Annotated in this window: 62 protein-coding genes, 1 pseudogene and 1 other annotated feature (1 of these 64 running past the window's edge); of the genes and pseudogenes, 16 read left to right on the top strand and 47 right to left on the bottom strand. The window is 36.1% G+C overall.

Annotated elements, in window-relative coordinates:
- The coding region (locus ACIQLB_RS21675; protein WP_400730606.1) for a 4-hydroxyphenylacetate 3-hydroxylase C-terminal domain-containing protein at window positions 1-195 on the top strand (195 nt) is incomplete at its 5' end.
- A 520-nt stretch (window positions 196-715) separates the two neighbouring features.
- Here ACIQLB_RS21675 and ACIQLB_RS21680 read toward each other — a convergent pair.
- The 9 genes from ACIQLB_RS21680 to ACIQLB_RS21720 all read right to left on the bottom strand — a co-directional run bounded on the left by ACIQLB_RS21680 (window position 716) and on the right by ACIQLB_RS21720 (window position 7,023).
- Window positions 716-1,165 carry a hypothetical protein gene (locus ACIQLB_RS21680; RefSeq protein WP_400730608.1) on the bottom strand — a complete coding sequence of 150 codons (450 nt, stop codon included), beginning with the start codon at window positions 1,163-1,165 and terminating at the stop codon, window positions 716-718.
- A gap of 116 nt (window positions 1,166-1,281) precedes the next feature.
- Window positions 1,282-1,746 (bottom strand): NUDIX hydrolase, encoded by a 465-nt coding sequence (locus tag ACIQLB_RS21685; RefSeq protein ID WP_400730610.1) that lies wholly within the window; start codon window positions 1,744-1,746, stop codon window positions 1,282-1,284.
- Window positions 1,747-1,877: 131 nt separating this feature from the next.
- Complete coding sequence (locus tag ACIQLB_RS21690; protein WP_400730611.1) at window positions 1,878-2,351, bottom strand: 8-oxo-dGTP diphosphatase; 474 nt, start codon at window positions 2,349-2,351, stop codon at window positions 1,878-1,880.
- A 132-nt stretch (window positions 2,352-2,483) separates the two neighbouring features.
- Window positions 2,484-3,002: a GNAT family N-acetyltransferase gene (locus ACIQLB_RS21695; RefSeq protein ID WP_400730613.1), complete on the bottom strand. Its 519-nt coding sequence runs from the start codon at window positions 3,000-3,002 to the stop codon at window positions 2,484-2,486.
- 189 nt (window positions 3,003-3,191) lie between these two features.
- Window positions 3,192-3,818: a phosphotransferase gene (locus ACIQLB_RS21700; RefSeq protein WP_400730715.1), complete on the bottom strand. Its 627-nt coding sequence runs from the start codon at window positions 3,816-3,818 to the stop codon at window positions 3,192-3,194.
- Window positions 3,766-4,188 carry a hypothetical protein gene (locus ACIQLB_RS21705; RefSeq protein WP_400730615.1) on the bottom strand — a complete coding sequence of 141 codons (423 nt, stop codon included), beginning with the start codon at window positions 4,186-4,188 and terminating at the stop codon, window positions 3,766-3,768. The genes ACIQLB_RS21700 and ACIQLB_RS21705 overlap by 53 nt, the downstream gene beginning before the upstream one ends.
- A gap of 148 nt (window positions 4,189-4,336) precedes the next feature.
- Window positions 4,337-4,939, bottom strand: a complete 603-nt coding sequence (locus ACIQLB_RS21710) for a nucleotidyltransferase domain-containing protein (RefSeq protein WP_400730616.1) — start codon at window positions 4,937-4,939, stop codon at window positions 4,337-4,339.
- A gap of 164 nt (window positions 4,940-5,103) precedes the next feature.
- The gene (locus tag ACIQLB_RS21715) at window positions 5,104-5,694 is read right to left on the bottom strand and encodes a histidine phosphatase family protein (RefSeq protein ID WP_400730617.1); all 591 of its coding nucleotides are present in this window, start codon (window positions 5,692-5,694) and stop codon (window positions 5,104-5,106) included.
- A 600-nt stretch (window positions 5,695-6,294) separates the two neighbouring features.
- Window positions 6,295-7,023: a sulfite exporter TauE/SafE family protein gene (locus ACIQLB_RS21720; RefSeq protein ID WP_400730619.1), complete on the bottom strand. Its 729-nt coding sequence runs from the start codon at window positions 7,021-7,023 to the stop codon at window positions 6,295-6,297.
- 505 nt (window positions 7,024-7,528) lie between these two features.
- Here ACIQLB_RS21720 and ACIQLB_RS21725 point away from each other — a divergent pair.
- Window positions 7,529-7,963, top strand: a pseudogene (locus tag ACIQLB_RS21725) (tyrosine-type recombinase/integrase); the annotation flags it as partial.
- A 67-nt stretch (window positions 7,964-8,030) separates the two neighbouring features.
- On the opposite strand, the gene ACIQLB_RS21730 reads toward ACIQLB_RS21725, so the two are convergent.
- From ACIQLB_RS21730 to ACIQLB_RS21760, 7 genes are all read right to left on the bottom strand, one after another.
- Window positions 8,031-8,384, bottom strand: a complete 354-nt coding sequence (locus tag ACIQLB_RS21730) for a hypothetical protein (RefSeq protein WP_400730621.1) — start codon at window positions 8,382-8,384, stop codon at window positions 8,031-8,033.
- A 479-nt stretch (window positions 8,385-8,863) separates the two neighbouring features.
- Window positions 8,864-10,438 (bottom strand): hypothetical protein, encoded by a 1,575-nt coding sequence (locus ACIQLB_RS21735; protein ID WP_400730623.1) that lies wholly within the window; start codon window positions 10,436-10,438, stop codon window positions 8,864-8,866.
- A 588-nt stretch (window positions 10,439-11,026) separates the two neighbouring features.
- Complete coding sequence (locus tag ACIQLB_RS21740; RefSeq protein ID WP_400730624.1) at window positions 11,027-12,469, bottom strand: spore germination protein; 1,443 nt, start codon at window positions 12,467-12,469, stop codon at window positions 11,027-11,029.
- Between the two features lie 109 nt (window positions 12,470-12,578).
- Window positions 12,579-12,707 (bottom strand): hypothetical protein, encoded by a 129-nt coding sequence (locus ACIQLB_RS21745; protein WP_400730626.1) that lies wholly within the window; start codon window positions 12,705-12,707, stop codon window positions 12,579-12,581.
- A 3-nt stretch (window positions 12,708-12,710) separates the two neighbouring features.
- The gene (locus tag ACIQLB_RS21750; RefSeq protein ID WP_400730628.1) at window positions 12,711-12,848 is read right to left on the bottom strand and encodes a hypothetical protein; all 138 of its coding nucleotides are present in this window, start codon (window positions 12,846-12,848) and stop codon (window positions 12,711-12,713) included.
- 1,150 nt (window positions 12,849-13,998) lie between these two features.
- Window positions 13,999-14,814: a thermonuclease family protein gene (locus tag ACIQLB_RS21755; protein ID WP_400730630.1), complete on the bottom strand. Its 816-nt coding sequence runs from the start codon at window positions 14,812-14,814 to the stop codon at window positions 13,999-14,001.
- 784 nt (window positions 14,815-15,598) lie between these two features.
- The gene (locus ACIQLB_RS21760; RefSeq protein ID WP_400730632.1) at window positions 15,599-15,778 is read right to left on the bottom strand and encodes a hypothetical protein; all 180 of its coding nucleotides are present in this window, start codon (window positions 15,776-15,778) and stop codon (window positions 15,599-15,601) included.
- A 382-nt stretch (window positions 15,779-16,160) separates the two neighbouring features.
- Here ACIQLB_RS21760 and ACIQLB_RS21765 point away from each other — a divergent pair, with 382 nt between their 5' ends.
- A complete protein-coding gene (locus tag ACIQLB_RS21765) occupies window positions 16,161-16,358 on the top strand; it encodes a hypothetical protein (protein WP_400730634.1) in 198 nt (65 codons plus the stop codon).
- Between the two features lie 7 nt (window positions 16,359-16,365).
- Here the strand turns inward: ACIQLB_RS21765 and ACIQLB_RS21770 are convergent, their stop codons facing one another.
- Window positions 16,366-16,947, bottom strand: coding sequence for a phosphatidylglycerophosphatase A family protein (locus ACIQLB_RS21770; RefSeq protein ID WP_400730636.1), 582 nt, complete (start codon window positions 16,945-16,947; stop codon window positions 16,366-16,368).
- A 112-nt stretch (window positions 16,948-17,059) separates the two neighbouring features.
- On the opposite strand from ACIQLB_RS21770, the gene ACIQLB_RS21775 reads away from it, so the two are divergent.
- The 3 genes from ACIQLB_RS21775 (at window position 17,060) to ACIQLB_RS21785 (ending at window position 18,808) form a co-directional block, all read left to right on the top strand.
- Window positions 17,060-17,779 carry an alpha/beta hydrolase gene (locus ACIQLB_RS21775; protein ID WP_400730637.1) on the top strand — a complete coding sequence of 240 codons (720 nt, stop codon included), beginning with the start codon at window positions 17,060-17,062 and terminating at the stop codon, window positions 17,777-17,779.
- Between the two features lie 81 nt (window positions 17,780-17,860).
- Window positions 17,861-18,376 (top strand): YjcG family protein, encoded by a 516-nt coding sequence (locus ACIQLB_RS21780; protein ID WP_400730639.1) that lies wholly within the window; start codon window positions 17,861-17,863, stop codon window positions 18,374-18,376.
- A gap of 3 nt (window positions 18,377-18,379) precedes the next feature.
- A complete protein-coding gene (locus tag ACIQLB_RS21785) occupies window positions 18,380-18,808 on the top strand; it encodes a GNAT family N-acetyltransferase (RefSeq protein ID WP_400730640.1) in 429 nt (142 codons plus the stop codon).
- A gap of 168 nt (window positions 18,809-18,976) precedes the next feature.
- On the opposite strand, the gene ACIQLB_RS21790 is transcribed toward ACIQLB_RS21785, so the two are convergent.
- From ACIQLB_RS21790 to ACIQLB_RS21815, 6 genes are all read right to left on the bottom strand, one after another.
- A complete protein-coding gene (locus tag ACIQLB_RS21790) occupies window positions 18,977-19,225 on the bottom strand; it encodes a stage VI sporulation protein F (RefSeq protein ID WP_400730642.1) in 249 nt (82 codons plus the stop codon).
- A gap of 522 nt (window positions 19,226-19,747) precedes the next feature.
- On the bottom strand, window positions 19,748-19,951 hold the full coding sequence (locus tag ACIQLB_RS21795) for a YjcZ family sporulation protein (RefSeq protein WP_400730643.1): 204 nt from the start codon (window positions 19,949-19,951) through the stop codon (window positions 19,748-19,750).
- Between the two features lie 65 nt (window positions 19,952-20,016).
- On the bottom strand, window positions 20,017-20,376 hold the full coding sequence (spoVAE, locus tag ACIQLB_RS21800; protein ID WP_400730717.1) for a stage V sporulation protein AE: 360 nt from the start codon (window positions 20,374-20,376) through the stop codon (window positions 20,017-20,019).
- Window positions 20,377-20,392: 16 nt separating this feature from the next.
- Window positions 20,393-21,388: a stage V sporulation protein AD gene (locus ACIQLB_RS21805; RefSeq protein ID WP_400730645.1), complete on the bottom strand. Its 996-nt coding sequence runs from the start codon at window positions 21,386-21,388 to the stop codon at window positions 20,393-20,395.
- The gene (spoVAC, locus tag ACIQLB_RS21810) at window positions 21,382-21,837 is read right to left on the bottom strand and encodes a stage V sporulation protein AC (protein WP_400730646.1); all 456 of its coding nucleotides are present in this window, start codon (window positions 21,835-21,837) and stop codon (window positions 21,382-21,384) included. Before spoVAC ends, ACIQLB_RS21805 begins: the two co-directional genes overlap by 7 nt.
- Window positions 21,837-22,241 carry a YhcN/YlaJ family sporulation lipoprotein gene (locus ACIQLB_RS21815; protein ID WP_400730648.1) on the bottom strand — a complete coding sequence of 135 codons (405 nt, stop codon included), beginning with the start codon at window positions 22,239-22,241 and terminating at the stop codon, window positions 21,837-21,839. Before ACIQLB_RS21815 ends, spoVAC begins: the two co-directional genes overlap by 1 nt.
- A gap of 134 nt (window positions 22,242-22,375) precedes the next feature.
- On the opposite strand from ACIQLB_RS21815, the gene ACIQLB_RS21820 reads away from it, so the two are divergent.
- Window positions 22,376-22,900, top strand: coding sequence for a CotY/CotZ family spore coat protein (locus ACIQLB_RS21820; protein ID WP_079559573.1), 525 nt, complete (start codon window positions 22,376-22,378; stop codon window positions 22,898-22,900).
- A gap of 64 nt (window positions 22,901-22,964) precedes the next feature.
- Here the strand turns inward: ACIQLB_RS21820 and ACIQLB_RS21825 are convergent, their stop codons facing one another.
- From ACIQLB_RS21825 to ACIQLB_RS21850, 6 genes are all read right to left on the bottom strand, one after another.
- Window positions 22,965-23,375, bottom strand: coding sequence for a hypothetical protein (locus tag ACIQLB_RS21825; protein WP_400730650.1), 411 nt, complete (start codon window positions 23,373-23,375; stop codon window positions 22,965-22,967).
- A gap of 43 nt (window positions 23,376-23,418) precedes the next feature.
- Window positions 23,419-24,795, bottom strand: a complete 1,377-nt coding sequence (gene mgtE, locus ACIQLB_RS21830; RefSeq protein WP_400730652.1) for a magnesium transporter — start codon at window positions 24,793-24,795, stop codon at window positions 23,419-23,421.
- 714 nt (window positions 24,796-25,509) lie between these two features.
- Window positions 25,510-26,418 (bottom strand): RluA family pseudouridine synthase, encoded by a 909-nt coding sequence (locus tag ACIQLB_RS21835; RefSeq protein WP_400730719.1) that lies wholly within the window; start codon window positions 26,416-26,418, stop codon window positions 25,510-25,512.
- Window position 26,419: 1 nt separating this feature from the next.
- Window positions 26,420-27,214, bottom strand: coding sequence for an NAD kinase (locus ACIQLB_RS21840; protein ID WP_400730654.1), 795 nt, complete (start codon window positions 27,212-27,214; stop codon window positions 26,420-26,422).
- The gene (gene yjbM / locus ACIQLB_RS21845; protein WP_400730655.1) at window positions 27,211-27,882 is read right to left on the bottom strand and encodes a GTP diphosphokinase; all 672 of its coding nucleotides are present in this window, start codon (window positions 27,880-27,882) and stop codon (window positions 27,211-27,213) included. Before yjbM ends, ACIQLB_RS21840 begins: the two co-directional genes overlap by 4 nt.
- Before the next feature lie 62 nt (window positions 27,883-27,944).
- Window positions 27,945-28,520, bottom strand: coding sequence for a UPF0738 family protein (locus tag ACIQLB_RS21850; RefSeq protein ID WP_400730657.1), 576 nt, complete (start codon window positions 28,518-28,520; stop codon window positions 27,945-27,947).
- Between the two features lie 62 nt (window positions 28,521-28,582).
- Between ACIQLB_RS21850 and ACIQLB_RS21855 the strand changes: the two genes are divergently transcribed.
- From ACIQLB_RS21855 to ACIQLB_RS21870, 4 genes are all read left to right on the top strand, one after another.
- Window positions 28,583-29,167, top strand: coding sequence for a CYTH domain-containing protein (locus tag ACIQLB_RS21855; RefSeq protein WP_400730659.1), 585 nt, complete (start codon window positions 28,583-28,585; stop codon window positions 29,165-29,167).
- A 44-nt stretch (window positions 29,168-29,211) separates the two neighbouring features.
- Entirely contained in the window at window positions 29,212-30,000 is a 789-nt protein-coding gene (locus tag ACIQLB_RS21860; RefSeq protein ID WP_400730661.1) for a lytic transglycosylase domain-containing protein, read from the top strand.
- A gap of 218 nt (window positions 30,001-30,218) precedes the next feature.
- Window positions 30,219-30,626 carry a globin domain-containing protein gene (locus ACIQLB_RS21865; protein WP_049668151.1) on the top strand — a complete coding sequence of 136 codons (408 nt, stop codon included), beginning with the start codon at window positions 30,219-30,221 and terminating at the stop codon, window positions 30,624-30,626.
- On the top strand, window positions 30,619-31,428 hold the full coding sequence (locus ACIQLB_RS21870) for a DsbA family protein (protein ID WP_400730663.1): 810 nt from the start codon (window positions 30,619-30,621) through the stop codon (window positions 31,426-31,428). Before ACIQLB_RS21865 ends, ACIQLB_RS21870 begins: the two co-directional genes overlap by 8 nt.
- Before the next feature lie 111 nt (window positions 31,429-31,539).
- Here the strand turns inward: ACIQLB_RS21870 and ACIQLB_RS21875 are convergent, their stop codons facing one another.
- The 6 genes from ACIQLB_RS21875 to spxA form a co-directional block, all read right to left on the bottom strand.
- Window positions 31,540-32,139, bottom strand: a complete 600-nt coding sequence (locus ACIQLB_RS21875) for a TetR/AcrR family transcriptional regulator (RefSeq protein ID WP_400730665.1) — start codon at window positions 32,137-32,139, stop codon at window positions 31,540-31,542.
- 257 nt (window positions 32,140-32,396) lie between these two features.
- Window positions 32,397-34,085: an MDR family MFS transporter gene (locus tag ACIQLB_RS21880; protein WP_400730667.1), complete on the bottom strand. Its 1,689-nt coding sequence runs from the start codon at window positions 34,083-34,085 to the stop codon at window positions 32,397-32,399.
- A 569-nt stretch (window positions 34,086-34,654) separates the two neighbouring features.
- A complete protein-coding gene (gene pepF, locus ACIQLB_RS21885) occupies window positions 34,655-36,466 on the bottom strand; it encodes an oligoendopeptidase F (RefSeq protein ID WP_400730668.1) in 1,812 nt (603 codons plus the stop codon).
- Between the two features lie 46 nt (window positions 36,467-36,512).
- Window positions 36,513-37,631 (bottom strand): competence protein CoiA, encoded by a 1,119-nt coding sequence (locus ACIQLB_RS21890; RefSeq protein ID WP_400730670.1) that lies wholly within the window; start codon window positions 37,629-37,631, stop codon window positions 36,513-36,515.
- A 207-nt stretch (window positions 37,632-37,838) separates the two neighbouring features.
- Entirely contained in the window at window positions 37,839-38,507 is a 669-nt protein-coding gene (gene mecA, locus ACIQLB_RS21895; protein WP_400730672.1) for an adaptor protein MecA, read from the bottom strand.
- 434 nt (window positions 38,508-38,941) lie between these two features.
- Window positions 38,942-39,337 (bottom strand): transcriptional regulator SpxA, encoded by a 396-nt coding sequence (gene spxA, locus ACIQLB_RS21900; RefSeq protein ID WP_024362527.1) that lies wholly within the window; start codon window positions 39,335-39,337, stop codon window positions 38,942-38,944.
- 608 nt (window positions 39,338-39,945) lie between these two features.
- Window positions 39,946-40,179: a binding site (T-box leader), on the top strand.
- A gap of 93 nt (window positions 40,180-40,272) precedes the next feature.
- Between spxA and trpS the strand changes: the two genes are divergently transcribed.
- Window positions 40,273-41,262: a tryptophan--tRNA ligase gene (gene trpS, locus ACIQLB_RS21905; RefSeq protein ID WP_400730674.1), complete on the top strand. Its 990-nt coding sequence runs from the start codon at window positions 40,273-40,275 to the stop codon at window positions 41,260-41,262.
- A 62-nt stretch (window positions 41,263-41,324) separates the two neighbouring features.
- Here trpS and ACIQLB_RS21910 read toward each other — a convergent pair whose 3' ends face one another.
- The 4 genes from ACIQLB_RS21910 to ACIQLB_RS21925 form a co-directional block, all read right to left on the bottom strand.
- Window positions 41,325-41,489, bottom strand: coding sequence for a hypothetical protein (locus ACIQLB_RS21910; protein ID WP_400730676.1), 165 nt, complete (start codon window positions 41,487-41,489; stop codon window positions 41,325-41,327).
- 635 nt (window positions 41,490-42,124) lie between these two features.
- Window positions 42,125-43,366, bottom strand: coding sequence for a beta-ketoacyl-ACP synthase II (gene fabF, locus ACIQLB_RS21915; RefSeq protein WP_400730678.1), 1,242 nt, complete (start codon window positions 43,364-43,366; stop codon window positions 42,125-42,127).
- A gap of 31 nt (window positions 43,367-43,397) precedes the next feature.
- The gene (locus ACIQLB_RS21920) at window positions 43,398-44,336 is read right to left on the bottom strand and encodes a beta-ketoacyl-ACP synthase III (protein ID WP_400730680.1); all 939 of its coding nucleotides are present in this window, start codon (window positions 44,334-44,336) and stop codon (window positions 43,398-43,400) included.
- A 795-nt stretch (window positions 44,337-45,131) separates the two neighbouring features.
- Window positions 45,132-45,503 carry a hypothetical protein gene (locus ACIQLB_RS21925; protein ID WP_400730682.1) on the bottom strand — a complete coding sequence of 124 codons (372 nt, stop codon included), beginning with the start codon at window positions 45,501-45,503 and terminating at the stop codon, window positions 45,132-45,134.
- 517 nt (window positions 45,504-46,020) lie between these two features.
- Between ACIQLB_RS21925 and ACIQLB_RS21930 the strand changes: the two genes are divergently transcribed.
- Window positions 46,021-46,215, top strand: a complete 195-nt coding sequence (locus tag ACIQLB_RS21930) for a YjzD family protein (protein ID WP_249073406.1) — start codon at window positions 46,021-46,023, stop codon at window positions 46,213-46,215.
- A gap of 48 nt (window positions 46,216-46,263) precedes the next feature.
- Here ACIQLB_RS21930 and ACIQLB_RS21935 read toward each other — a convergent pair whose 3' ends face one another.
- Window positions 46,264-48,390 (bottom strand): ATP-dependent Clp protease ATP-binding subunit, encoded by a 2,127-nt coding sequence (locus tag ACIQLB_RS21935; protein ID WP_400730684.1) that lies wholly within the window; start codon window positions 48,388-48,390, stop codon window positions 46,264-46,266.
- A gap of 272 nt (window positions 48,391-48,662) precedes the next feature.
- Here ACIQLB_RS21935 and ACIQLB_RS21940 point away from each other — a divergent pair, with 272 nt between their 5' ends.
- Window positions 48,663-49,349 carry a Crp/Fnr family transcriptional regulator gene (locus ACIQLB_RS21940; protein WP_400730685.1) on the top strand — a complete coding sequence of 229 codons (687 nt, stop codon included), beginning with the start codon at window positions 48,663-48,665 and terminating at the stop codon, window positions 49,347-49,349.
- A 66-nt stretch (window positions 49,350-49,415) separates the two neighbouring features.
- Here the strand turns inward: ACIQLB_RS21940 and ACIQLB_RS21945 are convergent, their stop codons facing one another.
- Both ACIQLB_RS21945 and ACIQLB_RS21950 read right to left on the bottom strand, forming a co-directional pair.
- A complete protein-coding gene (locus ACIQLB_RS21945) occupies window positions 49,416-49,724 on the bottom strand; it encodes a metal-sulfur cluster assembly factor (RefSeq protein WP_053596309.1) in 309 nt (102 codons plus the stop codon).
- 53 nt (window positions 49,725-49,777) lie between these two features.
- The gene (locus ACIQLB_RS21950) at window positions 49,778-50,542 is read right to left on the bottom strand and encodes a prolyl oligopeptidase family serine peptidase (protein WP_400730688.1); all 765 of its coding nucleotides are present in this window, start codon (window positions 50,540-50,542) and stop codon (window positions 49,778-49,780) included.
- Between the two features lie 121 nt (window positions 50,543-50,663).
- Here ACIQLB_RS21950 and ACIQLB_RS21955 point away from each other — a divergent pair, with 121 nt between their 5' ends.
- Entirely contained in the window at window positions 50,664-51,473 is an 810-nt protein-coding gene (locus ACIQLB_RS21955; protein WP_400730690.1) for a Cof-type HAD-IIB family hydrolase, read from the top strand.
- Between the two features lie 273 nt (window positions 51,474-51,746).
- Window positions 51,747-52,604: a DegV family protein gene (locus tag ACIQLB_RS21960; protein ID WP_400730691.1), complete on the top strand. Its 858-nt coding sequence runs from the start codon at window positions 51,747-51,749 to the stop codon at window positions 52,602-52,604.
- Between the two features lie 93 nt (window positions 52,605-52,697).
- Here the strand turns inward: ACIQLB_RS21960 and ACIQLB_RS21965 are convergent, their stop codons facing one another.
- From ACIQLB_RS21965 to addA, 5 genes are all read right to left on the bottom strand, one after another.
- The gene (locus tag ACIQLB_RS21965; protein WP_400730693.1) at window positions 52,698-54,167 is read right to left on the bottom strand and encodes an alpha-amylase family glycosyl hydrolase; all 1,470 of its coding nucleotides are present in this window, start codon (window positions 54,165-54,167) and stop codon (window positions 52,698-52,700) included.
- Between the two features lie 423 nt (window positions 54,168-54,590).
- Window positions 54,591-54,959 (bottom strand): YisL family protein, encoded by a 369-nt coding sequence (locus ACIQLB_RS21970; protein WP_400730695.1) that lies wholly within the window; start codon window positions 54,957-54,959, stop codon window positions 54,591-54,593.
- Window positions 54,960-55,096: 137 nt separating this feature from the next.
- Window positions 55,097-55,999, bottom strand: a complete 903-nt coding sequence (locus ACIQLB_RS21975) for a fumarylacetoacetate hydrolase family protein (RefSeq protein WP_400730697.1) — start codon at window positions 55,997-55,999, stop codon at window positions 55,097-55,099.
- A 355-nt stretch (window positions 56,000-56,354) separates the two neighbouring features.
- Complete coding sequence (locus ACIQLB_RS21980) at window positions 56,355-57,521, bottom strand: DUF418 domain-containing protein (RefSeq protein ID WP_400730698.1); 1,167 nt, start codon at window positions 57,519-57,521, stop codon at window positions 56,355-56,357.
- Window positions 57,522-57,616: 95 nt separating this feature from the next.
- A protein-coding gene (gene addA / locus ACIQLB_RS21985; RefSeq protein WP_400730700.1) for a helicase-exonuclease AddAB subunit AddA crosses the window boundary here: on the bottom strand, window positions 57,617-57,671 show its end. It continues 3,662 nt past the right edge of the window; 55 of the gene's 3,717 nt are visible here — the last part of the coding sequence; its start codon lies beyond the right edge, outside the window; it ends in the stop codon at window positions 57,617-57,619.

Raw genomic sequence — 57,671 nt, forward strand, 5'->3', positions numbered from 1 at the left:
GCAGAGGAACGAGTAAAAATATTTCGTTTAGCTTGGGATCTAACGATGAGTTCATTTGGAACAAGACAAACCCAGTATGAGCGATACTTTTTTGGCGACCCGATTCGATTATCCAGCGATTTATATAAGAAATATCCAAAAAATGAATATGTAAAGGTAATTAGTAATTTCTTGAATCTAAAAAAAGAAGGGTAATAGAAATTCTATTATTGTCTTAAGTGAATACAGGTTAAATAATTCCTTTTTAGGATCAAAATACTACGCTCAATCTTTTTATACATTGAGCGTTCTCCTATTTTTGCAATGATTCCATGCTATTTTAACGATATTTTAGCTTTCTTTAAATCCTCTTAATCAACATTAAATGCAATATGTTTTTATGAAGCGTGGTAAGGGATTTCTGATCCTTTCCTACCTATAACCAATCCAACTCTCTTCTTCTTTAATTCAATAAAACTGCTCTATTATCTTTTATAAAGTATAAGACCTAATTTTTTATAAAACTCTTATTTAATTTTGTTCTTCTATTCTAATCCTTCTTCAACTAACCTGCTTTTGGATTCTGTTTTCTTATTCAACTAAACTGCCCCGTTAGTTCAATAAAAAAAGAGCTGCATATGCAACTCAATGATCTTCAAGTAAAGCACCCCGTTAGTTTAATAAGGACAGCGACGCTTCTTCAACAATCGCGCCCGATTTGCTGAATTAGTGAAAACTACTTTTCAATTGTAAATTCTTGACTATGAGTGCTACCATACCCCGATGACGAGTCAATAGCGATTTCATAGTTTCCTTTTGGAATTTTACTTATCAATAATCTATATTCAATTTTCTCATTAGGTTCTAATACCAATATTCTACCCTCATTGGCGTTTTCATTTAAATCTATGTTTTCCACTATTATTTCTTCAGAAGGTATCTCTTTGTTATCTAAATCACCGATTGACCAATTGTATTCTAACCAAGTGGGGAATTCCAACTCTGCCTTGTTTTCCCCAACATTAGTAAGACTGAAAAGGAATTCCCTTTTGCCATTAACATTTCCTTTGTCCTCTAATTGTGAAAGTATTTTTGGGTCTTCTTGCTTCTGATTACCATTGAAAAATACTATGAATCCAACGCCTATTATAAGTAGTCCTATTAATATTATAAAAGTCTTTTTCAAGTCCACACCCCCTACAACTAATATTAGCACGCTGCCTCCATTAAATGGCCAGAGTATTTAACAACAAGTTAAACAACACTCTTCAACTAAACTGCCCCGTTAGCTTAAATATTTTTTTATACAAACTTTTGCTTGGTGTTAATCCGATTTAATAACCTTTTGTTCAATTCCCATAACGCCGTTTTATTGCTATCCCATTTCAAAAGCGTTACTGCCTCTTCAAAACATAACCATTTGTAGTTGAGGTGCTCTTTTGATAAAGATATATCTTTTGTAGGAACTTTAACACCAAAAGAAAATTCTTTTAATACATAAACGTCTTCTCCCCAAAGGAATTTCCCAACTACATCTTCTACTGGTAGTGAAGACATAGAATCTAATTCAATATATGGATAATCTCTTGTAATACCAGCCTCTTCAAATGCTTCTCGTTTAGCTGATTCGATAGGAGTCTCACCCTCTTCTCCACCACCAGCTAATCCCTGCCAATATCCATAATCACTTCTCTTAAAAATTGCATATTCAATAGAATTGTCAGTGATTATATAAGGAAATACCAAAACTTGATAAGGTGCCCTCATTGCTTATCTCCTCCCAAAAATAACCTTAAAATAAATTTGACCTTTCTTCAACCAACCTGCTTATATATGTATCGAACTAACCTTGGCATTAGTGAAAAGCTACGGTTCAATTGAACAGTCACACCCGTTAGTTAAGTCTTCTTTATAGTAACTTTTCCCTCTTTATTTTCTGCATGATTCCATTCAACTTGTATTTCAAATGTCCCCTCTTTAAAGAATAAAGGGAATCTTCTTCGAATAGATTGCTGCATCGGAAGGTTATCTGCTTCCTTTATATTTACCCAAACTGCCTTTCCTTCTGGTGCATCTTCAAGTAATTCTCCTTTGAAATCTTTTGTGATGTAGTTAAAAATCATATATCTATCCATAGCAACTGGATTTACATATTCATAGAGACCTTTAAAAATAAGGTTACTTACTTCTAAACCAGTTTCTTCTTTTACTTCTCTAATTGCACTTTCTACGATACTCTCAGGAAATTCAACTTTGCCACCAGGTGGAATAAACCCTTTGAACTTATCGTGTTGTCTATCAAGTAGTAAAACCTTGTCTTCTTTTTGAATCATGCAAACAGTCCACATTTTATAATTTATAGAATTACCCATTACTTCCCCCGTATTTTTTATTTTAATTTTACTATATATTTCTTAGTACCTTTTCCACTAAATGCTCCGTTAGTTCAATAAGAAAAAAAGAGCTGCATATGCAACTCAATGATCTTCAATTAAAGCCCCACGTTAGTTCAACAACTTCTTTAAATCAATTCTTGTGTAGGTTTTATTATAGGTCGTACCATCATCATTATAAAATATAGCTTTTTTTAAATATGAGTTGGAGGTAGTTTCGTAACCGTGTTTGCTAATTAACTTTATCATTTTGGGATTTTCTATTAGGTCAACACTCACAAATATCTCAGAATAACCTAAACTCTTTGCAATATTTTCTCTATACCTAATTAAATCTGAACCTATACCATTACCCCGATAATCCTCTTTTACATATAAGTCACTTAATTTAGGAAGCAAAGTGCCCTTTAATTTAAGAACTCCAAAACCCAATATAAGTGAGTCTTGTTCAGCGATTGCCAAATATACTTCCCTTTTTTCAAATTGCTTTAAATAATTCATGAATAAATCTTTATTATTTCTAATATCACATAAACCCGATAAGTCGTTTTCATTCGCTAATCTTATTATGTAGTTCATTGTTATTTCCACTTCCTTATTCTTCAATAAATCACTATTATAAATATTCATTCCTTCTTCAACAATCCTGCCCCGTTAGTTCAACAAGAAATCCAATATTTTTATTCATTATGCCAAACATTTTCACCAATTTGCTTATAACGATTGTCCTTTCAGCTTCTGTTTCTGCATATTTTAGAATTCTTAACGTTCTTTCTGTATATCTCAAGTACTTTCCACCTTATTATTTTTTCAATAATCCTATTTATTCGGAATTAATTGCAATAATCTTTCACCACGCTGTTTATAAGCATCCAGATGATTTTTTAATAGTTCTTCATTATTAGTTTCTAAAACTCTAATTGTATTTCTTACGAAATTCCAATTTATGCAACCAGATAACCATATTAGTGAAGATAGACGGTAAAAATCATTTTCACAAAGAAAATCATTTATTTTGTAACCTTTTATCAAGGCATTAGCGACAATGGGAGACATTTCAGTTGAAGTTATTCCATTTGTTCTGGAATACCATTTGATAAGCCAAGCTAAACCCTCTATCCTATCACTGTAGCCAATTGATTCAAAGTCAACAATCCCTTTTATTTTTCTATTCTCATCCCAGATAATATTAAGTGGATTTAAATCTGATTGTATAATAAAATCAAATTGCTTCGTTTTGGCATTTTCTATATGATATTCGGTTGTTTCAAGATACTCATCTACCATTTTCAAATTTTCTAATGATATGTAAGATGTCTCAACCGTATTTCGGAGATTATCAACAAATTGGGAGTAGCCAACAAGTTGAGATTGTTTCGGAAAGGCAGAACTTTTATATAAACTTGAAATATCCCATTTTACCAAATTCCTCTGCAATGTACTCATCACAATGAGTAATATGTTCTCCTTCAATCCATTCAAATAGTATAAAACGATAACTTTCATTTTCTATTTCAATAGTTGTAAACGGTAAATCTTCTGAAACGGGGAATAAATGCATAAACGGAACTTGATTATTTATAAGAAATCGGCAAAATTTGGTTTGTTCAAATAAAATATTATTTGTGATTTCTCCAAATACAGTGTTGGGGGAACGCTCCGATTTAATGAACCTTGCAGAAATTTTTTTTCCATCAGCAACTATTTTATAATGTAGGTCATTATTCCAACTTCCTATGTGTAGCTCTTTTTCTATAATTAGTGATTTGTTCCCTAATGAGTATGGTTCAAGTGCTTCTTTTATTAGTTGGTACAATTTTATATCTCCTTAGAGTTAAGTAGTGGAATACCTTATTTACTAAATCTCTCAAGTTTACATTAAAGTATCTTTATATCTTGTTGTTTGTTACCACACAGTTCACTTAACATTTGGTACAATTTATGTTTTGAATCATATTTCACACTTAGATATAATCAAGCCACGAATGACCAGTTGGAAATTGTCTTTTCAAAGTCATTTTTAACCAATCCCTTTGTTCAGGCAGTAAATATGGAAGCATAATTTGTAAATCTTGAAAATCTTTTTCTCTAACCTTTGAGCTACCACCTTTATAAAGGAGTTGAATCTCGGGTCTCAGGTAAGGTATCTCATCATCTGTTCTTAAAAACATATCCTCTAACCTTCTTCGAATAGATTTTTCTCTCCTGTACATCCAGGATTGTTGCTCTGTCTCTACTAACATAATTTGAAAAGCCCAGGGAGAACTACTGCTTTTAGTAACCCAAATGTCATTTGTGGTTTTTAAAAACTCGCCTTCTTGCCAAGGAACAAGTTTCCCATTCTCTGCTTTGTATAACATCCAATCACCTGACAAATGATTATAGACAGTCAATTGTTCCTCTCGAAGCATTATTACATCTATATCATCATGTACCCTTGACTGTTTGCCTAAATGTAAATCTAAAGCCCATCCCCCTGCAATACCCCATTTAATTGGAATAATAGAAAAGAGCTTATAAATCTCTGTTACGGTGATTGATTCCCAATTATCTATATCTGTCCTCAAATAAACGTCCTCCCGTAGCGTTGAAATAAAATTTGATTAAAAGTATCCTGTAAACGTTGATTTTCGTTATAAAAACCCACCGTTTTAAAATTAACGGTGGGATTCTATTGATAAAATAGTGTGTTTTCTTAAAAAGTTGAACAAAATTTTTCAAGAAAGTTATCCTATATATTTCCTAAATGATTCGTATCATTTATAAAGTGAATTACCTTTTCCTTATCAGTAAGTTCAATTAAACTAATTCCTGTATCTCCAATTTTAAAATAATAATCCATGTTGATTGGCATTTGGTAAAATGCACGTAATATATTATTAATTACCCCACCATGAGCAACAATCGCTATTCGCTCATATGTATTTCCTGTCACAATCTTAGAAAATATCGTTTCAATTCTCATTCGAAATTCTATGAATGTCTCTCCATTTTCAAAACTTTCATGAAAAAATTTTGGCTCAGGATACTTTTTCGCTTCTTCAAAGGATAATCCAGCTTGTACACCATTATTAAACTCCATTAATTCTTCTTCCAATTGCACTGGGCATCCAATAGTTTCTCCTAATATTTCAGCAGTTTCACGTGCTCTTTTTAACGTACTTGCCCATATAAAATCTGGTGGGAAATCATTTTTTACTTTTTGTGATAAACTTCCCACTTGCTTTCTACCTCTTTCCGTTAATTCAAAATCAGCTCTTCCTTCATGTACGTTTAAAATATCTGCTTCAGATTCTCCGTGGCGAATTAATAGTATTTGCATGCCTTTTCCCCCTTATATCTTTTAAATAAGTATAAAACTATACTCCCTCTATAAACATTGATGCATGAACGGTTTCCATCATTTCGTGATGAAGAAAAAATAATTTTTCACTTCATTTACAAACAGTGTTTTGAATTTATTGTTTTATTTTACAAGTTAGCTGTACGCTTCGCTAAAACTAATGGAAATCATTAGCTTTTTTATCCACTATGTGATGCACAATGGATCTCTGCGATACTTATGACGACGTACCCTCCCATGTCTCTTAGCGTCATTCGCGCTTACATTCCTTCGTTCGGTCTATTCATAAGGCAGAGGCCTGCTATGCTGCTCCGTTAATTTAATAGGCTGTTTTCTCAAAAAATTGTTGCTTCTGGTTTTGCTATCTTCTTCAAATTAAAGCACTTGGTAGTTGAATATTATCCGGCTGCTGTTTCTTCTTTCTTGTTAAACTGGAGTCCCTGTTTTTCCAAAGAGTTAAAAATAACTATTGTAATCAATAAAATAGAGTTCTTAGTTCGTTTTAAATTAATTTTCGTTTAGATAAATAAGATACTCATATAAACATTACTTTTTAACAGCGTGTCGCTCTATGTTGAACTACAGAGTGAATGCGGTCCACAGCATCGAAAGTCCGGAACACAAGAGGAGAACATCCAAGACATATCGGAATGAGACAATACTCATACGTTGCACCACTCTCTTGGCAACGAACGTGCCAAGCATGAGTGAGGTACCTATGATAACTCCCTGTAAAATCGATTCTATCGGAAGTGCTCCGAGCTCTTGGAAAGTCACAACCTTGCTAATATAAAGTACAAGTGAGCTAACAGCTTCCGTAGAAAGAAATGCTCCTTTCATCAACCCATAGGAAGTAAATGCCGGGACACTTAGAGGACCGGTCGAAAGAACGATACCCGTCAAATATCCGATAAATCCACCAGCAATGGAAAGCTGCCATAAGCGAATATGTATTTTTTTTGCATCGAGCCAATGCCTTAAAGGAATCATAGCCAGAAAAAAAATGCCGAGTCCGATATTGACCATTTGCTCTGGCAATACCCACAAAGTACCGGCACCCATCGCTGCGGCAGGTACACCTGTAACGGAGTATGCAGCAAAAGCTTTCCAATTTATTTCACGCCACCAGGCAATAACCCTCGAAATATTCGCCATTATAGCAGCAACTGCCATGATGGGTACGGCTTGCTTTGGACCAAATGTAAAGACCAGAACAGGCAATAACATGATAGATGATCCTGTCCCAATAACGCCGCTTACAACCCCGGCTACCAATCCTACAAATAATACAAATAAATATCCTCCCAATCACAACACTCCCTAGAATCTTTATTTAATGTGTTTCAATAAATCTAATTTCCTCTTCCAAACTCAAAACAGCTCAAGGATATTCTACTAAGGCACCTGTTAGATAAATACTCCAAGTAAATTTGAGCATACTTAATAAACCATATAGCAAATAAAACATATTTGATAATCCTATAAAGGGTCTATAACAAAATCAAAAAATTCCATTCACTTTTCCTTAACAGACTCGGCTTTCTCATCTCAGGTATGTAAATACACAATATAATAACTATACAAATAACCCCTGCATTCAAAGATAGTACACTCATCATTGGATCTACCTTTTTAATAGCTTTATAATTTTAGCTTGAGCCAATAAAGTTTACAATAGCTTATTCAAATAACCTATAACGTTCGTATCTTGTTACTTTTTATTCAATAAACCTACACCGTTAGCTCAATAAGAAAAAAGATGCTGCCGCAGCAACATCTTGTTTAACTCTTGCACCCCATTAGTGGAATATCAGCAATTTTCGAATTCATGTTTTCTACTGGTTGCCGAATTGGAGAAATAGTTGCCTTAGAAAAGAACCATATTAATTGGTCCAATCAATCCGCAATCGTTAGAGGAAAAGGTGATAAGGAAAGGGAGGTTTATTTTAATACGCGTTGTGACATATGGCTTAAACGTTATATTGAAAGCCGTACTGACAATAATCCTGCCATCTTCGTGACAGTAAGGCAGCCACATAAAATGAGTGTTGCCCAAATGCGATACATCATCAAGCGGATATCAAATCTTGCTGAAATCAATAAAGAAATTCATCCACATCAACTTAGACACAGCTATGCAACGCATTTGTTGAACAATGTCATACAAAGTCTTATGTGGCATGAGAAAAGCGAAACAACTAGGATCTACGCTCAATTAAGCGGGAGGCTAAGGAAAGAGTATTATTAGAAGTACTTTTAAATGTAAAAGGAGCAATGTCTTAAAAGACTTTGCTCCCACTTGACTAAAGCACCCGTTAGCCACCCATGTAGCGCAAAAACCAGCGCCACACCACAGAAAATGAAAGATGATTAAAATCTTTCATGGGAGTTGAAGAATCTAAATTTCTGTTCCATTTGAGAGTCTCTTTAATAACAAAATAAGTAACTACTCCTAAGCTAATGTAGATTATTAACATACTACCCAATATCGCAGAGTATTTATATACATCATAAAGGCTGTATATACTTAGTAAAATATAGATTGTTAAAAACACAAGTCCTTTCTTTCTGCTTTTCACAAAGACTGAGGAAAAAATAGCCAAAACTATACTAACGACTGCCAACTGAAATAAAATTAGTATTGTGAACATCAAAATATTATTATCCATTACACCAATCCCTCCTACATGACTTCTACAAATAAAAGCAATTTCCTTGGCCGCTAAACTGCCCCGTTAGTTTAAGTGCATTTCTTCACAACCCTAATAGTCAAAATAATATAAAAATTCAATAAGAAGTCATCTCACCCCTAAGAATCTAATGGATTTTAGGAATTTTTCATTTCACTTATAACCAAACTTTGTAAAGCCATTGGTTACTTTGAAACTCTTCCAAGTGTTGTTGGTTAGTAACCATATTACAAAGAGCAATAAAATTCTTCTACTGTGGCATTTTAGTAGTCTCTTGTCTGAGACCCAATGTCTTACCATTGAATGATCAATTACTAATTCTTTCGCTACTGGTTATATCGAGTAACATAATCCATCATTATCAGTAGTAACAAAAAGGCTTACCCCTTTTATAACAAGAAGTAAACCTTTTTATTTACTTATTAAATAAACAACTCCACAAATTTTTTTTATTTTATTTATTTGGCATCGATTCTCAGATATCCAGTTAAACCCCCGTAAACAATATCACCATCTGGCAAAACCTGAATCAAGGAATAAGCTCCATTATATGCTTGACTGTCCCCTAAAATTAGGCGCGTTTTAACCTTTCCTGTATCCCAGTCGAGTCCAGTAATCTCCCAAGCCCCATCAACATAACCATTGAAATAAGCTTGATTACTACCCGCACTTACCATAGGTACTACCGATGGAGAACTCACATCAGGATTCGCCCATGCTCTTTTCCACTCATTCGTTTTAAAATCCCACTCAAATTTTTCTACACCTTTTGGCCCTGGTCGTGTCACCCCAGAAACAACAACGTTTTCAAGCTTTGTCGGAAGTTTATCAGGAAGACTGTTATTGACTACAAAAGCACCATACCCCAATATAGCCACCGATTGCTCTGACTGTGCTTCTTTCAAATTATTCTGCCCGAGGTTCACTTTCATTTGTCCGGCAATACGACGAGACTTTGTTCCAGACTGCTGCTTAAAGTCGGTTGGAATTTCATCACGCCAAAAAGCAACAATGTTCATCACTTTGGAACCATCCGTGATGACGACAAGTTTATCTTTGTCATCACCAAACCCCATAAGAGTCGGAGTAGATCCTGACCCCACATCAAGTTTTATACCACCTGCTGCTTCTCCCACTTCATACTCCGATTTCCAGGCCCCATCCTTTGGATTATCACTGAGCTTCTTACCATCCCAGACAAATTTGTGCATATATTTACTGGATACCACGTAAATACCGCCTTTTTCATCAAGAGAAAAGGAGTTTGAAATAGTTTCCTCACTCAGCTTAATATACTGCACTTGTTCTTTGAAATAGCGATCAATAACCCCAACTACACCGCCTCCAGTTACAAAGACCACTTGGCCATCATAAGTAAGATTCAATCCTAACAATGCATCAGACAATTTCATGTTTGGATTTAATAACTCCTTTGGCAGTGTAAATTTCCGTTTTAATTCAATGTCCGAAAATGGATCATACGAATGCTTGTCTCCAAAAACCATAATGCTATCATTCACAACGGTATAAAAATTCCCTTCATAATCCATCATTGGATACACTCCGGAACGAACAGCAATATCTTCCACATATTTAGGGAAGTTCTTATTGATATAAGCCAATAACTCGTTCTCACTTTCGAAACTATCTAACTTATCCGTTACTGCATCAGCATCTTGGGGTGATAAATAAGTCTGACCAGGAATCTTAAACTCGGAAATTAATTTAAATTGCTTATCATCAATCAGAACTTTGGCAATACGATTATTGTTTGCCAACCAAATAGTCTGTTCTCCTGTAGGATATACCGGACCACTCACATAGCAGATATTGATTAAACCACCAGGAATGCGTTGAATCTTTTTTTTAGGAATTTTCTTGATCCCAGAAGGAGCTGGAACCACAGTTGAATCCGTCTGGGCAGGATCCCAATGAGAGAGACCAGATAGTCCATCTACTAAAAAGGGATTCTTCGGAGGTCTATTCGGAACATTGATATTGCTTAATGAATTTGTTTCTCTTTCTTGTTTCATGCTCTCATGACCTTCTTTTATGATAGGAATAGTATTTATTTCCGCCTTGATAGGACATGCAATAGTAGACAATACCAATAGTAAACTGATTAAGGTAAGAAATTGTTTCATTGTCTTATTAACCCAACTACAATAAGAAGCCTAAACAGGTGATACAAGAACTTATTTTCCGTTAACGTAATAATCTCTGTTGGAGTTCGATATATCACACCACCTGTATCCAAATCTACAGTTCGAAAAACTTTCTGTTGCATTGTGTTATGAAAAATCATTTAGTAATCCAACTTTCTCTATAAGTGTTTTAATTGTTTTTACTACATCTTTAAGTATTTTCAATCGTTCATTCCATATACATCAACTTGGAACTACCAATGTATCTCTAAATTGGGGTTCATAATAACTTAGTTAAGTTTTAAAAGAAAATATTACAAATATGTTTAGATTGATCTACTTTTACAAAATGATAACTAGACTTATCAACAGAAAATAATGTATGTTCCATATACCCGTACAAATACGTTCTATTTCGAAAGTGTAAAAATCACGAAAAAAGACTGCTTAATTTTTTTAGTTCTAGATTTTTTATGTCTAGAGCTTTTCATGTGTCCGTGTTTTATCTTGCGGTTTTAAAAATTTTGGACGTTGACTATTTCCTTTTTGAGATAGACGCACAAAGGATTTTTTAAAATCAGGCCAATCCAAATCTGCCACAATAGTTAAGTAGGGAACACCGTATACCCGTACGTTTGCTAAATAAAGAAAAATGAAGAACATTGATATAAAGAAGCCGAATAGGCCAAAAATAGCAGATCCCAATAAAATTAAAAACCTTAAAATACCTGTCCCTGCTATAAAGGATTGATTAACTAATGTAAAACCTGAAATGCTTGAAATAGCAAAAACTATAAGCATTGGAGCAGATGTTAAGCCAACTTTAACTGCTGCATTACCAATTATTAATCCGCCTACAATACTTAGTGTCCCCACGATAATAGATGGAAGACGAAGATTTGCTTCATAAAACAATTCAAACAGTAATAGCATTAAAAACATTTCCAACACGACTGGTAGTACATTTCCTGTTCTCGCTTCTACTAACGTCGCTAAAAAATATATAGGTAGTTGCTCTTGATGAAATGTCGTTATAGCAATCCAAAATCCCGGTAAAAACATACTAATAAAAATACCTACTAAACGTAATAAACGTTCTACAGAACTTACAATAATGGGATACTCATAATCCTCACTTGTTTTAAAAAGTAGTGTTATGTTAATTGGTACAATAATGGCATACGATACTCCATCAACTAAAATAATAACTCGTCCTCTCATTAAGGCTTGCAATGCAAAGTCAGGACGACCTGTATAATCATGTTTAGGTATAATTTTCGTTACTTTGCCCATTTCCCCCATTAATACATCACCACTAAACACAATATCTGTGTCTATTTGTTTTAGATCCTTCTTAATTTCATTCACTATTTCTTTATCTGTTATATCGTTCATATAAAGCATCGCTACTTTTGTTTTGGAACGTCTACCAATTTCAAAATTCTCTACACTAAATGAATTGGTGGGTAATCTTTTACGTATTAGAGCAATGTTGATAAAAATATCTTCAATAAAATTGTCTCTCGGTCCTTTTAAAACTGATTCGATTAGGGTTTCTTCAGGATTTCGATTTGGTTTTTTTGAAATATCACTTGAGAATAGTATGTTTTCTTCTTCAAAATACAATAGTACATTCCCTGTATAAACCAGTGTAATAGCATCAGATTTTTTTTTTACTTTTTTCAGATTAGGTAAATGCAAATCGTTCATTATTTTTATTTCTAATAATTCAGTAGATAAACCATATAATAAGGATTGAATTCTAGTAACAACAACACCATTTAATAACTGTTCGTCAATCATTGAATCACATGTAATAAAATGTACTTTATATTGAAAAAAGTTATATGATTGAAACATCACATCAGCTGAAAATTTAAATAGTTCTTTCAACGATTTTAAATTTTTTATTTGGTCCATTGAATGTCTTTCCCCTACTTATGGTGAATTCGAGGAAAAGTTTTCATTTTCAAAAAACTTTTCCACCTAATTCCTCTAAATCATAGCAATTATTTATTTGTTTACATTATTATTTCGATGAATTACTCGATGAAGAGTTAATGGCTGTATTTTGTAATGATTGATTCATTTGTTGTGAAGATTGGTTCATTTGTTGTAAAGGCTGAAACTTTTGCTGCGAGGATTGTGTCTTTTGCATTGGCTACATCATTTGTTGAGCATTCTGTAGATTTAATTTGTTTGAAATATTTTTTGTCAGTTGTTGAAGAGTACCATTTTGCAATACTTTAACTACACTCAAAATAATAGCACCAATTACACCCCATGTAAGAAATCTCACTAATAAAAACATCCTTCCTTATTTTTTATACAAATTTAGTATTGGAAATTAGGATAAAATTATACTGAATATTTTTTGGGTTATGTTCTGATAATCTTACCAATTCTATCCAAATAAGGTCTATAGAATTATTTACGCTTGTTCAACTAACCCTACACCGTTAGTTGAATAAAACACTAACAAATTAGATTGACTGTTGCTTCAGGGCAATACGATGAGGTCTTACAGGTTCAACTTTGAGTTAGCTTACAACTTTGGGTAGTTGGAAGATAACAAAGGGAATTGAAGCAGAAGGAGTCACTCGTCTTTCACCATAAAGTGTAAGTAATATTAGTAAGTCTAATTTACTTTCTTTAGTTTCGAAAGGAGCCAGCTCAATATACGGCTATGCGCCAAATACTGGTAAATCATCTTCATCAGTGAACATTTTTTTAATTTTTGTTATATAATCACCTTTTAATTAGATTATCTAGCTATAAATCTAAATTGATGCAAGAAGTATTATTACCATAAATTTCTTTCTAAATAAACACAAAATGCATTAATCTAGAACGGTGCTTTCCTATATTTCAAATAAACCTCACTTATTTATGATACGGTTCACCGAAACTAATTTTAAATTCGTTATAAAAATGGAATTCCTTATTGGACTAACCTGCACCGTTAGTTGAATAATTTAAGAGTAGATTTTACTCATAAATTATTCAACTAAATTTTATAAATATTAGTTCAGTTTAAAAATACACAATGCTCGTTTATAAAACCTGTAACATTATCAATAGATATGGACTTATACAATAATGGGTCATCCAAATTAAAATAGTCATGATCAGCTAAGGTGAGATGGATTCGATATTCATTGCTACATAAAGGGCATATATTCGCCAAAAAGTATCGTCTGGAAACTGTAAAATAACCATTTATTTGTCCAATACAAAATGTGATACTATGTCTTCTACTCGCCTGCGATTTCCTTTCGGGAAAGGGAAATATAGGTATTATAAATCTAAGTAAAAATATAACCGCCAATCAATATGATTGGCGGTTCCTTACTTTTAAATATACAATTATACAACCACTTTTTTTGTGGCAAACGAGTATCTCTTTCTATAATTATATTTGAAAAATAACTATAAATAATTAAACTAATTCATTGCTTAGCTGGAATAAACCCAGCAGCTTCTGCTTCTTCTTTAGTACAGAACATCTTCTCTGCTACTGTATTCTCATAGTCACGTTGCCCTGGCATATGAAAAATTTTGTTACCTTTGGAGTTAATATTTCCTTTGATTTCGCAACTGCCCTTATTGTTATTAGTATTCGATTTATCCTCATTTATGTTAGACTGCTTTCCTTCTTTTATTGCAGCATAATATACATCTTTATCGTATCCACGATTCGTTACATAGTCTTCAACTGACCAAATACCAATAGCAGATTTTTGCGCAGTTTTTTGAATAGATTTAAACCAATCTACATGCTTCGTATTTGGATTATAAATATATGCCACGCGAGCTAATCCATTTTTCAATAATTGCTCTTGAACACTAATACCATCTTTAGTATAAACATATGCTAGTAATCTTTTATATTTATCACGATACGAAACGTCAAATTCTAAATAAACCATATCTTGACCAGCTAGTAGCTGCTTTGCAAATTCTTTAGCTTCTGGCCCATAAGGTTGCTCCCCTAACGTTTCATGATTAGTCTCAGGGGTATCTACAAGAAGAAAACGTACTTTTTCTGAGCTACCCTTATATTTTATTCTTATTGTGTCGCCGTCAATTATATCTTGTAGTTCGTATTCTTCAAATTTACTCACATCGTACTTTTCAGCAGTTTCCTTTGTTGAAGCTACAATTCCTTGTATATCTTCAGTTTCAATAATATCTGTGCTAGTTTCTTCCGTACATCCACTTATAAGCAATGTAGAAAAGAACAAAGTCAAAAAGAATTTTTTCAAATCAGTATCCTACTTTCTTAAAGATAAAATATATTATTTATTTTCCTTATATATCATTTTCCTAAATTTTAATTATACGATTCCAAGTTAGACAATGCCTCCGTAATAAACCAAACTGATACCTTTAGTGCTTCAAACATTTTAGTTTGGCACGAATTTCTTCCACCTACTTTATAAGATTCAACATTGTCTTCCCCATTAATAATATAATTTCTGATCCTACCTTTTCATAAAATCAAAAAACCCCAGTTAAATTATAAACTGAAGACCAGAAAATTTATCTAAAAATTAAATACAACACAACAGCCAAAATAATTGTGCCGCTAGTGATTAACGTCTTAATATCTTTGTCACTCATTTTCAGTACCTCTTCTCTAACATTTATTAATACTTTATTTAAATCTATTATAGTCCACTAATATCAAAATAAATTTGATTTGTTTTCAGCTGAAGAATTTTTCAATAGTGATTAGAGTATTACCCTACTCATTAAAAAATCTTCAGTTTCAAAAACCGAAGATCATAATAACTATATAATTAAGCAATATTTACATATCATACTTGGTACATCATTATTCTACATAAGTTAATATGTACACTTTCATACAAATATAATTAATCAAGATATGGCTAAAATCTATAATTAACTAAATTATAATGTGTACACATCTATTTTGGAGACTCACATGAAACCATAGTTATATCAACACTTTACGATTTTAATGTGTACAAAATTATAATGTACAGTTTTATAGTGATAAACCATCATATGCTTTAATAAAGTCTACATCAAAGCGTTTATTTCCTGTTTTTTTTCTACTTGTTCAATAGAAATAGTACCATGCTGGTCAGTAGATGTAGTATCCTTTTCTTGGGCTGGTGATCTGCCAAAAATCATATACAATGCAACAGCAAGAATGATTGTACCACTCGTAATTAACGTTTTTATATCTTGCATTTTCATGTAGTAGTTCCCTCACAACTTTTCATCTTTATCACACTTTAAGGAAGCTTCTAAAAGAATCCCTAACTCATCAAAAGTCCTTATAGTTTTCACGATGTTTCTATTGTAAAATATCAGGCTACTACATTCAAGTTATGTAGTTGCAATGGCAACCTGACTATTTTCTATCTTATAGTGTGTTTGAATGTCCTATTTTATACATCGGTATGAGTATACAAAACAATCGGCTAAGCATACTAAAAAACAGAGCCTCCTCAAATTATTGAAGATGCTCTGTTCACAGTGGTCTGATGATCTGCTTTGTCCAACAAATGTTTTTGGTGCGAAAGCGGAGTGTTAACGTAGCGGCAGCAAAAACAAAAGCGGAGGAAACGCGCGATGAATGCCGATCGCTGATAACATCATGAAAATCGCTGATAAAATGCCGATAATTGCCGATAACATCACGAAAATCGCTGATAAAATGCAAGAATTGCGCCTAGTCGGAACGGAAATCAACCCTCGTTTTGCCGGAGGTGCCATATTACAACTTAAAAAGAGCCTCCTCAAATTATTGAGAAGGCTCTGTTATATATATTAATTCTATGTTAAATCTCATTATGTGATTTTGATTTTGGTCCTAGCTCTTCTGGCTCGATATCTGCAAATGTGCCGCCTTCTTCTTCTAAGTCACGCATACGATGTGCAATACGTGATGCGGCAGAGGCTGCGATACTGCCAACTAAATCATCTAAAAACGTATTTACATGATGGCCAGGTTCTGTATCCAACTTCTTAATAATACCGATTTTTTGCTTGTCTAAGTGTCCAAAAGTTGTTACCGCTATGCTACCATATGTAAAAACAGCTCCAAGTGCGATTGTTTCATCCACACCAAATAAACCCTCATCGGATTCTACTATTTGTTGTAATGGTGCCGATAATAACTTTTTCTCTGCAAGTTCATCTAGTTCAATCCCTACTAATAAAGCATGTTGAACTTCACGCTTACGTAATACACGCTCAACAGAATGAACACAGTGATCTAATGTTAAACCTTCATTATAGGATTTTTGCATTTCATAAACAATTTCAGCAATATCCTTTAGCGATACACCGCGACGAATAAGTGCAGCTTGGGCTGCCTTCGCTACTTCATCAGAGTGTATACGAGTACTTTTATCATGCATAACTATCCCTCACTTCGATTTTATTACTAGAATAGTGCTAGCCCAACCTATTATACCTTTACTTTAGCTATATGGTACAATTTTGTTACAAACATGAGAAGGAGTGTCATCATTGGATAAGGGAACTGTACAGGATTTAAAGTTCTATAGTGAAGCATTACAGGAGGAATTACAGCTCTATATTTATGTTCCTGCAAATTATTCTCCACTGTATAAATATAATATTTTAATTGCATCAGACGGCAAAGATTATTTCCAGCTTGGAGGTATTACAAAACTTGCTGATGAACTTATCGATGACTATGAAATCGAAAATTTAATCATTGCATTCGTTCCTTATAAGGACATTAAGGATCGACGTCATAAATATATTCCTAGTGGAGAGCAACATGAAGCATACCTTCGTTTTTTAGCACATGAGCTTGTGCCTTATTTAGACGCTGAATATGCAACCTATCAAATGGGAATGAGTCGTGGGGTTATTGGTGATTCAATGGCTGCAACCGCTTCCTTAATGGCAGCATTAAAATACCCAAGTATTTTTGGCAAGGTCATTTTACAATCGCCGTATGTTGACGAAAATGTTCTGCAAGCTGTAGAGAATTTTAAAGATCCAGGCACAATTTCCATTTACCATATTGTCGGCAAAGAGGAAGATAAAGTAGTCTCGATGGATAAAACCATTAAAGATTTTTTAACACCAAATCGTCAGCTGCATAATCTCATGTTAAACAAAGGATTTTCTACATTTTATGAAGAATTCGATGGCAATCATACATGGAAATATTGGAAACCTGATTTACGTCGCGCATTAATTGAAAATTTCAATTAATATGGACGATTCAAATTACGAAATCGGAAATTTCTGTTATACTTAAATAAAAAATTGTTTATTTTCGGGAGGTAATGGCCTATGAAGTACGGTATTGTGGCATTTCCATCAAAAAAATTGCAAGATTTAGCGAATACTTATCGCAAACGTTATGACCCTCATTATGCGAAAATTACTCCGCATATAACATTAAAAGACAGCTTCGATGCAACGGAAGAAGATATTCAATCTGTCGTAAAGCAATTAGATGAGCTTGCTGCCAAATATGCACCTTTAAACATTCATGCATTACGCATAAGTTCATTTTTCCCAACAACAAATGCGATTTATTTCCGCATTGAACCAACTGAACAATTAACAGCATTCCGCCAAGTTTTAGAAGAAAAAGTACCTTTTGGTGAGTCAAAACACGTATTTGTACCACATATTACTATTGCTCAAAAAATGACAGATTCCGAGCACGATGACATCTTTGGGCAATTACGTATGACAGGTGTTGACGAAAAAGATACAATTGATCGTATTCATCTTTTATACCAATTGGAAGATGGCTCGTGGACAACATATGAAACTTTCCGTTTGTCAGGAGCTGAGTAATCCTTGTATACCGTTAAGATTGTTGAAACAGCGAAAGAACATGAGGATGCGTTTGCAGTCCGCAAACAAGTTTTTGTTGAAGAGCAAGGTGTGCCGCTTCATCTAGAATGTGATGCTGAGGATGCATCTGCAACGCATTTCATTATGTACGAAAACGATGACCCTGTAGGTGCTGCACGTTTAAGAAGTATCGAGAACGATGCTGCAAAAATTGAACGTGTTTGTATTTTACTAGATCAACGTGGCAAAAAACTAGGTGCTTTAATTATGAATGAAATGGAGAAGCACGCCATTTCAATAAATAAGAAAAAACTAAAACTTCATGCACAAAGCTATGCTATTCCGTTTTATGAAAAGCTTGGCTATACGGTAACATCACCTGAATTTATGGATGCTGGTATCCCACATCGTGCTATGGAAAAAATGATCTAAACGCAATTATGCCAAGGCATAATTGATCAAAAAATAGGTGTTACGTAAATGCTGATGCATATCGTAACACCCTTTTTATTTCTCTACAATGCTTTAAAGGTTGATTTATAAATGAAAATCCATTTAAATCAACCTTTTAGATATATTGCTTTGCATAGTAGATTCATGTTATTTCATCATTTTAGTAATTTTATCTAAATCTAGTGAATTACCATCTTGAATAATAGATTGTACTAACTTATCTTCAAGCTCTTGCGTAATTTGTCTCTTGGACATCTTACTTACGCGCCGTACGATTTTTCTTACTTGTTTTTCATTTGTAAAATCAGCATGTTGAATTTCATTTGCTAATGCGAAGATTTCATCCATTGATACTCCAGTTTTTTGTTCAATTGAATTAAACAACGAGCGATTCATGTTCCCCCTCCTATCAGTTAAAATTAAATTTTTCCTACTTCATTTCATCTACTAAACCTATGACAACTAGTGAAAGCTTTAAACTTTATTCAGAAAATGGAGCACTCTGAAGAAAAGTTAAAGCCTCTATCTACTGTCACAATCAATTATGCCTCGGCATAATTGCGTTCGGAATCGGCTTTGTGCTTAGGCCTGCGTGAGGGCCGACACGATGTCGGTCATTTCGGTAATGCCACAGGACGTGGCGTTTTTACCGATGCAGGTCAGTTAGCCGTTATCGCATGGATGCGATGATTTTAGGCTAACATCCTTTATGAACTCCTTTCCGATTCCGTAACTTCCGCCGGAGGCTTTAGGCCAACAGGACGTTGGTCACTCAGTCGTTGCCACAAGACGTGGCGTTCTTAGACTGAGTTCCTTTATTTCAGCAAATGTTTGGACATCCGCTGAAAAATAGCTAAACCCGCATTCATCTCACCACTTATAAAGGTGGGAGACGTCTGCTGAAAGAAGTTAATCAAATTATATGCAAGCAGCGCCAACAATGATCAGGAGAATGAATAGAACAACAATTAAGATAAAAGTTGAACTATGCCCATGTCCGTAGCCATAGTAACCTCCATGGCCTCCGTCATGGTGACCACCATAGTAACCTCCATAATCTCCTCCGTAACACCCATCAGCATGCCCTCCATACGGATGTGCACCCCAGCCTTGATATCCCATAAAAATACCCCTCCCTTCTACAACCTATAATATGTTAGCGTTGTAAAAATGGGTGGGGTATTCGTCTAATCAACATTTCCTTTAGGTTTAAATATTAATGCTCCGATAAAGCCAAAAACAACGGCAGCACTGATACCTGAGCTTGTCACCTCAAACATCCCAGTTAACACACCTACAAGCCCATGTTTTTCCGCCTCAACAATTGCACCATGCGTTAAGGAGTTTCCAAAAGATGTAATAGGGACAGTTGCACCAGCACCAGCAAAATTAATAAGTGGGTCATACAAACCCATTCCAGCAAGAATTGCACCAGCTACGACTAAAGTACTCAATGTATGTCCAGGTGTTAATTTACCAACATCCATTAATAATTGACCTATGGCGCAAATAATGCCTCCTACAAAAAATGCAAACACAAATGTCATAACCATAGCTTTTGCCTCATTTCATTGTAATTTCAATCGCATGTGCCGTACATGGAATTGTCTCGCCCTGTTGAAATGAAAGCGGAGACAGTAATGCTCCTGTCGCCACAAGAAGTACTCGTTTATAGGTACCTGCTCGCATCTGTTGGATCACATAACTAAAAAAAACAGCTGCCGAACAGCCTGCACCACTTGCACCGGATTGGAACGTTTCATCCTGTCCATAAAACTCAGCACCTGCATCACGTAAAGGTTTTAACTCTTCGCTCTTTATGCCACTCTCAACAAACATTCCTTTTAGAAGTTTTATGCCAAGTTGACCTAAATCGCCTGTTAAAATTAAATCATAATGGTAAATTTTTTGATTTCGCTGCTCTAAATGTGATTGAATTGTTTGAAAAGCGGCAGGTGCCATCGCTGCACCCATATGAAAAGGGTTATCCATACCATAATCAACCGATTTTCCAATAGTTGCTGCTTCAATAGAAGGGTATTCTTCTTGATGTTTACCAACAAGAGCATAACCAGCAGCCGTTACCGTCCATTGAGCAGTTTGGGGCTTTTGTGAGCCATAATTGATTGGATAGCGGAATTGTCGCTCAACCGCGTTGTGTTGACTAGATGCACCAGCTAGCGATAAATTGGAGGCACCTACTTCTGTTAACAGGCTCGCAACAATTACGGAAGATATAGAGGTGGCACACGCTGAGAATAATCCGATAAAAGGAATGTCTAAGTCTCTGGCCGCAAAATTGGTTGGTGTCATTTGGTTAACCAAATCGCCGCCCATAAAGTAATCAATGTCCTTATTTTTCACGCCCGCTTTTTTCATAGCAAATTCACAGGCCTCTTCAACCATTTTTCGATGACCTTGTTCATTTGTTTTCATTTGCCAACGTTCATCATCATAGGTCGCATCAAAATGTTGACTAAATATACTACGTTTCTCTAGTGGACCTGCTACCACACCACCTGCTATTAAGGACGGCTTCGATTGAAAGACAATTACCATGAAACCACTCCTATCGTCACAAGAATGAATTTAATAAGTGCAATAAAAAAGGCGGAGACAACACCAAATAATACAACTGACCCAGCTAATTTAAATAAATTCCCTCCAACACCGAGTACTAATCCTTCAGATCTATGCTCAATGGCAGCAGAAATAACAGCATTACCAAACCCTGTAACAGGGACAGCTGATCCGGCTCCAGCAAATTGACCAATTTTCTTATATAAGCCAAAACCAGTTAAAATCATGGCGAAAAATATCATTGTTGCAACTGTTGGATTTCCGACTGTCGCTTCAGTAAAATCAAAGAAAATCATATAAAAAAGTGATACGGCCTGCCCGATTGTACAAATAAGACCGCCTACTAGAAATGCCTTTGCAACATTCTTAAAATAGGGCGGTTTCGGCGTGACATTTTGTTCTAATTGTTGGTATTGTTCTTTTTCCACTATGTTTCCTCCTTTGCAAGCTTTTTCAATTTCTTAATTTTATCTTTCAGTTTAGTATCTTCAACTTGTTCCCTTTTTATTTTATTGGCTTCATAAAATATTTTATAATCAGCTGAGACAAAAACATCTTTGTTTGGATATTTTTCATCAAATTTCTTTTGCAACTTTTTCTCTAATTTAGCCTTTTTCCACTTATCCCATGGTTTAATTTGCACTGCTACAAGCATACTATTGTCATATTGAATAACCGTTGTTTTGTCTACAAAGTCCTGTTCTTTTAAAATGGCTTCAACTTCCTTTTCATTTTCCGGTGAACCGTAGACAATAAATTTTTCTTTTTCACCGCAACCACTTAAAAGCGATAAACTGATTAATAGAGGTAACATCATTCCTAATAGCTTCAAGCTTTTACCCTCCTTTTCTTTAAAGTTTCTCCATACATAAAAAAACTATTCATTTAACTATATATACGAAAGCCCGAGTCCATTTTTCATAAGCACATATTGTAGAAGTAGTAACAAGGAAAGGAGGTGACAATATGGGTTGTGGCAAGCCAACAAATCCTATTGGACCAATCCATTCAGCAGGCTGCGTTTGTGACGTAGTACGCGCCATCTTAGACATTCAGAATCAAGCGGTGAGAGAAGAATGTCAACCATGTACAGCTAACTGTTTCTTAGAACCACTTGGAGGCATTGTAAGTCCTGCACGCTCTCATGCAGATACACGTGTATTCATGTTAATTACAAAAGACGGTACTCCGTTTAAAGCATTTTTCAGTTCACCAACAGCAGATCCATGTATATGTACATCAGTATTTTTCCGTGTAGAAGATATGTTCGATGAGTGCTGCGCTACCTTGCGTGTTTTAGAGCCTTTATGTTCATTTGACTCCAGTGAAAGTACAGTCGATCTATTAAGTCGAGATGGCTGCTGTGTCAACATGAAAAAAATATGTAAAGTAGATGATTGGAATTCAACTGAGAGCTGTATCACTGTAGATTTATCATGCTTCTGCGCTGTACAATGTATTGCTGATGTTGACTTAGGGATTTGTGAATAATCTTTTCTCCTTTGACACACTACACATAAAAAAAGTGTACAGCATCCTCTGCTGTACACTTTTTTCATAAGGTAGGTAATTGTTTACCTCGCCATAATACTTGTTCTATTTCTTCAAAATAGATAATCTCTTGTGTCTTCAATTCGAAAGAAGTAAGCATCAATGAATCGGTCTGTACTTCAGATGCACTACCGCGTAATTTTCTACCATCCTTCAAACATATAACTAATGGTTGATAGGCTTTTTGCCGAAACGGCTTTTCTAAAAATTGAAGTTGCTTTAGTAAATACGGATCTATTTGTACTTCTTCAACCACTTCTTCTTTTTCTTCAATAGTTTGTTCATTGAAATAGCCGTTCCTACTATACACTGACGTACTTTCATCCAAATCAAGTTCATGTAGCACCTTGGAAATATTTAGAAAATAGGATGGTGACTTTATAAACAAGCGTGGCTCTTGACCCAAATTACTCACTTCCCTTTTTTCATACAATATGCAAAAGGAAGAAATTTGGTTCTCAAGCGATTTGACTTAAGAACACTGTCGCCAAACCTAAGTAAATTAAAATACTTGTAATATCATTTAATGTTGTAATAAATGGACCTGATGCGACAGCTGGATCAATTTTCATGCGATGCATAAGCAGTGGAATAAAAGATCCTGCAAGTGTTGCTACTAAAATCGAGCCACAAAGCGCTGCTCCTACTAGCATTCCAAGAATAAGCTCTTGTTTCCAAATATAGATGATGCCGATCACAATCAGTCCACAAACAACTCCAGACATTAATCCTGTACCTGCTTCACGTAGTAGTAATTTTAGCTTGCTATGGTCTTCGACATCGCCTGTCGCAATTCCTCGAATAGCTACCGCTAGTGCCTGAGTTCCACTATTTCCAGAAGTACCTGAAATGAGAGGGATAAACACTGCGAGTAACGCAACTTGTTCTAACGTTGCCTCAAAATGTCCTATCAAATTTGCTGTCAACATCCCTAAAAATAATAATATGACAAGCCATGGCAAACGCTTTTTAGCCGCTTGGAATGAAGTTGTATCAAATTTATCCATATCGGAAATACCCGCTAATTTAGAGTAATCCTCCGAGGCTTCCTCATCAATAACGTCGATAATATCGTCGACTGTAATAATCCCTAGTAATTCTCCCTTATCGTCAATAACTGGTGTCGCTAAGAAGTTATAGTCTTTCATAATTTGAGCAACCTCTTCTTGGTCATCCCCTGCGTGCACCATCACAACACGTTCATTCATAATCGAACGTATAAGGGTATCTTCATCAGCAATAATTAAATCACGAAGCGTAATAACGCCTGTTAATCGATGTGCTTCATCAACGACAAAAATATAATAAATGGTTTCGGCCTCTGGCGCTTCTTTCCGTAAAATTGCCATTGCTGAACGAACAGTAGAATTTTCTGGTATCGCTACATATTCAGGCGTCATGATAGAACCAGCTGTACCTTCGTCATATCTTAATAACTCATTAATCTCTTCAGCTGCTTCCTCATCCATCATGCCTAAATAGCTTTCACGTTGTTTTGTATCCAACTCATTTAAAACGTCTGCTGCATCATCTGCATACATATGAGAAAGCATTTCTGCACCATATGACGGATCCATCTCAGCTAGATACGCTGTGTATTCATCATCATCTATTTCGATTGCCTCAAAAATATCAGCCATTTCCGTCGGAGACAAGAACGAATAGATGATCTTTCGTATATCAGGCTCCACCTTCTCATAAAACGTTGCCTGATCATATGGATGAAGCTCTAAAAACTCATCGCGGAATGCGTTTATATCATGTGCTTCGAGCATTTCTCGCAAACGTGCTTCGTCGAATTGCACATCATTCTTTTCATTTCTTTCCTCTATCATGCTTGTCCCCTCCTTCCGAGCATTAAATCATTGATACGGGCAATGCCGTAAATCTACCTTATATATAATAGAGTGTATTGTGCCTTTTCTGCAAACCCTTTTTTTACTACATCGCACTTACGACATCGCTGCAATCTAATTGGATAAATTTGCGGGTAAAAGTTTCTATTTTATCCTATTACCATAACGTGTGGTTGATTTCCGTTCCGACTGGGCGCTTTCCTGGGGGCGTCCGATGAGCCGCTTTTGTTGTTGCTGTCGCTACGCTTTCACACAGATAAAACATTTGCTGCCGCTACGTTAGCACTACGCTTTCGCACAGAAAACATCCGCTACGCTGCAGGGTCTCGGACCAACACGATGTTGGTCACGAAGGCGTTATCACAGGATGTGATGGTTTCAGCCTTCGTTCCTTTATTGCTGATCCCCGAGGAGTCGCCCAGTCTCCACTACAATCAACTTATATACCTAACATACATTCAAAAAAATGTCATTCTCAACTATGGTACTGAGTCTAAAAAACCTCTACTTTACTATATCCTACAATCACTTTCTTTTCTGTTAACATGCTGTTAAGAAAAACTTATTACTTTTATAGAAAATAAAATGATAAAGAGATGCCCGTTTGTGCGAACATCTCCTTAAATTTATAACATGATTCAGTAATAGTTTTCACTCTTAGTGAACTAATGACTGTTTAGATAGTCTCGAACTTCAAACTAAGGAGTCATTCAATAATCGTTGCATATCTATGTTTAAGTTACTTGTGAATTGTAAACTCTCACCTGTCAAAGGATGAAGCATCTTTAAGGACACACAGTGTAAGGCTTGTCTATTTATATGCTCTCGACTTCCACCATAAAGTTCATCTCCAACAAGTGGATGTCCCACATAGGCCATATGCACACGGATTTGATGTGTACGCCCTGTGTGCAACTTTAGTTGTATATGTGTCATCGGTTCATCATGTAAATAAAAGCGCCTTAAAATTGTCACATCTGTATGCGCAAATTGACCATCCTCACGCACCTCTCGCTCAATGATACTTGTCTCCTTGCGTCCAATAGGAGCTATGATGGATTGTACTTCTTGTGCCACATGTCCATGTACAATTGCTTCATATTGTCGAGAAATCTCTCCACTGCGCTGTGCAAGTCCCGTTAAATGATGAATATGAGCATGTTTGGCAATGCATAGCAAGCCAGAAGTATCACGATCAAGTCTCGTTACGATATGAGCAGTTGATGCTAGACCTTGCTGCTGAAAATGACCACACACTAGATTAGCTACGCTATGCGTTGGATGCTCACGCGAAGGAATCGTACTCTGATGTGCAGGCTTCTTAAGCACTAAGATAGCTTCATCTTCATAAATAATAGAAAGTTCACCATGTTCAACTGCCAGCCCTTCACTTTTTTCTTCAGGAGGGAATTTAACTGCAACTCGATCCCCAACGTGAAGTGGATGTCGAACATTGCGTTCAACATCATTCACTGTCAGTAATCCTCCATCAAATTTAATAGCCGTTAAAGCTCGCTTGGAGATGCGCCATTCAGTTAAGGCCTCCCTTAGTAGTTGGCCTTCCTTTTCTACTATAAAATGCAGTGTAAACCTTGTATCCATATTACTCATTTGCCACGAATGATTCATGTACTCGTTCCCAGAATGGGAATGGACGGAAACGTGCAAAACGGACTCTTTCAGTTGCTACATTAAAAGCAATCGACTTCACATCGCCTTGCGTGACTTGTAAATGATCAACTGTCATATTAAAGTTTTGCTCATTTACTGGACGTAAAACACAGTGATGGTGTGCTGGTAAAATGAGTGGTGAACCAACTGTACGGAAGACACGGTTATTGATAGATGCTATCTCAGTGATTTGGAGTGCTGCTAAAGTCGGGTGAATAATTGCTCCACCGAGGGCTTTATTATAAGCTGTACTACCAGAAGGAGTTGACACACAAAGACCGTCTCCACGGAAACGTTCAAACTGATTACCATTTAACTCTACATCCATAACAAGTGTGACATCTGGTGATTTCACAGTTGCTTCATTTAACGCTAAATACGTATTAGATTCCGCATTATGATGCTCCACCTTTACCGCTAGTAGTGGATACTCCACAACGTTAAAGTCTTTTTTAGCAATGGACAAAACAAGCTTTTCTAATTCAGATGGTTTCCAATCCGCATAAAATCCTAAATGTCCCGTATGGATACCTACGAAGGCAACCTGATCTAGCAAATGAGAATATCGATGAAAGGCATGTAGTAAAGTGCCATCTCCTCCAATAGAGATTACGATTTCAGGAGCCTCTTCATCATAGGTTAATCCAAAATCTTGCAAATACGTTCTAGCTAGCTCCATTAATTCGTTCGACTGTGCATCTCTACGTGATTGAATGGAAAATTTCATTTTGTGTCACGCTCCTTCTCCGATAATAAATTAGGATTCGATGCTTCTTTGTATTCACTAAAATAGGCCTGCGCTTCTTGTATCTCACTACGAATGGACGACATTTCCTCATCCAATCGGAAGGCGGCCTCCGCTGCACTTTGAAGGCGATTTTTTATTTCCTCGGGGAACATGCCTTTATATTTATAATTTAAAGAATGCTCAATTGATGCCCAGAAATTCATGGCTAGTGTTCTTATTTGAATTTCAGCTAATACCACTTTTTTCCCCTGTATCGTCTCTACAGGATATTCGACAATCATATGATATGAGCGGTATCCACTTGGCTTATTATGTGTAATATAATCACGCTCTTCCACTACACGCATATCTTTACGCTGACGTATTAGTTCCGTAACTGTGGAAATATCATCTACAAATTGACACATAATACGTAAGCCTGCGATATCCCCTAGCTCATCACCTAGTCGTTTAGAAGGCTCAAAGGCAAGCCCTTTTTCTAATGATTTATCGTATATACTTGCTAAAGGCTTTACACGTCCTGTCACAAATTCAATTGGCGAATTTGCATTAACAATACCAAACTGTGAACGCATACCTTTTAATTTTACTTTTAACTCATCTACTGCTTGTTTATAAGGACTCAAAAATATTTCCCATTGTCCCATCGCAAAAACCTCCCGACATTCGGTATCGAACAAAACCAACACCGTCTGTTCGTTTTGTCTTTTTATTCAGCAAGAATTGCCTTGAAGTGTTGTTCCACCGTTTGGACAAATTCCGCCCCATAATTGTAATTTCCTTCAATATTATACACGAGCATTTCCAGTTCATCGTAAAAATTAGTAAGCTCAATAACTTCTTCACCTAGTTGTAGCTTTGGATTTTGCTTTTTTTGTAAAATATGTACAAGTTGCTCCCAACTACTCGGTGAAAAACGCAAGTAATGATAATTCTCTCCTGCATCAAGTAAATAAATAAACGCAAAGTCATCAGAATCTGCAATTAATTGTGCAGCAGGTTTTAACTGTAAATTTGCTTCAATGTCGTTTAAACTAAAATGAAGTTGCTCGTTTTCAAAATTCAATGTTTCTATTGTATAAATTTTACGCACATGCGGTTCCCCTTTTCGTCTTACTCTTCCTCTTATTTTATCATAGAGGGTAAATAGTTGCAGTGTGTAAATATTAAATCGACGATTAAACTTTAACTCATAAGCATAACGTGGGGTTGATTTCCGTTCCGACTGGGCGCCTTCCTGGGGGCTTCCGATGAGCCGTAGTGAAGAGGAAATAACCATTTTCATATCAACAACCTTCTTTCTCCTAATCAACACACGAAAAAAAATTAAAATAAGCAGGTGAGCATATGGCACAACAACTTGAAATAGAATTTAAAAATCTCTTAACAAAACAACAATACGAACATTTATTGCAAGAATTCAATATTCCCGAAAATGCTATTCATCGTCAAACAAATCATTATTTCGACACACCTTCTCAAGCTATTCGGAAACGACAAAGTGGGCTTCGTATTAGACAAATCGACAAATATTTTGAATGTACTTTAAAAGAAAAAAATGCAGAGCATGCACATTTAGAAACAACTGACGAATTAACTGCTGAGCAAGCTAAGAAAATGCTTGTTGGAGAAGGTTTCTATGCCCAAGAAGTAGCAAAAAGACTAGCTCTCTTCAACATCCCTTTAGAAGAATTAGCAGTATTTGGTTCACTAACAACTGATCGTGTCGAAATTCCTTATAAGGATGGTCTACTAGTGTTCGATCATTCTTTCTATTTGCAGTGCGACGATTATGAGGTAGAATATGAATCAAAAGATGAAATAAAAGGAAATTCAATCTTCGACGAATTTCTACAGCAATATGGTATCGAAAAACGGGCTACAGATAAAAAAATCGCACGTTTTATGAAAGCATTACAAATGAATGAATAAACAACAGTAGCTTAACTAGTATACAAGAAAGGGTGACAAACTCCTTGGATATCCAATCACTCAGAACTTTACTTGACATTCAAGCATTACAAACACTAGGATCTTCAGAAAATTCATCGTCAAACAATCTTACAGACAGCAATTCTATGTTTTCAGACATGATTAGCGAATTGCTCGGCGACTCAACTACTGCTAACAGTGCAAAATTATCTAGTTTGCTCGGAGGTGTATCAAACGCTTCGTCATTGATGAATCAGTTTAGTAGTTTAAATGGGTTATCTGAAGACATGCAAAATAGTGCCTATCAATCATTACTTTATAATGGTTCTAATAACGTCTTTATACCTTCTGCTGTACAGGCGGCATTAGCAAATACACAATCTAGTACAAAACTCGACTCCTATGTTTCGGATAATGTAATTGGTTCAACAGCGTATGCCAATTCATTAGCAGGTGCGAACCAATACGCTTCGATTATTCAAAAGGCAGCATCTACATATAATGTACCTGAGAAACTCATCGCAGCTGTGATTAAGCAAGAGTCTAATTTTAATTCAACTGTGGTTAGTCATGCTGGAGCACAAGGATTAATGCAATTAATGCCAAAAACAGCGCAATATTTAGGGGTTACAAACGCCTTTGATCCTGAGCAAAATATTATGGCAGGGGCAAAGTATATGCGCCAATTGCTAGATAAATTTGATAATGATCCTACACTAGCATTAGCTGCTTATAACGCAGGATCTTCACGCGTTACAAAATATGGTGGCATTCCTCCTTTTAAAGAAACACAGAATTATGTCAAAAAAGTGATGAATTACTACACAGTTTAATCGCATAAACATTGTTAATACAGTCTTTTTCGGCAAATTTCACCCACGTGGTGAAATTTGTGCTTTTCTAGCGAAAAACATTTCGGAAGAGCGCTTTGTTTGTGTTAACGAAAAGACGTTGATAGAATAAAGGTAGTCACAAGAAATTCACATTTGTAAAGATGACCAAGTATAAAAATATACTTTACGATATAAAGAATTAAAGGGGCATTTAACTTATGAGTCGAAAATACACTGTTCCTTATGAGGAGCTGGGAGCCGAAAAGCTTTCAGAGCTAATCCATGCGTTCTATAAAAGAGTTGCTCAGCATCCTGATCTTATTCCAATCTTCCCGAAAGATTTGACAGAGACAGCCCGCAAGCAAATTCAATTTCAAACACAGTATTTAGGTGGACCAAATCTTTTTACTGAGGAGCATGGACATCCAATGATGCGTGCACGCCATATGAATTTTCCGATTACACCTGATCGTGCTCAAGCTTGGCTTGAATGTATGTCCGAAGCGATGGATGAAGTTGGGTTAGAAGGGAAGTTCCGCGAAACTTATTATCAACGTTTAGTATTAACAGCTCATCACATGATTAATACACCAAATGACGATGAGGGGGAATTGTTACGTGAATAATATTCAACTGTTGCAAGAGCCAACTCCTGAGTTTTCTACTGTTAATAAGCCTATTGAATTGTATATTTTCGTAGATCCACTTTGTCAAGAAGCTTTTAATATGCAAGCCATTCTTCGTAGGTTACAGCTAGAGTACAACCATTACTTTACATGGCGCCTTGTACTAAGCACGGAGCTTGCCTCTTTAAATTGTTTAAGTACGCGTGTAAAGGGTTGTGTATCAGGTATTGAGCTCGACATTAATCACCCTGTTTTACCATCTATCGCTATTAAAGCAGCAGAGTTACAGGGCAAACGTGCAGGAGCACGCTATTTGTCGAAACTACAAGAATATGTATTACTAAACAAGCAAGATGTCAATTCTTATGCTACGCTGTTAAAAATCGCAGAAGAAGTTCAATTAGACATGAATGAATTTTCTGCAGACTTTGGTTCAAAGGAAGCAGCACGCGCCTTCCAAAGCGATTTATATATTAAACGTGAAATGGAAGTTGATGAAGTACCTAGTATTGTATTTTTCAATGAATGTATTGAAGATGAGGGTCTTAAAGTTAGTGGTAGCTATTCCTATGAAGTTTATGAACATATTTTACAAGAGATGATGGATGAGCAGCTTGTGCGCCAACCATTACCAACAATAGAAACGTTATTTACAAAATTCCATACACTTTCAACAAATGAAGTAGCTTTTATCTACTCATTAACAGAACAAACAGCTGAACGCGAATTAAAGAAACGTATGCTACAACAAAAAATTGAACGAATTCAGACAGATCACGATACACTGTGGCGTATTAAATAATGCAATTATACTATTATTCTATAGAATAGGGACTTGTCCAAGATGCCCCTAAAAATAAAGCAAGTGAAGAAAACTTCACTTGCTTTATTTTGCCTTTTATTAGCTCCATCATTAACTTTCTCTCGGATTATACAAACTTGCTGTAAATAAATGCACAACCTCATCTATCATCTCATCGATATCCGGATTAATATGCTCATTTATATATGGTAATGTCAATTGAAAAACTAAAATTGATGACAGTAATGAATAGAAAAAATTCGCTGTATATTTAAAGTTCCCTTTTGGAATTTTCCCTTGCTCATGTAACTTAATTAAATAATTCTCTAAATGGTCAAATAACTTATTGGGGTATTCAAAGAACATTTTCTCAAACTCTTTGTCTTGTTGAATCTCACGCATGAGTACCCAAATAGTTTCCTTGACCGGAATGTTTTCTTCAAAATAAGCTTGCGCCAAGATTTTAAGATCATGCTCTATATCCCCAGTAAACGCCTCTTCTATTTTAGGAAAATAATCTCGGTCTGTTTTATGTGAAATAACACTCTCACGAAACAAATTCTCCTTATTTCCAAAGTGTCTAAAAAGTGTAATGTGATTCACACCGGCACGTTCAGCAATTTCACGTGTCGAAGTTCCAGCAAACCCCTTTTCACCAAAAAGTGTCAAAGCAGCATTAAGAATTTTTTCTCTTGTTTTCAACTTTGCCATTATGCCCACTTTCCTCCTCCGAACATAATTTGCTCAATATTATATCGGAATTAGAAAGTGATAGCAATCAGTTGCATTCAGTTTAATCAATTATGCCTCGGCATAATTGCGTCAGAGGCTTTAGGCCAACCGATGTTTTTTTGCGAAAGCGTAGTGCTAACGCAGCAACAACACACGATGTTGGTCACTCAGTCGTGTGTTGTTGCTGCCGCTTCGCTTTCGGTACCAAAACATCTGTAACTGACGCTTCGCTCGAGTTAACGTTTCATAGCAACCTCAAAGTTTCGTTCTCTCATATATTGCTTCATTCTTCTTGCATTTATGCCATTCAAATATGCAAAAACAGCACCAATTAACATGACAATTGCTCCAAATCTAAAAACTGCTTTATATGCTAAAGAAATATGATCCTTCATTATTTTTTCTAACGCTGGATAAAGATTTATTATTTCCTCCCTTTCAATGGCAAATCTCTTCTTAATTTCAGCATGTGCGTTATCTGGTGAAGATTTTAATAGTTTTTCCTCTTCGTCCGTTAACTTATGTAAAACATCCTGTAGTGACGATTTATTTTCTGTTAGCTCATTTTTATTGTTTTCGAATCGAAGCTTTAGCTTTTCCTTTGTATTATCACTTAGTTTACTTATTTCAACCTTTTCGATCATTTCCTTTTTTGCCGTTTTCATTTCGTTCTGCAGCATATGCTGTAGCATCACTACTAAAATTGCCACGCCAACCGCAGCACCAATTACACGACTTACTTGAAATAACCCTGATGCAATCCCAGTCTTTTCTTCGGGAACCTGCAAAATGAGCGCTATTGATAATGGACTAAAGATTAAACCCGATCCTAAACCGACAATCATTAAAACTCCGACAATAGCCCAAACCGATTGATTTGGTGAAATAAAACCTAACAAGTAGGTTCCTATACTAAATAATACATAACCAATGACACCAAACCATAATGTCCCCCATTTATTTGCTTTAGCTGCAAGAGGTGTAATGAGCATTGTCGCTATAGAAGATGAGCTAAGAATTAAACCCGCCTGTATCTGAGAAATTCCGTTTACTGTTGTTAAATAAAATGCCATTAAAAAGTAGACACACATCATACCGATTCCTAAACATAACAATGCGATATTCCCACATGCAAATTGATAGTTTTTAAACAAATGAACTGGAAGCATTGGATCTTTATTTTTTGATTCAATCTTTACAAACAATAGTAAGCCTATAACACTGCCAATTAAACAGCTAAGAACAAGTGGTGATGACCACCCAACTTCTTTCACTTGTAAAAGCCCGTATATGAGCGCAAACAATGACATACTAATTGTAATCATACCCATCCAGTCGATCTTCTTAGAAGCAGTAGGATCATACGATTCATGTACAAAAGTATGAATTAAACTTACTGCTAAAATTCCGATTGGTAAATTAATATAAAATATCCACTGCCATGAAAAATGCTCTGAGATGATTCCTCCAATTGTTGGTCCCAATGCTGTCGATATCCCTGCCATTATTCCAAATAGTGCCGTTACAATGCCAACCTTTTCAGGCGGAGTATGAACAAGTACTAAAGGAATACATACTGGAACAATCATTGCTGCAGCCAAACCTTGAATCGCACGAAATAAAATTAATAACTCAATAGATTGCGATATTCCACAAAGAACTGACGCAACCACAAACAAAATAAGCCCTATTTGAAATATTTTCTTCCTACCAAATTGATCTGCAAACCTTACCGCCGTTAGCAAAACAACGCCAAATGCAATGTTGTAGCTATCAATCACCCAAGAAATTTGATCAATTGTAGTTTCATAGTATGCTGTAATTTTTGGCAAAGATACATTCACAATAGTGGTGTCCAATAATGCCATAAAAAAACCTAGAGCCGCAGCAATTACAGGCATCATATAACTTTGTTTACTCTTCACTTTCTAACCTCATTCCATAATGTAATCATTTGATTGCATTATAAATAAAAAATAAAATGAATGCAACTGGTTGCATTCATTTTATTTTTAGAAAACAGTGATTAGGCTCTATATATTTATCGGAATGTTCTAGTGATTTATCGGAACATATTAGTAATTTGACGGAACGTTTCAGTGATTTATCGGAACATTTTTGAGTTTTATCGGAATACTTCACTGTTTGATCGAGATTTATAACAAAATAAAAGAAGCGCCACTATCCTCGACAGATAGTGACGCCTCTCTTTCACAAAGGGGATGGGAGAAATGTTCACGTTCAAACAAAGGGGTGTATGTTTGTTTTGTGATTTATTTCACATGAATCACTTTATCATGGAATAGTAAATATAGCAATAAATCCGATGGTAGATTCACAAATTTGTCAAATAGAAAGCGATTACAAACAGTATTTTTTCAAGATACGCACTTTTAAACATTTAGAAATCAAAAAAAATCATTATTCTTTAAATTTTTTTCGTTCAAATAATCATAGAAAAAAGGCTGTAGTGACATTCCTACAGCCTTACAAATTAATTATTCAACAATAACTTTTCTAACTCATTTAAACGTTCTTCAAATACTTTACATGCATCATCAATCGGTTTTGCAACGTTCATATCAACACCTGCTGACTTTAATACCTCAATTGGGAAATCAGAGCAACCTGCTTTTAAGAAGTTATTAATATAACGTTCTACAGCTGGTGTACCCTCTTCTAAAATCTGTTTACTTAATGTTGTTGCAGCTGATTTACCTGTAGCATATTGATACACATAGTAATTAAAGTAGAAGTGTGGAATACGAGCCCATTCTAAGCCGATTTCCTTATCTACAACAATATCCTCGCCGAAGTATTGTTTATTTAAATTATAGTAAACCTCTGTTAAACGCTCTGCTGTTAAAGATTCACCATTCTTATCCATTTGGTGGATTAGGTGTTCAAATTCAGCAAACATTGTTTGTCTGAAAACAGTACTTCTAAACCGTTCTAGCCAATTATTTAATAAATAAACTTTCTGTTGCGGATCTTCAACTGTTTTCAATAAATAGTCATTTAAAAGTTCTTCATTACATATCGAAGCTACTTCAGCTACAAAAATAGAATACTCGCCATAAACAAACGGCTGATTTTTACGTGAATAATAACTGTGTACACTATGACCAAATTCATGAGCTAGTGTAAACAGATTATTAACATTGTCATGCCAGTTCATTAAAATATATGGATTTGTTCCGTAGGCGCCTGAAGAGTAAGCTCCACTGCTTTTCCCTTTGTTTTCTAAGACATCCACCCAACGGTTATCAAGCCCCCCCTGAACAATGCCTTGATATTCCTCACCTAGTGGAGCTAAAGCCTTTACTAAAATATCCTTCGCTTCATCGTAAGTGACTTTCATATCGACTTCCTTAACGAGTGGAGCAAATAAATCCCACATATGCAGTTCGTCCACGCCTAAAAGCTTCTTACGTAATGAAATATAGCGCTGCATAGCTGGTAAATGCTTATGGACTGTTTCTACTAATTGATCATAAACACTTTCTGGAATGAAATTGTTAGACATTGCTGCGTGGCGTGCGGAATCATAATTACGGATACGTGCGCTGACATTATGCTTTTTAACATTGCCAGTTAATGTAGACGAAAACGTATTTTTAAAGTTACCGTAAGATTCATACATTGCTTTAAAGGCATTTTCACGAACAGTGCGATCTTTACTTTCTAGAAACTTAATATAGTTACCGTGTGTTAGTTGTACTTCTTCTCCATCTTCATTTTTCACTTTAGGGAAGACCATATCAGCGTTGTTTAACATACTAAATGTGTTTGAAGCCGTACCTGTAACCTCAGACATTTGTGCAAGTAATGCTTCCTGTTCTGTTGGTAATACGTGCGGACGTGCCATCGTTATTTCTTTTAAAGATTGCTTATACAGTTGTAAGTCTTTGTTTTCTGTTAAGTAACGTTCTATTGTTTCTTCACTCAATGATAAAGTCTCTGGTGTTAAAAACGATAGGGCAGCTGAGATACTGGTCGCTAATGTTTGAATACGACTATTCATATCCTGATAGAAGCTATTTGTCGTATCTTGGTCATTACGCATATGAGCATACGTGTAAAGCTTCATTGTACGTTGGTAAATATCATCGTGATAAGTTAGAACTGCTAATAACGCATCTGCACCATTTGTTAAAGTACCTGCATAGCTAGACGCCTTTTTTGCAAATTCTGCAACTTCTTTATACTCCTCTTCCCATAGGGCATCAGTTGCAAATATATCCTCCAAGCGCCAAGTTAATTCTTCTGGAACTTCATTTCTTACTAAAACTCGATTACTAGCCATGTGCCAGCCCCCTTTATATGTGAGTTATTCCTACTCCCGTATTTTCTCAGTATATTACGGCAATTGCAAATAAATGTGTGTACACCTGCTCACAAATATCTGGAAAACAACCGTTCTGATAACTTTTCGCCAGCACTATTCCATAATTTCTGATTGCTTGTACCGCTCGATTTGTAACCTCTACATTTTGTTGGATTAAAAACGATCGAATATTTCTCTCGTCTAGTTCATGAGGTGATAATTGTAAACGACGACAAAAATGATGTAAGATCGTTTGCCATTCAATAGAAAACATCGGTATTGCTTCCGCATCTTTTACCGGAATACCTACGTAATCAGGCATAGCAGTTAAAGCAAAGCGTAACTCATAACAACTTCGTAAAAATAAATCTTGTACCCCATTTCTACTATGGAATAATCGTTGGTATACGAATTGCTTACAATGCTTTTTATAAAGCTGCCAATAAAGATAAAATTCCTCTTTCGTAATTGACTTAGGCTCATAAAAAGGAAAATGTTGCTTGTGAATAGTTAGTTCTTGTACTTTACCTATAAAAGTATGCCCATGAACATGAAGAAGATTCGTCCAATAAATAAATCTCGATGTGTTTGCATCATAGGTCACTAAATAAGCCAAGCCTAGTGCTGTAGCATTTATCACCTTTTGCATAATTGGAGAAATAGAAATTTTTTGGATACCTTGTGTAGATTGTTTTTGAGGTGTTTGGAAAAGCCACAATGGCTGTATAGCATTGTTCTCATACCCAGATGTACGCATTAGCCACTTTTCATGAGAAATTGTACTACATTGAAATTCAATGGCAACTTGCTTTCGCTCCATTATCAGAAGCATATCTGGCCGTTGTGAAAGCTTCCGTAAATAAGGCTCCAGCTTTACTGTATGCCCTAGTTTTCTCAGCCATTCAAATAATTGGACTTTTCCTTGTAAATGAAGTTTAGATTCACCCTCTGCAAATAACTGTACACAACTATTATTAGCAATATGAGCGAAATGAGGGATATTATATTTACCTATCTTTAATTGGACAGGCTGTTGGCATTGAGGACAATAAAATTTCATCTGCTGTCTATATCGTTGTAAAGCTTCCCTTGAATATTGGTATGGGAGAAAAATCTGTTGCTGCTCGTTATAAGCCGTAAGCATAAAATCATCTCCTTTTTGACTATTGTAAAGGAGTGTTTTTATAGCAACAAATAAAGAACGGCTTTTTCCTAAAATTTAAAAATTGCTATCTTTTAAATTTTTACTTTCCCTCAATCTAGATCCTTTTAAAATAAAAAGACTGTAAATAAACTTGATAATCACCAAGTTTGTCTACAGTCTAAGCCACTGAATCAAGTACTTATTACTTTAAATAAAATATTTTCGTACTGTTTCAAAGCAATCAAATTCCATAATTTTCTCGCCATATTCCTCTAAGCGATGGATTGTGAAATTCGATGGTATTAAAAATTCTTTGATAACAGCATTTCTATCGTGATGATTTAGTTCTTCATCTGCGTTCGCGAAGTCAACTACCAAATAGTACCAATTTTCATATTTAAATAATGAGGAATCCACTAATTCATCTGTTATGCGTTTCGCTACAGGGATTAACTCATCAATATCTTTAAATTTATAAACATAAATGTCTGTATCCATAAATAACTCTGACTCATCTAAGTCACCAAATTGAGTTAGTTGACTGAGAAGATCCTCTCCAACGTCCTCGAATGGGGCAAACATTTCTTTGTGTTCGTCAAAATGCGAAGAACCATCTAAGGTTTCACCGTCTTTTAAAATATGTGCACGTGTGACAATGATTTCTAAGCCTACTTCAGACGCATTGATATGAATCCAAATAGGACCTTCTACATCAAAGTAATCCTCCGTGTTTACTTCATCAATCATATCCCAAAAAAGTTGTTCACCCTTCGCTCGATTGTACCAGATTTCTTCACGACTATAGCCGCGATCCTCTATATCATTGTACGTAATAAAGAGCTTGAGTGTATTTTCGTTTACACGTTCGATGTCCACTAGACCTCATCTCCCTTCACTGCCATTTGTCGAAAAACAGTTTTGTTTCATTAGTATGCTTTTATTCATTGTTTTTAACCTCATACTCCATTTTTGTTTTTCAACCTTTGACCACACTACAGAAAAACCGTCGAGCAACCGAATAAAAAATTAATTGTCCACAGTTGTCTCTACTTATATTGTATGCTGTTCTGTCATAAAATGAAAAGGATATACACCGTTTCACAGAAGATATTTGAATTATTGAAATTGTAGTAAACTATTAAGCTAAAATCAAGTTTAACATACTTTACCGAAATATATGACTTTTCCCTATTATTTATTATTCATTATATAGAAGGTTTTACTTAAGTAAAACACAAAAAAATAGATGTCACAATATGCTTGTTGCATATGTAACATCTAATACTTATTCTATGCAGAATACGGAGATATTAGTTCACCATGCGTTGTGCTTCTTGTAATTGATAAGCACGAACCTTACGAGGTAGGAAACGACGAATTTCATCCTCGTTGTAGCCAACCTGTAGACGTTTCTCATCTAAAATGATTGGACGACGTAATAAGCCTGGATACTCTTGAATTAATTCGTATAAACGTTGTAATGGTAAGCTTTCAACATCAACATTTAGTTTCTGGAAAATCTTTGATCGAGTTGAAATAATTTCATCCGTACCATCCTCTGTCATACGCAAAATTTCTTTAATTTCACTAATGCTTAATGGTTCGGAAAATATATTACGTTCTGTATATGGGATTTCATGCTCCTCTAACCATGCTTTAGCTTTTCGGCAAGACGTACAACTTGGTGATGTAAATAAAGTTACTATCATACTGACACATCCTTTCCATTTAATCATTATCTATAAACCAGTGTGTTAAATTAGAATTAATGTAATGTAATCTACAAACCATTATACAGTACTCTGTGATGTTTGAATATAGTTCCAATAAAAAAAAGAATAACCTTATCACACAAAATTTTCTGTCTATTTATATAACTTTTCAAAGCAGCAGTTACTTCTTGGCATGTCTAATGAACTACTAATAATATTCCCATTCGTAGCGCATTTTAAACACCCATTTCTCGATTGTTTTGTTCTCATTTAAAAAATTTAAACGAGAATATTGTTGGTTCAATGTGTACAATATAGACGTATATTTACTAATATTGGTTGCATTTTCAAATAAATAGCTCATCACCATAACGTTTGGTTGATTTCCGTTCTGACTGGGCGCTTTCCTGGGATGTTGAATAGATAAAAAAAAGCAGCAAAAATAGCATATATTTTTTTTCGAAAAAGAACACCGCCAAAAGTCTGACTTTAAGCACTTGCATTTCACCAAGCCTTTATAATATAATTTTTTGCAATAAATCAATTATGTCTTTGGTGAGTTCACCTCATCTATTCACTTGGAAGACAGTTATTGAACTAAATAAAAAACGCTGACGAAGAGTAGTACATTTGCACTTTACACGTTTAGAGAGTCTGTGGTTGCTGCAAACAGATCGTGTAAGCATTTGGAATGGACTTCCGAGTTAGCTTTGTGAACGTCTTAGTTTCCTTACTGGAGTCTATTAGCAAAGCTCGTCCCTTCACGTTACGAAGTAAAGTGGCCGATTTAGGCAAGCTGGGTGGTACCGCGGATTCAAACATCATTCGTCCCTTCATTAGAAAACTAATGAGGACGCATGATGTTTTTTATTTTGGATAGGTCATATGTAAAGACTATCTGAGGTAACAAAATTCGAGGAGGAAATAACATGACAACTATTTTTTCAGGCGTACAGCCAACAGGTATTGTAACTCTAGGGAACTATTTAGGTGCATTTAAGCAATTCCCTGCATTACAAGATGAAGGAGATGCTGTTTATTGTATCGTCGATCAGCATGCAATAACAGTGGCACAAGATCCAAAAGAATTACGTCAAAATATTCGCAACCTAGCAGCTACGTATATTGCTACTGGGATCGATCCTAAAAAATCTACATTATTTATTCAATCAGAAGTGCCAGCTCATGCACAGGCAGGCTGGATGTTACAATGTGTTGCATCGATTGGTGAGCTTGAACGGATGACACAGTTCAAGGATAAATCTCAAGGTAAGGAAAGCGTATCTGCCGCTCTACTAACATATCCACCATTAATGGCAGCAGATATCCTTTTGTACAATACAAACATTGTTCCTGTCGGTGATGATCAAAAGCAGCATATTGAGCTGACTCGTGATTTAGCAGAGCGCTTTAACAAACGTTATGGTGACGTTTTAACGATTCCTGAAATTCAATTACCAAAAGCAGGGGCTCGTATCAAATCACTACAAGAACCAACAAAGAAAATGAGTAAATCCGATCCAAATACAAAAGCGACAATCAAGCTTTTAGATACAGCGAAAGACATTGAGAAAAAAATTAAGTCGGCTGTTACTGACTCTGATGGTATTGTGGCATTTGATGTGGAAAATAAACCTGGTGTTTCTAATTTGCTAACAATCGAATCTGCCATTTCAGGCGTATCTATTGATGACCTTGTAAAAAAATATGAAGGCGTTGGCTATGGTGGTTTCAAACAAGGTGTTGCAACAACGGTTATTGATCACCTGACACCAATTCAAGAGAAGTTCTATAATTTGGTAGAATCCTCAGAGTTAGATATTATTTTAGATGTAGGTGCTGAAAAGGCAAATGCTATTGCAAGTGCTACATTAAAACGCATGGAAGAAGCAATGGGCCTTGGTCGTGCACGTCGATAAAAAGAAAAATTTATCATAGAAATGATCATAAGAGCTTGGCCAAAAAGAGAGTAATTTAAAGGTTACATCTTATCTTTTTCATTTACAGTTTTATCATAACCAAGATCAAGCACAACAGCGCCTAACACAATGGCTGATCCAATGGCCATATAAAATGCTGATGTATGTGCCATAAATTTAAACACAACTATCCAAGAATATCCGAGTGTCCGATAATTCAAATACAAGATGAGATTCCCTACGGAGAGAATCAATAAGCCGTAGCTCATTAAAAATAAAAAGAGTCGGAACAAGATAGAGCATCCTTTCTGTTTCTTCTTAATTATCATCTATTCATAAAACTATAAAAAAAGACGTCAGCCACGTAAATTAGGCTGACGTTTTTTTGGCTGGCCATATTAAATAAAGTATGGCACTTCGGCAAAACGAGGGGTTGATTTCCGTTCCGACTGGGCGCTTTGTCGCTGACGCTTTGCTTTCGCGCAGATAAAACATTGTTGCTGTCGCTTCGCTTTCGCACAGAGCAAAGCTTCCTGGGGGCGTCCGATGAGCCGCTTCGCTGCGCTGCAGGGTCTCGGGCCAACAGATGTTTTTTGCGCGAAAGCGTAGTGCTAACGTAGCGGCAGCAGCACCGATGTTGGTCACGAAGGCGTTATCACAGGACGTGATGGTTTTAGCCTTCGTTCCTCTATCGCTGATCCCCGAGGAGTCGCCCAGTCTCCACTCCAATCAACCACTTCACATAGTGTGTATCTACTGGCATATCACTCTAATTTATAGTGATAAAACGAAACATCAGCAACAGTGAAGACAAAAAATCAGTGGGAGATGAAAATCCCCCACTGGTTAAAGTTTCACTTTATTATTCCTCGATTTTTTTGAATAGTAGACTAGCGTTGTGTCCACCAAACCCAAGTGAATTACTCATAGCATATTTAATCTCTGCTGTTCGAGCTTCATTCGGCACATAATCTAAATCACATTCTGGATCTGGATCTGTTAAATTAATTGTCGGTGGTAAAATGCCTTCTTTCAGTGCTAGCGCTGTGAAAATAGCTTCAACACCACCAGCTGCACCTAATAAATGACCTGTCATTGATTTTGTAGAACTCATTGCAAGCTTATAGGCATGTTCACCAAAGACCGTTTTTACCGCCTGTGTTTCAAATAAATCGTTATATGGTGTACTTGTTCCATGTGCGTTAATATAGTCTACTTGTGAAGCTTCTACGCCGCCATCAGTTAAAGCTTGCATCATTGCACGAGAAGCACCTTCTCCTTCTGGAGCTGGAGCTGTAATATGATGCGCATCCCCTGTTGCACCATAGCCAAGAACTTCTGCGTAGATTTTTGCACCGCGTGCTTTTGCGTGCTCATACTCTTCCAAAATAACAATACCCGCACCTTCACCGATAATGAAACCATCACGATTTTTATCGAATGGACGGCAAGCTATTTCTGGGTCTGTATTTAAAGATAATGCAGTATTTGCACAGAAGCCTGCTACTGCCATCGTAACGATTGGTGACTCTGCGCCACCAGAAATCATAACATCTGCATCGCCACGTTCAATTACTTTAAAAGCATCCCCAATGGAGTTTGTACCTGAAGCACATGCAGTTACTGAACAAGAGTTAATGCCCTTTGCCCCAAAGTGAATCGACACTTGGCCTGAAGCCATATCTGGAATCATCATTGGAATGAAGAATGGACTTACACGTCTTGCTCCACGCTCTTGGAATGTTAAAAATTGTTGTTCGTATGTTTCCATACCACCGATACCAGAGCCAATCCAGACACCTGCACGTGGTGCTAGCTCTTCATCGATTGTTAATTGTGCATCTTCCATCGCCATGATGGACGCTGCTAAAGCATACTGTGTAAAGCGATCCATTTTACGAGCTTCTTTACGTTCAATATACGTTTCAATATTGAAGTCTTTCACTTCAGCGGCAATTTTTGCTGCGAAAAGATCTTTATTTAAACGTGTTAACTCGCCAACGCCTGATTTTCCTACTTTAATGTTAGCCCATGTTTCTTCGATGCTATTTCCTAGTGGTGTAACTGCGCCAATTCCTGTAATTACTACTCGTCGTTTACTCATTGTCTTACTCCCCTCAAGCATTCTTCGTTTTTTATTTTCCCCATCTAATTGTAACGGCACCCCATGTTAAGCCACCGCCAAATCCAACCAGTACTAATAAATCATCATCTTTAATCTTACCTGCCTCAAGCTCATCTACTAAGGAAATACCAATAGACGCTGCCGACGTATTCCCATATTTGTGAATCGTTTTCGACATTTTTTCCGGTGGTAGTTCTAGACGCTCACGAGCAGATTCCATAATTCGAATATTCGCCTGATGCGGCACTAAAAAATCTACGTCTTCTTTTGTTAAACCTGCTTTTTCTAATACATTTACTGCAGATTCACCCATTTGACGTACTGCAAACTTAAATACTTCACGGCCATTCATAGCGATTGTGTCCTGCTGTGTTAAATACAAGTTCTTACCACCTGTACCGTCAGCTCCAAGCTCAAATGATAAAATACCTCTACCTTCTGATACTGGACCAACAACTGCTGCACTTGCACCGTCACCGAATAATACAGCGGTATTACGATCTTCCCAATCAAGTACTTTCGACAGTTTTTCAACACCTACTACTAAGACATATTTATAAGCATTTGATTCTACAAATTGCTTTGCTGTCACTAAACTATATATAAATCCTGCACATGCAGCCGCTTGGTCCATCGCAGCAGCATTAACTGCTCCAATTTGCTCCTGAACCATACATGCTACACTTGGAAAGTTTTGATCTTGCGTTACTGTTGCTACAAGTATTAACCCTATTTCCTCTGGTGTAATACCGGCCTTTGCAATAGCCTCTTTTGCAGCAGCTACTGCTAAATCTGAAGTTTCTTGGTCATCTGCGGCAAAATGGCGTTCTTCAATCCCTGTACGAGTTCGAATCCATTCATCCGAAGTGTCCATAATTTTTTCTAAATCAAAATTTGTAACGACCTTCTCCGGAACGTATTTGCCAATTCCTATAATACCAGCGTTCATTTAGCAACCCCTCTGCTTTCTTACTATCAATTATTAGTAACTGGTCATAATTATAACTCATAATGAAGGAGAGGTGCAAGATGAATTAAATTTAACGTCTTAAAACTAGTAGTATCAAGGGTCTCCAATCAACTTATATACATGCATATGATTTAACAAATGTCATCTCCAACTTTTAGAGCTGATGCAAGAAAAAACGTATTTAGGGGGATAAGTGAGGCTGAAAAATTTAATAATGGCGGCTAATGAGAAAAAAGCTGCAAATAGATCTGCAGCTTTAGCCTAACAATTGCTAACATTATTATCAACAACGTAAAAGTCGATATCGTAAAAAGATGAAAGGTGGCTCATGCATGTATCTGCGTACGTCCAATCTTTTCTCTAATAGGTCGTTAAGGATCACGTTCTCTTTGGAACACTTAGTGCTCTGAAGAAATCGCTTGATGGGTTGCAGCACAGAAGGTTTCAAACGACGTGTTGTACGTTTCTTTTTGTTAGGTTTGCTACCGTAGTTGTGTCAACGTAATGGCTGACGCTTTAATCGTCTGATGTTGCGGCGGTGTTTTTGGTTCAATAAACAACGTTGAGTAATACGCATCCGCAATGGTAATCAAGTAAATCACAAAAAGCAATTGTTTCATTCAATGGTTCAAAATTTCATTTCTCCCTTTTTTCAGTTCTATCAATTCGAATTGTCTAGTTATAATACGAATGATACGTAAAAAAATTTCACATTAAAAATAACCAACGTACAGATGACCCTAATAAGCAACCTCGGTATGAGATCGCTTAGAACTACAACATTGGTTTGAATAATAGATAGCCATACGCTAACCCTTTTGCTCCATAAAATAAAATTGGAGCGAGTATGAACCATGCTAATTTTTCATCCAATACTTCAACCTTTTCTTTACTAGTCTTTTTCTCTAGAACTTTTTCAATCATTAAAACAATGATAATAATCATACCTGCCAACAATAATGAAAAAATCATTTTCCACATTAATGTAGAAGCTAAGAAAAGATACACTTCCGGAAACAGAAGGGAATCGAAAATTGGTATGAACCAATCGAATATTTTGCCATCTAATATGTTCTCAATTGATGGTTGTTCGTTTGTTAGTTGCCTTTTAACTTCTTTAATAATTTCTTTTAAAAAATCTCTCATTCTCTTTCCACCCTTAACTCTTATTATATTTCCAATTTTTTCTACGGAACTAGAAGTGAAAAGTTTCGTTGAAGATTTTAGCACTACCTCTCAAGACGTATAAAAAGCCACACCTGATAAGATGTGACTGACTCGTAATAAATAAATTATGGTTCATCCTTGATGGTGCTAAATGTGTTGGGGAGCGTTATTCAAAGGACACAATTGCCTAAAATAACTCTTCAAACTCATAATGAAGGACAAGGGCAAGATGAATAAAATTAATGCTTTTTGTCTTAATCGACTCGCCTACGAATAGAACGACTTCTCCTTAGATTTAAACGACCTCGGACACTCCCTAGCAATCAGCATTTGCGACGTCTTCGAATTTCGCCGATCCTACTGAATTTGCATGAAAATACAAAAGCAAGGTTATCGTTGTGACAAATTCGCGATGTTTCACAGAAAAGGTTCTTTTTTTTTCGATTTATGTTATGATATGATAATGATATAAAAAAGTTCGGTTGAGGTGAAATTAATGCAATATATCGTAACATTCATATGGTCATTCCTACTAGTTTCAATGTTAAACTACGTAGTAAGCTCTGTACTTGGTGCAACGTTTGATTTCCAAACTGCTGTTGTCACATCAGTTGTATTTACAATTCTTGTTTTCATTATCGGTGCAGTTATTCCAAACGAGTCAACTCCAGAAGCTGCAGACAATCATTAATTCAACTAGAAAAAACCTGTTTCGCTCAATGCGGAACAGGTTTTTTTGTTATTTTTCAACGACACATTGACCGTCATGCATTCTAATGTGCAATGTTTCTCCTGGTAATACTTCACCTCGAAGTAATTCTTTTGCAACCGCAGTTTCAATATAACGCTGCACGAAGCGTTTTAGTGGTCTAGCGCCAAACTGAGCATCTGCTCCTTGTTCTACAACCCAATCAATTACATTTTGTTCTACTTGTAAAGTAATATCTTGCTCTGCAACTCGTTTGACAAGCTGTTCGACATATTTCCAAGCAATCGCAGTAAAGTGTTCAGCTGATAATGCATGGAACATAATAATATCATCCATACGATTTAACAGCTCTGGTTTAAAGTGTTGACGCAGTGCAGCCATCACTAAATCCTCAACTGCAACATCGTCTTCCTTTGCTTCCATTAAATAGCTTGAGCCAATGTTAGAAGTTAAAATGACCACTGTGTTCGTAAAGTTGACCATTCGACCTTGGCTATCCGTAATGCGTCCATCATCCAAAATTTGCAGTAAAATATTCGCAACATCAGGGTGGGCCTTTTCAATTTCATCTAATAATACAACTGAATATGGATTTCGGCGAACAGCTTCTGTTAATTGTCCACCTTCTTCATAGCCAATATAGCCTGGAGGTGCCCCTACAAGACGTGATACACTATGTTTCTCCATATATTCACTCATATCAATGCGAATAAAATGGTCCTCAGAATCAAACAGCTGTGCCGCTAGTGCCTTCGCAAGCTCTGTTTTACCAACACCTGTTGGCCCTAGGAATAAAAAACTACCAATTGGTCGTTGCGGGTCTTTAATACCAGCTCGAGCACGCCATACCGCTTCTGTGACAAGTTGTACAGCATTCTCTTGTCCGACTACACGCTCATGCAATGTATCTTTTAAGCGCAATAATTTTTCACGCTCACCTTCTACTAATTTCATCACGGGTATGCCTGTCCAGCGTGAAACAATAGATGCGATTTCATCAGCTGTTACCTCTTCACGTAAAATACGTGATTCCGTACCATTCTCTAATTGTTTTTCCATCTCTTTAATTTCCTTTTCAAGTATAGGAATTTTCCCATGACGTAGTTCGGCTGCTTTATTTAAATCATATTTACTTTCTGCTTCATCTAAGTCACGACGGTATTTATCAAGTTTTTCACGTTTTTTCTGAATGCCGTGTAACGCTTCTTTTTCGGTTTCCCATTGTTTACGCATACCCCCAGAGGATTCTTTCAGCTTTGTTAATTCCTCACTGAGTTGCTCTAGACGCTTTTTACTTGCCTCGTCTTTTTCCTTACTTAACGCTTGCTCCTCAATCTCGAGCTGCATAATACGGCGTGTTACTGCATCCAATTCCTGTGGCATGGAATCAATTTCTGTTCGAATCATCGCACATGCTTCATCGATTAAATCGATGGCCTTATCTGGCAGGAAACGCTCTGTAATATAGCGATTTGATAGCTCTGCTGCCGCTACAATTGCACGGTCATGAATGCGTACTGCATGATGTAACTCAAAGCGCTCTTTCAAGCCTCGTAAAATGGAAACTGTATCTTCAATAGATGGCTCACGTACAAGCACTTGTTGGAAACGACGCTCTAAAGCAGGATCTTTTTCAATATACATACGGTATTCATCTAATGTTGTAGCCCCGATACAATGTAGCTCACCTCGTGCAAGCATTGGCTTTAGCATATTCCCAGCGTCCATTGCACCATCCGTTTTGCCTGCACCAACAATTGTATGAATTTCATCGATAAATAAAATAATACGCCCCTCTGATTCTTTTACTTCTTTTAAAACACCTTTTAAGCGCTCTTCAAATTGTCCACGATAACTAGCACCTGCTATTAAGGCACTCATATCCAACTCATACAGTACACATTGCTTTAACCCCTCAGGAACATCGCCCTTTACTATACGTTGGGCTAACCCTTCTACAATAGCTGTTTTACCAACCCCCGGCTCACCTATTAAGACAGGGTTATTTTTCGTTTTGCGTGTTAAAATACGAATGACATTACGAATTTCTTCATCACGGCCGATTACCGGATCCATTTTACCGTTTTTTACTTCATCTATTAAATTACGTCCAAATTGCTCTAATGGTTTTTTGTCATTTGTTTGTTGAAATTGCATATTTAGCACTCCTTTTCAATAATGTTAAGCGGAATCCCGTTTGCCATTCTGTTTCACGAAAAAATGTTTGACCTTTTTTGACTAACTTTATTTTACAACATACGACAAACCTTAGCAAAGAATTAGCCCTAAAATTTCTTCCCTTATAACTAGAAAATTACGTTATAATAAAACTATGTTTCTTAGATTTAGTATCGAAATTGTTCACCATCCTTTTGTAAAAATTAAACATTTTTACGAAAAGAAAGCGATGTGTTGGAGATATGGTTATAATGGATAATATACAAGAAAAATTTCACGATCTTTTTCAAAAGCACGGTGTTTTTATTAAAGTGAATAAGGATAGTAAAATTTTTTTAGAGGGCGAACGTGCGAAAGAAATTTATTATATAAAAACAGGAGCCTTCTCAATTAGTCAGGAAACGGAGAATGGAAAGGAATTAACCATTCGTATTTGTGGTCCAGACAGTATTATTGGAGAAGGCTCATTATTTTGTAACCTTACGTATAATTCCATGACTGCTGAAGTTTTAGAACCCTCTAGTTTATATGTACTAAGCCGTGAATCATTGGAACTTTTATTAGTGGAACAACCTGATTTAATGGTGGAATATATGAAGTGGTTGCAAACAGAAAATTTAAAGCATCAAAGTCGTTTGCGCGATTTAGTTTTAAATGGTAAAAAGGGCGCTTTATTTTCAACGCTCATCCGTCTTTCGAATACTTATGGTAAGCCTTTAGAGAATGACACTATTTATATTGACTTACCGTTAACAAATACAGAAATCGCTAATTTATGTGCGACGAGTAGAGAGATGATTAATCGCATGCTGAATGACTTAAAGAAGCACAATATCATATCGTTCGAAAAAGGTTATATTACCATTCACGATCTACAATTTTTAAAGGATGAAATCGCCTGTGAGAATTGTCCGTTACAAATATGTCGTATCGATTAATCGCTACACGTAAAATCCCCGCTTATGAGTTATAAGCGGGGATTTTTTATTGTGCTTTAAGTGGACTTAGCGTACACCTAATGCCATTTTTGCATAGCGTGACATTTTATCTTTTGACCAAGGTGGATTCCATACAATATTGACATTTGTACTTTTTACCTCTGGAAGCTCACCTAATGCTGTATTCACTTGATCAACAATAACAGGTCCCATTGGGCAACCCATAGACGTTAGCGTCATTGTAACGGTTGCTACACCTTCTTCATCTAACTCTACATCATATACTAAACCTAAGTTGACGATATCAATACCAAGCTCAGGGTCAATTACATTTTCTAATGCACCGAACATGCTGTCTTTCATATCTTGATCCATTTGTATTTCTCCTTCCGTCACAGTGTTAACTTAATCATAGCAGATGCATCTTATTATGCCAAATGCTGTGCAAGCCATTCAGTTGCTGCTAACATACCGTCTCGTGACACAGCATGGCCCGCTCTTTTATTAGCTAAAAATTTTAAGTCTTCTGGATTTGTTTCATAATACTCGCGTAAAGTTAAATAAAAATTATACGTTTCATTAAAAGGAACGGTTTTATCTAATTCCCCATGCCAAAATAGCACAGGTCGTCCTGCGAATTTTTCTGGTGTTAGGCTGACATCATATTTAGCAAGAAGCTCATTCGTTTGTTGTACTTCTTCTTCGGACATTGGCCAATTCACACCGCTTTTAGCGAATTGTTGTAATTGATACTCCGCTAATTTAAGAAATCCTGGTGCACCCATACATACTGCTGCTGTTTTGATCCAATCATATTGCTTTAAACAGCCCGATGTTACAATTCCACCCATCGATGTACCAGCAACGCCAATGTTATCATTCACTAATAATTTTTTATTCTTTAATTCATTATATAATTGTGCAACTTCATGAATAGAATTTAAAACAATATCCCAAAAATGTAAGCTCATTTTCATCTCAGATAGGCCTTCACTACGGTCGCCATGTAATTTTGCATCTGGTAATAGGACACGCACCCCGCTACCTACTAATTGATATGCATAATGTAAGTTATGTTCTTTTGCACTCATAAAGCCATGTAAGAAAATCACTACTGGGGTTTGTTCATTCATATTTTCTGTATGTATATGTAATAATGGAATATTTCCCCACATTTCATTCTCAACAATCATCTTTGTCACTCCCAACTTTTGTCTAATCTTTATGTTAGCAAACTTTTCTCCATGTGACAAAATTTTGACGAATGGTTTACAAAGCGATACTATTCAAATTATAGGAAAGGGGCAATAAGCTATGAAACCGCATTTAATCGTTTTAGACTTAGATGGTACGTTATTAACGGACCAACAACAAATTTCATCCAAAACTAAAAAAACATTATTGCAGGCAAAGGAACAAGGTCATCAAGTGATGATTGCTACAGGCCGTCCTTATCGTGCGAGTGATATATACTATCACGAGCTTGGCCTTACAACGCCCATCGTGAATTTTAATGGTGCCTACGTCCACCACCCAAAAAATGCTGCTTGGCAGACTATGCATACTCCTATTGATTTAGGTGTAGTGCATAATGTCGTCGAATCCATCAATAGCTATGAATATGAAAATATTATTGCGGAGGTTAAGGACGATATTTATGTGCATACAGAGGATGAACGGATATTAAATATTTTTAATATGGGGAATCCAAAAATTACTCTTGGGGATCTCTATACCCATTTACTTGATAACCCAACTAGTTTACTAATTCAAGCTAACGAAGTAAATTCAATGATTATTCGTGATCATTTACAGGCTGTTCATGCAGAGGTCATTGAACATCGTCGTTGGGGTGCGCCACTTCACATTATTGAAATTGTTCGCCGTGGCTTAAATAAAGCAGTGGGAATCGCTCATGTAGCAAAGGATTTAGGTATCCCACGCGAGCGTATTATTGCATTCGGTGATGAAGATAACGATTTAGAAATGATTGATTACGCTGGCATCGGTGTAGCAATGGGCAATGGCATTCCTACTTTAAAAAATATTGCCAATGAAATTACGACAACCAATAATGACGATGGAATCGCCAAAATACTCATCGAACGCTTGAAATTATCCTAGTTAAGTAGTGATTTAATAAATATCCCATTTTTTCAGTTTAACTTTATTCAGGAGTACCCTTTATTCAATGGGTACTTATTGAATTAAAAATACATCCCTATTCCTGGGTTGCAATTATAATGAAACTCGATATGATATTATATCTATATAACATTTATTTAGAAATATAGAGTGGAAAGTGAAAGCTCGACACTTGTTCACCTATTATGTAGTATAGGTATTTGAAAACTTCTCATATAAAGTTAAAAGAATGTTAAATTAGGGGGACAAATGATGAAAATTTTTACTGATAGTGGATGTGATTTACCAAAGTCTTACTACGAAGAAAACAATATTGAACTTCTTCCACTACGAGTGCAATTGAACAATAATGAATATGATGATGTCATTTCGATTGATTCCAAAGCAATTTACGATGCTATTCGCCAAGGTGCTCGCCCAAAGACATCCCAAGTATCACCAGAGCTTTTTCTCAAGCATTTCGAAAATCTAGCAAAAAATGAAGAAGAGGGAATCTACATCGCCTTTTCTTCGGAATTATCAGGCACTTATAATACTGCGGTCATGATTCGCAATCAAGTACAGGAGCAATATCCATCCCTTAAATTAGCTATCATCGATTCAAAATGTGCTTCGCTAGGTTTTGGACTAGTAGTCGCAGAAGCCGTTCGACTCCGAAACACGGGAGCTTCATTAGAGGAAATCGAAGCAAAAATTACAGCACTTACCCCACAAATGGAGCACTTATTTACGGTAGAGGATTTAGATTACCTCGCTAAAGGTGGGCGTGTATCAAAGGCAAGCGCATTTCTTGGAGGGCTATTAAGCATTAAACCTATTTTAAATGTAGAGGATGGTAAGCTTGTGCCGATTGAAAAATCTCGCGGACGTAAAAAAGCCATCGCTCGCATGTTAGATTTAATGCAGGAGCGCGGTGATAATTTTTCTGATAAAATTGTTGGTATTAGCCATAGTGATGATGCAAACTTTGCCAACGAAGTAAAGGCTTCTATCCAAGAAAAATTTTCACCAAGAGCCATTCAAGTAACAATGATCGGTTCAGCTATCGGCTCACACGTAGGACCAGGTACAATTGCCATCTTCTTTACGAATAAAAGCTATCAAGCTTAACAAAACCCCCTCCGCACTTAATAGTGTTGAGGGGGTTTAGCATTTTATCCTGTATGAACTGCCCGTTAAATCAATGAGGGATGAAAAACCCCTCTATTTTAGAGCATCTTGCTCATTACGTCGTACTTTACCTCGTCTAATAATAGCAACTACAAATCCTATGAATATTACCCATACTAATCCTAGTGCTACCATATACGGTACATTTAAACCTTCATCATTTCTAACTTGATAAATCTCTACCATTTCACGATCTAAAATAACCGGATAAACGTCTTTTTCATTAATACGAACTTTTTCTTGATGTAAAATACCATTTAGCATTTTGCCTTCACCCAGCTGAGCAGGTGTTAAATCAACGCGTTGTGTTTTACTAGTGTTGTTAACCATGATGACCCATTTCTCTTTATCAGATGTTCGTGTAAATACAAGCAGGCCATTTTCATTTGTAATAACTTCAAAATCACCGTTGCGTAATGTCTCAGATTTATTACGTAACGATTGGACATTTTTAATATAGTCGATTAATTCCGTATCTGTTTTAAAGTTGTATATTTGGTGAGTATCTGGCTTTGTTTCCCCGTTCATCGCAATTTCTGTACCATATTGCACAACTGGAATTCCTGGCATCATAAATAAAGCACCCATCGCCATTTTCAAACGCGTTGGTGGGAACATATTTTCTGCTGCTGAATCAAATGTAAAACGACGCGTTTCTAGTGAATCAACCATAATCTGAGATGGTTTCTCACCTGTAAAAGGTTCCATCAACTTAGAAGAATCCATATCAACATTTTTAAATATATTACGGTAAATATCAGCCGTAGCCGGTGAAATGCTTGCTTCAAAGTTTGCTTCACTTTCTTCATTAGAAATCACATAGAGCGATTTTTTCGAATCTTTTAATGCCTTAATCACTTCATTAATAAATCCTGTATCGGCACCAGCAATATTTGTTAAACGCACCCCACCAACATCATATGTAGAGACAAAATCTGTTGCTGATTTAATAAGTGCTTTTTGTACATCTTTGTTTGTTAAGTCCCACTGTACTTGTCCATTATTTGTTGAGGCAATCCAATCCTTTTTCGCTGGATCTTTTGCCCATTCATGATTCGGACTTACATTGTTTAGTGGAAAATCAACCATGATCGATACATTTTTAGCTTTATAAGCCTCAATGACACTTTGAAACTCCTCAGATGTCCCAAAATGACGCTCAATTGTAGAGTAGCTTGTCGGCATCGATCCATCATATTTTTCAGTGGCAAAAACCGGGCCAATGGAAGCGATTGTAAAGCCCATTTCTCCGATAAATTTTAATTTATCCTGTAAGCCTGCAAAATCGCCTCCTGCAAACTTAGTAGGGTCTTGCGTATTTGTATCAAAATCGTTAGAGCCCGAACCATTAAAGAAACGGTCAACGAGTAAATCATAGATGCTTTCTTCTGCAATTGTTCTTGTCGACGCTTCATCAGCATGTGCAACTGGTGTAGCACTCACTAATGAAGCTGCCAGTAAGAGTGATGCAGCTGTCGCACTCATCCACTTCTTAAATTTCACTTTTATTCCCTCTCTTTCAAACCAATCCTCGTCAATTTTACCAAATAAAATAGTCACGTCGCTATCATTTCAAAATATTTTCCGAAAATGCAAAATTAATTACGGCAAAAAGGTGTCAACTTCCTTTAAATATATTCATCGGCTTGGTCAGGGGACCCGATCAGTTTTTTAAGGGATCTGAGCATTTCTTCGGCTGACTCGATCAGTTTTCTGGGCTACCTGATCACTTCTCCGGATTACCCGATCAGTTTTCTGGGCTACCCGATCACTTCTACGCCTTACCTGATCAGTTTTCTAGGCTACCCGATCACTTCTACGGCTTACCCGAGCTGTTCTTCCATCGTTTTTCAAACTACTTAAGCGATTGCATCTTCCCCAAAAAATAAAAAGCCGTGAAGCTAAAACTTCACGACTTTTACAAAATTAGGCTAAGAAATCTTGACCCATTGGTAATTTGAAGCCTAGGAACAATGTAATCAATAAGAATACTGCAAATAAAATCCAAAACATGCCCGTTGGTTTATTTTTCTTTTGACGAACTAATACCATTTCCATCATGCCAATAACTAAAATACCGCCTAGGAATTTAAAGCCGTAGAGCATACCCATATTAAAATCCATACCTTTAATGAATAGTGCCCCACCAGTAATGATGATTAAAATGTAGAATAAACGTAATGTCATATGTAAGCCTTTTGACTGCTTGCCCATTAATGCTGCAATTAAAAAGATTACGATTGCAACTACCCAAGTAGTAACATGCAAATGCGTTTGGCTAGTTAAGAAACTCATTATTGTCCCACCTCATATTCTTTTTTCTATCAAACTCTATCCTACCATGTGTTGGAAAGGGTTTCAAACATTACAATAGTGCTCACATAATAAACTTAAAAATCCGCGGAGATAAACTCACGCGGATTTTAAAAAAATTATTCAAAATGATTCACTAAAGTACCGATGCCTTGAATAGACACTTTCACTGTATCACCAGCTTTTAAGAATTGTGGCGGATTCATGCCTTTACCAACCCCGGCTGGAGTACCCGTTAAAATAACATCACCTGGCTCTAATGTTACATGTTGAGATAAAATCGATACTAATGATTCTACAGTGAACATCATATCTTTTGTTGAGCCGTTTTGACGTACTTCATCATTCACTTTTGTTACCACTGTTAAATCTTGTGGATTCGGAATTTCATCTTTTGTTACAAGGTAAGGTCCAAGTGGACAAGTTCCTTCCAAGCTTTTTCCTAAGAAGAATTGCTTATGTTTTTCTTGTAAATCACGAGCTGTTAGATCATTGGCAATCGTGTAGCCAAATACATAATCGTATGCTAAGTTTTTCGGAATATTTTTACCACGTTTACCAATGACAACGGCTAATTCGCCTTCATAATCCAGTTTAGATGAAAGATCAGCATGGATAGATATTGTTTGGCCATCAGCAGCAATAGCAGTCGGAGATTTTGTAAATACCATTAAATCTGTTGGAGCTGCCTCTGCACCCATTTCTTTAGCATGTTCATCATAGTTTTTCCCAATACACATAATGTTTTTTGGTGTACGTGGAATCGGTGATAACCATTCGATCGCTGTAAATTCACGTTTGAAGCTATCAGCGCGATCTGATTTTTCAGCTGCTTCTACTAATTTACGAATCTGTTCAACAAAATCAAAGCCTAGAGCAATGCCATCTACAATTGAACTTGAAAAAGAAGGGACAACTTGAAGTTCATTTTGAATAGCGAGTACATCCCATACCGCTTCTTCTTTTTTTACTTTTGGTCCAAAGCTTACATGTCCACCTAGTTTAAACGATAAAATTTTCATGATTTTCAGAGCTCCTTCTTTTTTCTACATGATACAACAATATTATAGGAATTGCCTTACTTTTGCGATAACTATTTTTATTCCTACTATTTCGCATGCTCTTCACCATAACGTGGAGTTGATTTCCGTTCCGACTGGGCCCATTTCAGAGGGCGTCCAGTCTCACTTCAATCGACTTCTACACATGACATACGCTTTTTCGGCTAAACTTTTTGTAATAAGCCAAATCGCAATAAATTATTTCTTATTATACAAGACGCATTCATTCACTTTATGTTGCCATCACATTAAAAATGAAGGCTGATTTCTATCGCAGATTGCTCGATTTTTGGAAGAGAGTCGAGCACTCACACAATTATCCTGCTTTCATTTTCGCCTTATAAGTTAATTTGCGCCATAAAGCCTCTAACGGACCTTGTTGCCATTTTGCTAGCCAAATTTCTGCCACAATCATTTGTACGATAATAATACTGACTGCAATTAACACGCCTGTTGCGACGCTCACTTTTCCATACCAGCCAAATCCAAATTGATAAAATAAACATGTTCCAATGATCGATTGAAGGATGTACATCGTTAACGACATGCGCCCCATTTTTGCAAAAGGACTAAGTAGCTTTGAGACAACTGGAAGTAAACAAAGTAAAACGATGAGCCCAATGTAGCCTACTGCTAAAATTGGACCGCCTATGTAACCTTTCAAGTAGTCTAATAAATACGTACGTGTAAACATGATCGGTAAGCTCTTGATCAAAATACCAATTGTTAAACCAGCTATTGCTAATGTCAGCCATAGCCATTTTAGCTCCTTCGCTCGTTCCACTAAACGCCATTTAGAGGCCGCGGCACCAATTAACATAAATGGTAAAATTGTAAATAATGCCACAAACCACATGCCGATTTCTGCCTGAACAGATAAATCGGTTAAACGTTGCATAAATGCGTCGACCCAATTTCCTGTTCCATAAGCAGTTATCGCCTGCTCTACCGAAGTAATATTTAAATACTCATCAACTTTCATATTAAAATTAATATATCCTACAATAAATAACATAAAAGCTTGCAAAACACCGTTAATCATAAAACCGATTGACAATAACCAAATAGGATGTAGACGTAGTAAGAGCAATAAAAAAACGCCGCAAAATGCATACATCATTAAAATGTCGCCCCACCAAATGAGTACAGCATGTATCAAACCAATAACAAATAATACAGAAAGTCTTCGCAGTACTATCGCATAAAAATTTTGTTCACGACTTTGTGCTTTTTGCCATTGCATAGCGAGTCCATAGCCAAATAACATGGCAAACAGCGGATAAAAGCTACTTTGTACATAAATATCTAAATTTTGATGCCACACTATATCTGACGGTGTTGTAAACCATGATGCCAAATCAATATATGGCATTGGCAAATAAAAGGCAAACATATTAACGAGTAAAATGCCTAGTAAGCTAATACCACGTAAAATATCTAATGTTGTGATGCGTTCCTGCAACATTGTCGGTTTTAACTCCACAAAATAGCCTCCTCTATGTATATGGCGAAAACAGAACTCTCTAACATTCATTCCCTTATATTTATATCAGATAGCTCTGTTTTCACCGCGTTCACTTATGCTTGTAAAGCCCGTTCAATATCAAATAAGTATAGAACCTTATCACTCACT

Origin of the sequence: Lysinibacillus sp. NPDC092081 (genome assembly GCF_044755845.1) — a bacterium.
In the GTDB taxonomy this organism is placed as follows: Bacteria; Bacillota; Bacilli; order Bacillales_A; family Planococcaceae; genus Lysinibacillus.

Coding starts and splice junctions, on each gene's coding strand:
- ACIQLB_RS21820 (WP_079559573.1), top strand. CDS start 22,376: ATGGGTTGTGGCAAGCCAACAAATCCTATTGGACCAATCCATTCAGCA.
- ACIQLB_RS21920 (WP_400730680.1), bottom strand. CDS start 44,336: ATGAACGCTGGTATTATAGGAATTGGCAAATACGTTCCGGAGAAGGTC.
- ACIQLB_RS21875 (WP_400730665.1), bottom strand. CDS start 32,139: ATGGCAAAGTTGAAAACAAGAGAAAAAATTCTTAATGCTGCTTTGACA.
- ACIQLB_RS21690 (WP_400730611.1), bottom strand. CDS start 2,351: ATGGGTAATTCTATAAATTATAAAATGTGGACTGTTTGCATGATTCAA.
- ACIQLB_RS21960 (WP_400730691.1), top strand. CDS start 51,747: ATGAAAATTTTTACTGATAGTGGATGTGATTTACCAAAGTCTTACTAC.
- yjbM (WP_400730655.1), bottom strand. CDS start 27,882: ATGGGACAATGGGAAATATTTTTGAGTCCTTATAAACAAGCAGTAGAT.
- ACIQLB_RS21740 (WP_400730624.1), bottom strand. CDS start 12,469: ATGGACCAAATAAAAAATTTAAAATCGTTGAAAGAACTATTTAAATTT.
- ACIQLB_RS21955 (WP_400730690.1), top strand. CDS start 50,664: ATGAAACCGCATTTAATCGTTTTAGACTTAGATGGTACGTTATTAACG.
- ACIQLB_RS21715 (WP_400730617.1), bottom strand. CDS start 5,694: ATGCAAATACTATTAATTCGCCACGGAGAATCTGAAGCAGATATTTTA.
- ACIQLB_RS21975 (WP_400730697.1), bottom strand. CDS start 55,999: ATGAAAATTTTATCGTTTAAACTAGGTGGACATGTAAGCTTTGGACCA.
- ACIQLB_RS21685 (WP_400730610.1), bottom strand. CDS start 1,746: ATGAGGGCACCTTATCAAGTTTTGGTATTTCCTTATATAATCACTGAC.
- ACIQLB_RS21940 (WP_400730685.1), top strand. CDS start 48,663: ATGGATAATATACAAGAAAAATTTCACGATCTTTTTCAAAAGCACGGT.
- mgtE (WP_400730652.1), bottom strand. CDS start 24,795: ATGATAGAGGAAAGAAATGAAAAGAATGATGTGCAATTCGACGAAGCA.
- ACIQLB_RS21840 (WP_400730654.1), bottom strand. CDS start 27,214: ATGAAATTTTCCATTCAATCACGTAGAGATGCACAGTCGAACGAATTA.
- spoVAE (WP_400730717.1), bottom strand. CDS start 20,376: ATGACATTTGTGTTTGCATTTTTTGTAGGAGGCATTATTTGCGCCATA.
- ACIQLB_RS21700 (WP_400730715.1), bottom strand. CDS start 3,818: ATGAGTACATTGCAGAGGAATTTGGTAAAATGGGATATTTCAAGTTTA.
- fabF (WP_400730678.1), bottom strand. CDS start 43,366: ATGAGTAAACGACGAGTAGTAATTACAGGAATTGGCGCAGTTACACCA.
- ACIQLB_RS21925 (WP_400730682.1), bottom strand. CDS start 45,503: ATGAGAGATTTTTTAAAAGAAATTATTAAAGAAGTTAAAAGGCAACTA.
- ACIQLB_RS21935 (WP_400730684.1), bottom strand. CDS start 48,390: ATGCAATTTCAACAAACAAATGACAAAAAACCATTAGAGCAATTTGGA.
- ACIQLB_RS21730 (WP_400730621.1), bottom strand. CDS start 8,384: ATGGATAATAATATTTTGATGTTCACAATACTAATTTTATTTCAGTTG.
- trpS (WP_400730674.1), top strand. CDS start 40,273: ATGACAACTATTTTTTCAGGCGTACAGCCAACAGGTATTGTAACTCTA.
- ACIQLB_RS21770 (WP_400730636.1), bottom strand. CDS start 16,947: ATGCATGATAAAAGTACTCGTATACACTCTGATGAAGTAGCGAAGGCA.
- ACIQLB_RS21805 (WP_400730645.1), bottom strand. CDS start 21,388: ATGGTAATTGTCTTTCAATCGAAGCCGTCCTTAATAGCAGGTGGTGTG.
- ACIQLB_RS21795 (WP_400730643.1), bottom strand. CDS start 19,951: ATGGGATATCAAGGCTGGGGTGCACATCCGTATGGAGGGCATGCTGAT.
- ACIQLB_RS21695 (WP_400730613.1), bottom strand. CDS start 3,002: ATGAATATTTATAATAGTGATTTATTGAAGAATAAGGAAGTGGAAATA.
- ACIQLB_RS21790 (WP_400730642.1), bottom strand. CDS start 19,225: ATGAATCGCTCGTTGTTTAATTCAATTGAACAAAAAACTGGAGTATCA.
- ACIQLB_RS21950 (WP_400730688.1), bottom strand. CDS start 50,542: ATGATTGTTGAGAATGAAATGTGGGGAAATATTCCATTATTACATATA.
- ACIQLB_RS21780 (WP_400730639.1), top strand. CDS start 17,861: ATGAAGTACGGTATTGTGGCATTTCCATCAAAAAAATTGCAAGATTTA.
- ACIQLB_RS21850 (WP_400730657.1), bottom strand. CDS start 28,520: ATGAAAATGGTTATTTCCTCTTCACTACGGCTCATCGGAAGCCCCCAG.
- ACIQLB_RS21930 (WP_249073406.1), top strand. CDS start 46,021: ATGCAATATATCGTAACATTCATATGGTCATTCCTACTAGTTTCAATG.
- ACIQLB_RS21890 (WP_400730670.1), bottom strand. CDS start 37,631: ATGCTTACGGCTTATAACGAGCAGCAACAGATTTTTCTCCCATACCAA.
- ACIQLB_RS21835 (WP_400730719.1), bottom strand. CDS start 26,418: ATGGATACAAGGTTTACACTGCATTTTATAGTAGAAAAGGAAGGCCAA.
- ACIQLB_RS21745 (WP_400730626.1), bottom strand. CDS start 12,707: ATGCAAAAGACACAATCCTCGCAGCAAAAGTTTCAGCCTTTACAACAA.
- ACIQLB_RS21735 (WP_400730623.1), bottom strand. CDS start 10,438: ATGAAACAAGAAAGAGAAACAAATTCATTAAGCAATATCAATGTTCCG.
- ACIQLB_RS21855 (WP_400730659.1), top strand. CDS start 28,583: ATGGCACAACAACTTGAAATAGAATTTAAAAATCTCTTAACAAAACAA.
- ACIQLB_RS21765 (WP_400730634.1), top strand. CDS start 16,161: ATGCCGATCGCTGATAACATCATGAAAATCGCTGATAAAATGCCGATA.
- ACIQLB_RS21945 (WP_053596309.1), bottom strand. CDS start 49,724: ATGGATCAAGATATGAAAGACAGCATGTTCGGTGCATTAGAAAATGTA.
- pepF (WP_400730668.1), bottom strand. CDS start 36,466: ATGGCTAGTAATCGAGTTTTAGTAAGAAATGAAGTTCCAGAAGAATTA.
- ACIQLB_RS21865 (WP_049668151.1), top strand. CDS start 30,219: ATGAGTCGAAAATACACTGTTCCTTATGAGGAGCTGGGAGCCGAAAAG.
- ACIQLB_RS21760 (WP_400730632.1), bottom strand. CDS start 15,778: ATGAAAATGCAAGATATAAAAACGTTAATTACGAGTGGTACAATCATT.
- ACIQLB_RS21970 (WP_400730695.1), bottom strand. CDS start 54,959: ATGAGTTTCTTAACTAGCCAAACGCATTTGCATGTTACTACTTGGGTA.